The 55603-nt window shown below is 72.2% G+C and carries 53 protein-coding genes and 3 pseudogenes; 30 read left to right on the forward strand and 26 right to left on the reverse strand.

Going from position 1 to position 55603, the window contains the following annotated elements:
- A pseudogene (locus FVS66_RS10285) lies at positions 1–411 on the reverse strand (hypothetical protein); the annotation flags it as partial.
- A gap of 246 nt (positions 412–657) precedes the next feature.
- Here FVS66_RS10285 and FVS66_RS10290 point away from each other — a divergent pair.
- Positions 658–1704 (forward strand): helix-turn-helix domain-containing protein, encoded by a 1047-nt coding sequence (locus FVS66_RS10290; RefSeq protein ID WP_149180716.1) that lies wholly within the window; start codon positions 658–660, stop codon positions 1702–1704.
- A gap of 36 nt (positions 1705–1740) precedes the next feature.
- A complete protein-coding gene (locus FVS66_RS10295; RefSeq protein WP_149180717.1) occupies positions 1741–2226 on the forward strand; it encodes a DUF456 domain-containing protein in 486 nt (161 codons plus the stop codon).
- A gap of 191 nt (positions 2227–2417) precedes the next feature.
- Here FVS66_RS10295 and rsgA read toward each other — a convergent pair whose 3' ends face one another.
- The gene (gene rsgA, locus FVS66_RS10305) at positions 2418–3530 is read right to left on the reverse strand and encodes a ribosome small subunit-dependent GTPase A (protein WP_149180718.1); all 1113 of its coding nucleotides are present in this window, start codon (positions 3528–3530) and stop codon (positions 2418–2420) included.
- A 633-nt stretch (positions 3531–4163) separates the two neighbouring features.
- Here rsgA and FVS66_RS10310 point away from each other — a divergent pair.
- From FVS66_RS10310 to FVS66_RS10325, 4 genes are read left to right on the forward strand one after another with little or no spacing between them, the layout of a single operon-like run.
- Positions 4164–5648, forward strand: coding sequence for an alanine racemase (locus tag FVS66_RS10310; protein WP_149180719.1), 1485 nt, complete (start codon positions 4164–4166; stop codon positions 5646–5648).
- A complete protein-coding gene (locus FVS66_RS10315) occupies positions 5645–6979 on the forward strand; it encodes a pyridoxal-phosphate dependent enzyme (RefSeq protein WP_149180720.1) in 1335 nt (444 codons plus the stop codon). Before FVS66_RS10310 ends, FVS66_RS10315 begins: the two co-directional genes overlap by 4 nt.
- 13 nt (positions 6980–6992) lie before the next feature.
- On the forward strand, positions 6993–8249 hold the full coding sequence (locus tag FVS66_RS10320) for an aminotransferase class V-fold PLP-dependent enzyme (protein WP_149180721.1): 1257 nt from the start codon (positions 6993–6995) through the stop codon (positions 8247–8249).
- A gap of 33 nt (positions 8250–8282) precedes the next feature.
- Positions 8283–9065 (forward strand): class I SAM-dependent methyltransferase, encoded by a 783-nt coding sequence (locus FVS66_RS10325; protein ID WP_262386912.1) that lies wholly within the window; start codon positions 8283–8285, stop codon positions 9063–9065.
- A 37-nt stretch (positions 9066–9102) separates the two neighbouring features.
- Here FVS66_RS10325 and FVS66_RS10330 read toward each other — a convergent pair whose 3' ends face one another.
- The 3 genes from FVS66_RS10330 to FVS66_RS10340 all read right to left on the reverse strand — a co-directional run bounded on the left by FVS66_RS10330 (position 9103) and on the right by FVS66_RS10340 (position 11505).
- Positions 9103–10338 carry a cation:proton antiporter gene (locus FVS66_RS10330; protein WP_149180722.1) on the reverse strand — a complete coding sequence of 412 codons (1236 nt, stop codon included), beginning with the start codon at positions 10336–10338 and terminating at the stop codon, positions 9103–9105.
- A gap of 3 nt (positions 10339–10341) precedes the next feature.
- Positions 10342–10812 carry a TrkA C-terminal domain-containing protein gene (locus FVS66_RS10335; RefSeq protein WP_149180723.1) on the reverse strand — a complete coding sequence of 157 codons (471 nt, stop codon included), beginning with the start codon at positions 10810–10812 and terminating at the stop codon, positions 10342–10344.
- A 93-nt stretch (positions 10813–10905) separates the two neighbouring features.
- A complete protein-coding gene (locus FVS66_RS10340) occupies positions 10906–11505 on the reverse strand; it encodes a DM13 domain-containing protein (RefSeq protein ID WP_149180796.1) in 600 nt (199 codons plus the stop codon).
- 141 nt (positions 11506–11646) lie between these two features.
- Here FVS66_RS10340 and FVS66_RS10345 point away from each other — a divergent pair, with 141 nt between their 5' ends.
- On the forward strand, positions 11647–12117 hold the full coding sequence (locus FVS66_RS10345; protein WP_316248178.1) for a VOC family protein: 471 nt from the start codon (positions 11647–11649) through the stop codon (positions 12115–12117).
- A 56-nt stretch (positions 12118–12173) separates the two neighbouring features.
- Here FVS66_RS10345 and FVS66_RS10350 read toward each other — a convergent pair.
- Both FVS66_RS10350 and FVS66_RS10355 read right to left on the reverse strand, forming a co-directional pair.
- A pseudogene (locus tag FVS66_RS10350) lies at positions 12174–12758 on the reverse strand (DUF6597 domain-containing transcriptional factor); the annotation flags it as partial.
- Between the two features lie 44 nt (positions 12759–12802).
- Complete coding sequence (locus FVS66_RS10355) at positions 12803–14068, reverse strand: YihY/virulence factor BrkB family protein (protein ID WP_399225264.1); 1266 nt, start codon at positions 14066–14068, stop codon at positions 12803–12805.
- A 17-nt stretch (positions 14069–14085) separates the two neighbouring features.
- Between FVS66_RS10355 and FVS66_RS10360 the strand changes: the two genes are divergently transcribed.
- From FVS66_RS10360 to FVS66_RS10425, 14 genes are all read left to right on the forward strand, one after another.
- Positions 14086–15756, forward strand: coding sequence for an acyl-CoA dehydrogenase family protein (locus tag FVS66_RS10360; RefSeq protein WP_149180724.1), 1671 nt, complete (start codon positions 14086–14088; stop codon positions 15754–15756).
- A 220-nt stretch (positions 15757–15976) separates the two neighbouring features.
- Positions 15977–17290, forward strand: a complete 1314-nt coding sequence (locus tag FVS66_RS10365) for a helix-turn-helix domain-containing protein (protein ID WP_262386913.1) — start codon at positions 15977–15979, stop codon at positions 17288–17290.
- Between the two features lie 179 nt (positions 17291–17469).
- A complete protein-coding gene (locus FVS66_RS10370; RefSeq protein ID WP_149180725.1) occupies positions 17470–18039 on the forward strand; it encodes a GNAT family N-acetyltransferase in 570 nt (189 codons plus the stop codon).
- Between the two features lie 109 nt (positions 18040–18148).
- Complete coding sequence (locus tag FVS66_RS36540) at positions 18149–18232, forward strand: putative leader peptide (RefSeq protein WP_023590579.1); 84 nt, start codon at positions 18149–18151, stop codon at positions 18230–18232.
- Between the two features lie 138 nt (positions 18233–18370).
- The gene (locus tag FVS66_RS10380; RefSeq protein ID WP_149180727.1) at positions 18371–20068 is read left to right on the forward strand and encodes a nitrite/sulfite reductase; all 1698 of its coding nucleotides are present in this window, start codon (positions 18371–18373) and stop codon (positions 20066–20068) included.
- Positions 20065–20241, forward strand: coding sequence for a hypothetical protein (locus FVS66_RS10385; RefSeq protein WP_149180728.1), 177 nt, complete (start codon positions 20065–20067; stop codon positions 20239–20241). The genes FVS66_RS10380 and FVS66_RS10385 overlap by 4 nt, the downstream gene beginning before the upstream one ends.
- A complete protein-coding gene (locus tag FVS66_RS10390; protein WP_149180729.1) occupies positions 20238–20945 on the forward strand; it encodes a phosphoadenylyl-sulfate reductase in 708 nt (235 codons plus the stop codon). Before FVS66_RS10385 ends, FVS66_RS10390 begins: the two co-directional genes overlap by 4 nt.
- Entirely contained in the window at positions 20942–21523 is a 582-nt protein-coding gene (gene cysC, locus FVS66_RS10395; protein WP_149180730.1) for an adenylyl-sulfate kinase, read from the forward strand. Before FVS66_RS10390 ends, cysC begins: the two co-directional genes overlap by 4 nt.
- Complete coding sequence (cysD, locus tag FVS66_RS10400; RefSeq protein WP_149180731.1) at positions 21520–22458, forward strand: sulfate adenylyltransferase subunit CysD; 939 nt, start codon at positions 21520–21522, stop codon at positions 22456–22458. Before cysC ends, cysD begins: the two co-directional genes overlap by 4 nt.
- A gap of 2 nt (positions 22459–22460) precedes the next feature.
- A complete protein-coding gene (locus FVS66_RS10405) occupies positions 22461–23801 on the forward strand; it encodes a sulfate adenylyltransferase subunit 1 (RefSeq protein WP_149180732.1) in 1341 nt (446 codons plus the stop codon).
- A 219-nt stretch (positions 23802–24020) separates the two neighbouring features.
- The gene (locus FVS66_RS10410; protein WP_262386914.1) at positions 24021–25136 is read left to right on the forward strand and encodes an ABC transporter substrate-binding protein; all 1116 of its coding nucleotides are present in this window, start codon (positions 24021–24023) and stop codon (positions 25134–25136) included.
- 49 nt (positions 25137–25185) lie between these two features.
- Positions 25186–25980 carry an ABC transporter ATP-binding protein gene (locus FVS66_RS10415; RefSeq protein WP_149180733.1) on the forward strand — a complete coding sequence of 265 codons (795 nt, stop codon included), beginning with the start codon at positions 25186–25188 and terminating at the stop codon, positions 25978–25980.
- Positions 25967–26869 (forward strand): ABC transporter permease, encoded by a 903-nt coding sequence (locus FVS66_RS10420; protein ID WP_149180734.1) that lies wholly within the window; start codon positions 25967–25969, stop codon positions 26867–26869. Before FVS66_RS10415 ends, FVS66_RS10420 begins: the two co-directional genes overlap by 14 nt.
- Before the next feature lie 7 nt (positions 26870–26876).
- On the forward strand, positions 26877–27629 hold the full coding sequence (locus FVS66_RS10425) for a sirohydrochlorin chelatase (RefSeq protein WP_149180735.1): 753 nt from the start codon (positions 26877–26879) through the stop codon (positions 27627–27629).
- A gap of 116 nt (positions 27630–27745) precedes the next feature.
- Here the strand turns inward: FVS66_RS10425 and FVS66_RS10430 are convergent, their stop codons facing one another.
- Positions 27746–27976 (reverse strand): hypothetical protein, encoded by a 231-nt coding sequence (locus FVS66_RS10430; RefSeq protein WP_149180736.1) that lies wholly within the window; start codon positions 27974–27976, stop codon positions 27746–27748.
- Positions 27977–28258: 282 nt separating this feature from the next.
- Between FVS66_RS10430 and FVS66_RS10435 the strand changes: the two genes are divergently transcribed.
- The gene (locus tag FVS66_RS10435; RefSeq protein ID WP_149180737.1) at positions 28259–29302 is read left to right on the forward strand and encodes a helix-turn-helix transcriptional regulator; all 1044 of its coding nucleotides are present in this window, start codon (positions 28259–28261) and stop codon (positions 29300–29302) included.
- A gap of 12 nt (positions 29303–29314) precedes the next feature.
- On the opposite strand, the gene FVS66_RS10440 is transcribed toward FVS66_RS10435, so the two are convergent.
- From FVS66_RS10440 to FVS66_RS10450, 3 genes and pseudogenes are all read right to left on the reverse strand, one after another.
- Positions 29315–29935 (reverse strand): DsbA family protein, encoded by a 621-nt coding sequence (locus tag FVS66_RS10440; protein WP_149180738.1) that lies wholly within the window; start codon positions 29933–29935, stop codon positions 29315–29317.
- Between the two features lie 43 nt (positions 29936–29978).
- A complete protein-coding gene (locus tag FVS66_RS10445) occupies positions 29979–30539 on the reverse strand; it encodes a DUF1697 domain-containing protein (RefSeq protein WP_149180739.1) in 561 nt (186 codons plus the stop codon).
- Positions 30540–30571: 32 nt separating this feature from the next.
- Positions 30572–30983: pseudogene (locus tag FVS66_RS10450) on the reverse strand (rRNA adenine N(6)-methyltransferase family protein); the annotation flags it as partial.
- Positions 30984–31099: 116 nt separating this feature from the next.
- Between FVS66_RS10450 and FVS66_RS10455 the strand changes: the two are divergent.
- Positions 31100–31963: an aminoglycoside phosphotransferase family protein gene (locus tag FVS66_RS10455; RefSeq protein ID WP_149180740.1), complete on the forward strand. Its 864-nt coding sequence runs from the start codon at positions 31100–31102 to the stop codon at positions 31961–31963.
- A gap of 55 nt (positions 31964–32018) precedes the next feature.
- Here the strand turns inward: FVS66_RS10455 and FVS66_RS10460 are convergent, their stop codons facing one another.
- Positions 32019–32771: a 3'-5' exonuclease gene (locus FVS66_RS10460; protein WP_149180741.1), complete on the reverse strand. Its 753-nt coding sequence runs from the start codon at positions 32769–32771 to the stop codon at positions 32019–32021.
- Positions 32772–32870: 99 nt separating this feature from the next.
- Positions 32871–34115, reverse strand: a complete 1245-nt coding sequence (locus FVS66_RS10465; RefSeq protein WP_149180742.1) for an SAV2148 family HEPN domain-containing protein — start codon at positions 34113–34115, stop codon at positions 32871–32873.
- Positions 34116–34623: 508 nt separating this feature from the next.
- Here FVS66_RS10465 and glgX point away from each other — a divergent pair.
- The gene (glgX, locus tag FVS66_RS10470; RefSeq protein ID WP_149180743.1) at positions 34624–36786 is read left to right on the forward strand and encodes a glycogen debranching protein GlgX; all 2163 of its coding nucleotides are present in this window, start codon (positions 34624–34626) and stop codon (positions 36784–36786) included.
- A gap of 185 nt (positions 36787–36971) precedes the next feature.
- Positions 36972–39344, forward strand: coding sequence for a malto-oligosyltrehalose synthase (gene treY, locus FVS66_RS10475; RefSeq protein ID WP_149180744.1), 2373 nt, complete (start codon positions 36972–36974; stop codon positions 39342–39344).
- Between the two features lie 106 nt (positions 39345–39450).
- On the opposite strand, the gene FVS66_RS10480 is transcribed toward treY, so the two are convergent.
- The gene (locus FVS66_RS10480) at positions 39451–40011 is read right to left on the reverse strand and encodes a DUF1707 and FHA domain-containing protein (protein WP_149180745.1); all 561 of its coding nucleotides are present in this window, start codon (positions 40009–40011) and stop codon (positions 39451–39453) included.
- Positions 40012–40310: 299 nt separating this feature from the next.
- On the opposite strand from FVS66_RS10480, the gene treZ reads away from it, so the two are divergent.
- Positions 40311–42074: a malto-oligosyltrehalose trehalohydrolase gene (treZ, locus tag FVS66_RS10485; protein WP_149180746.1), complete on the forward strand. Its 1764-nt coding sequence runs from the start codon at positions 40311–40313 to the stop codon at positions 42072–42074.
- A 106-nt stretch (positions 42075–42180) separates the two neighbouring features.
- Here the strand turns inward: treZ and FVS66_RS10490 are convergent, their stop codons facing one another.
- Both FVS66_RS10490 and FVS66_RS10495 read right to left on the reverse strand, forming a co-directional pair.
- On the reverse strand, positions 42181–43032 hold the full coding sequence (locus FVS66_RS10490) for a LysR family transcriptional regulator (protein ID WP_149180747.1): 852 nt from the start codon (positions 43030–43032) through the stop codon (positions 42181–42183).
- A gap of 114 nt (positions 43033–43146) precedes the next feature.
- Positions 43147–43782, reverse strand: a complete 636-nt coding sequence (locus FVS66_RS10495) for a nucleoside/nucleotide kinase family protein (RefSeq protein WP_149180748.1) — start codon at positions 43780–43782, stop codon at positions 43147–43149.
- A 128-nt stretch (positions 43783–43910) separates the two neighbouring features.
- Between FVS66_RS10495 and FVS66_RS10500 the strand changes: the two genes are divergently transcribed.
- Complete coding sequence (locus FVS66_RS10500; protein WP_149180749.1) at positions 43911–44558, forward strand: HAD family acid phosphatase; 648 nt, start codon at positions 43911–43913, stop codon at positions 44556–44558.
- Positions 44559–45290: 732 nt separating this feature from the next.
- Here FVS66_RS10500 and FVS66_RS10510 read toward each other — a convergent pair.
- The 5 genes from FVS66_RS10510 to FVS66_RS10535 form a co-directional block, all read right to left on the reverse strand.
- Positions 45291–45836, reverse strand: a complete 546-nt coding sequence (locus tag FVS66_RS10510) for an aspartate carbamoyltransferase (protein WP_262386915.1) — start codon at positions 45834–45836, stop codon at positions 45291–45293.
- Positions 45808–46269, reverse strand: a complete 462-nt coding sequence (locus FVS66_RS10515) for a MarR family transcriptional regulator (RefSeq protein WP_149180750.1) — start codon at positions 46267–46269, stop codon at positions 45808–45810. The genes FVS66_RS10510 and FVS66_RS10515 overlap by 29 nt, the downstream gene beginning before the upstream one ends.
- A gap of 408 nt (positions 46270–46677) precedes the next feature.
- On the reverse strand, positions 46678–46968 hold the full coding sequence (locus tag FVS66_RS10525; protein ID WP_149180752.1) for a hypothetical protein: 291 nt from the start codon (positions 46966–46968) through the stop codon (positions 46678–46680).
- 27 nt (positions 46969–46995) lie between these two features.
- Positions 46996–47403 (reverse strand): TRADD-N-associated membrane domain-containing protein, encoded by a 408-nt coding sequence (locus FVS66_RS10530; RefSeq protein WP_149180753.1) that lies wholly within the window; start codon positions 47401–47403, stop codon positions 46996–46998.
- Positions 47404–47600: 197 nt separating this feature from the next.
- Complete coding sequence (locus FVS66_RS10535; RefSeq protein ID WP_399225293.1) at positions 47601–47855, reverse strand: peptide-methionine (R)-S-oxide reductase; 255 nt, start codon at positions 47853–47855, stop codon at positions 47601–47603.
- 123 nt (positions 47856–47978) lie between these two features.
- On the opposite strand from FVS66_RS10535, the gene FVS66_RS10540 reads away from it, so the two are divergent.
- Positions 47979–49370 (forward strand): SMI1/KNR4 family protein, encoded by a 1392-nt coding sequence (locus tag FVS66_RS10540; RefSeq protein ID WP_149180754.1) that lies wholly within the window; start codon positions 47979–47981, stop codon positions 49368–49370.
- 144 nt (positions 49371–49514) lie between these two features.
- On the opposite strand, the gene FVS66_RS10545 is transcribed toward FVS66_RS10540, so the two are convergent.
- From FVS66_RS10545 to FVS66_RS10565, 5 genes are all read right to left on the reverse strand, one after another.
- A complete protein-coding gene (locus tag FVS66_RS10545) occupies positions 49515–50435 on the reverse strand; it encodes a squalene/phytoene synthase family protein (RefSeq protein ID WP_149180755.1) in 921 nt (306 codons plus the stop codon).
- Positions 50436–50450: 15 nt separating this feature from the next.
- Positions 50451–50858, reverse strand: coding sequence for a peptide-methionine (R)-S-oxide reductase MsrB (msrB, locus tag FVS66_RS10550; protein WP_149180756.1), 408 nt, complete (start codon positions 50856–50858; stop codon positions 50451–50453).
- A 26-nt stretch (positions 50859–50884) separates the two neighbouring features.
- Positions 50885–52279 (reverse strand): UDP-N-acetylmuramate--L-alanine ligase, encoded by a 1395-nt coding sequence (gene murC, locus FVS66_RS10555; protein ID WP_149180757.1) that lies wholly within the window; start codon positions 52277–52279, stop codon positions 50885–50887.
- A 43-nt stretch (positions 52280–52322) separates the two neighbouring features.
- Positions 52323–52793 (reverse strand): indole-3-glycerol phosphate synthase, encoded by a 471-nt coding sequence (locus tag FVS66_RS10560; RefSeq protein ID WP_149180758.1) that lies wholly within the window; start codon positions 52791–52793, stop codon positions 52323–52325.
- Positions 52794–52911: 118 nt separating this feature from the next.
- A complete protein-coding gene (locus FVS66_RS10565; protein ID WP_149180759.1) occupies positions 52912–53694 on the reverse strand; it encodes a pyrimidine reductase family protein in 783 nt (260 codons plus the stop codon).
- Positions 53695–53730: 36 nt separating this feature from the next.
- Here FVS66_RS10565 and zapE point away from each other — a divergent pair, with 36 nt between their 5' ends.
- Together zapE and FVS66_RS10575 are read left to right on the forward strand one after the other, a co-directional pair.
- Positions 53731–54801: a cell division protein ZapE gene (gene zapE, locus FVS66_RS10570; protein WP_149180760.1), complete on the forward strand. Its 1071-nt coding sequence runs from the start codon at positions 53731–53733 to the stop codon at positions 54799–54801.
- A gap of 69 nt (positions 54802–54870) precedes the next feature.
- Positions 54871–55299, forward strand: coding sequence for an OsmC family protein (locus FVS66_RS10575; protein WP_149180761.1), 429 nt, complete (start codon positions 54871–54873; stop codon positions 55297–55299).
- Positions 55300–55603 lie beyond the last annotated feature (304 nt).

A 55603-nucleotide genomic window follows, 5' to 3' on the forward strand; every position in this document is an offset into this window, starting at 1 on the left:
CGGCTCGGCGCGGGCTCCGCCGCCACGGGGATCGGGCCGCCCTTCCGGCACGGCGTCCGCCGGGGCGTCGGGCTCCGCCCCGGCCCCGGGGCCGGGGCGGACGGCCGGGGGCTGTTCCACCGGCGGGGCCGTCGGAGGCGGGGGGCCGGGGAAGGTGCGCGGGCCCTCTCCGGGCCTGTGCTCCCAGGAGGCTCGGGGTGGTCTCGCGGGTGGTTGCGCGGGCGGGTGCGCGGGCGGGTGCGCGGGCGGTGGGTCCCCGGCCTCCGGGGTGAGCGTGTCGGAGGCGGAGTGGTAGCGGTCGTCGAGGGTGTCGCCCGTGGCGGTCGGGACCGTGTCCGAAGCCGTGTCGTCGTACAGCCTGTCCCACCAGTCGCCATCGCCGGTGGTGGGCCTGTCCCCCTGTGGGTTCATGCCCTTAATTGTCCACAGCGGGGGCCGCCCGAAAACGGGGCTTCGGGAAAAAGTGGTCATCATGAAAGGCCCGCTGGACACACCCTCCTCCTCCGGTAGGGGCGCTCAGAAGGCGTGTGTCCGGCGGGGGTTGGTGCTGCGGTGGCGTCACCTTGGCAGAGCGGCGGATGGTGTGGTGATGATGGGCGCGGCGGGTTCGCGCCGTGGCCGTTCTCCGCCACGGACGGAGCGGAGGGGTGGGTTGAGGTGCTGGGGGCGATAGGGCTCGACGAGCGTCAGGAGTGCGCGTACCGGGCGCTGGTCGTGCTCGGCGCGGCCGAGGTGACGGACCTCGCGCACCGGCTGGCGCTGCCGGAGCCGGAGACGGAGCGGACGCTCAAGCGGCTGGAGGCGCAGGGCCTGGCCGCGCAGTCCTCGTACCGGACGGGCCGGTGGGTGGCGGCGCCGCCCACGGTGGCGCTGGGTGCGCTGCTGACGCGGCAGCGGCACGAGCTGGAGCGGGCGGAGCTGGCGGCGGCGCTGCTCGCGGAGGAGTTCCGGGCCGAGGCGGCCGAGCCGGCGGTGCACGACCTGGTGGAGGTGGTGACCGGGGCGAGCGCGGTGGCGCACCGGTTCCGGCAGCTCCAGCTGGGCGCGGCGAAGGAGGTCTGCGCGCTGATGACGGGCCGTGCGGTGGTGCCGGCGCCGACGGGGGTGACCGGTGCGGAGAACGACGCCGGGGAGCGCGCGGAGGGCCGGGGGGTCACGTACCGGCTCGTGGTGGAGCGGGACGTTCTGGAGCTGCCGCACGGGATCAGGGAGCTGTCGTCCGCGCTGGGCCGGGACGAGCGGGTCCGGGTGGTGGACCGGGTGCCGACGAAGCTGGTCGTCGCGGACCGGTCGCTGGCGATGGTGCCGCTGACCGGCCGGGGCGCGGAGTCGGCCGCGCTGGTGGTGCACGCCAGCGGGCTGCTGGAGTGCCTGATGGGGCTCTTCGAGGCGGTGTGGCGGGGGGCCGTGCCGCTCCGGCTCGGGGCGGGCGGAGCCGGCGAGGCGGGCGCAGCCTGTGGAGCGGGAGCGGGAGCGAGCGGCTGCGGGCTCGGGGAGGCACCGGCACCGGGTCCGGACGCGACGGACCTGGAGATCCTCTCGCTGCTGCTGGCGGGCATGACCGACGCGAGCGTGGCGAAGCAGCTGGACCTGGGGCTGCGGACGGTGCAGCGGCGGGTGAAGGGCCTGATGGAGCTGGCGGGCGTGACGACCCGGCTCCAGCTGGGCTGGCACGCCTACGAGCGGGGCTGGGTCACCCGCTGACCTGCGTGTACAGCCCGTGTCCGGCACGCTGGACAGATGGGTGTATGGCAACAGCTCCTGGTCGCTCTGGTGCTGCTGCTCGGTCTGTTCGGGGTGCTGGTGCCGGGTGTTCCGGGGTCGTGGCTGGTGTGGGCCGGAGTGCTGTGGTGGTCCCTGCAGGACACGACGGCGCCCGCGTGGTGGCTGCTCGTCGGGGCGACGGTACTGCTCCTGATCACGCAGGTCGTGCTCTGGCAGCTCCCGGCCAGGCGGCTGCGCGGGGTGGCGGTGACCCGGCGGATGGTGGTGTACGCCGGGGTGGGGGCGCTGCTGGGGTTCGTGCTGATACCGGTGGTGGGCGGGGTGATCGGGTACGTGGGCGGGATCTACCTGTCGGAGCGGTTCCGGCTCGGCGGGCACGGCCAGGCGATGACGGCGACGCGCATGGTGATGCGGGCGGTCGGCACGAGCGTGCTGGTGGAGCTGTACGCGTGCCTGCTGATCGTGGCGGCGTGGCTGGGCGTGATGGTCGGCAGCACGTAGCCGGGCGGGCGGCAGCAGCGGGTCACGAGTGCCGTGGCTCCGGCGAACCGGCCGTCGGTGCTGCCCGCCGACGAGCCGGCGGGCGAGCTGGACTCCCGGAGTGCCGAGGACGTCTTCGCCGCGTTCCGCCGCCCCGAGCCCTGACGGGGCCGGCCCACGACGGGTGGACCGGCCCCACGGCGGGTGAGCCGTCAGTGCAGGGGCGCACCGCCCCGTTTGGCGTGGAGGGCGGCGCGGCCCTCCGCGTGCTTGCGCTTCCAGTCGCGGCGGAGCTCCGCCCGCAGCCGGGCGTCGGTCTTGGCGACGATGTACCGGTTCTCGCGGAGGAGCTTGCGGTAGCTGTCGAGGCGCCGCTCCGGCAGGGTGCCGTCCTCGACGGCGGCGAGTACGGCGCAGCCTGGTTCGGCGTGGTGGGCGCAGTCGTGGAAGCGGCAGGAGGCGGCCAGCTCCTCGATCTCGGCGAAGACCTGGCCGACGCCCGTCCCGGCGTCCCACAGCCCGACACCACGCAGCCCCGGCGTGTCGATGAGGACGCCGCCGCCGGGCAGCGCGAGCAGGTTGCGGGTCGTGGTGGTGTGGCGGCCCTTCCCGTCGACGTCCCGGATCGCCTGGACGGCCATGGCCTCCGCGCCGAGCAGGGTGTTGGCGAGGGTGGACTTGCCGGTGCCGGACACGCCGAGCAACACGCTGGTGCCGCCCGTGACGACCTCGCGGAGTGCGTCGATGCCCTCCCCGGTGGTGGAGCTGACGGGCAGCACCGGCGCACCGGGGGCGGTGGCCTCGACGTCCTGGACGAGGTAGGAGAGCCCGGCCGGGTCGGGCACGAGGTCGGCCTTGGTGAGCACGACAAGCGGCTGGGCGCCCGATTCCCAGGCGAGCGCCAGGAACCGTTCGACCCGGCCGAGGTCGAGCTCGGCGGCGAGGGAGACCGCGATGATCGCGTGGTCGACGTTGGCCGCGAGGATCTGCCCGTCGGACCGCTTGGACGAGGTGGACCGTACGAAGGCGGTGCGGCGCGGCAGATACGCGCGGACGTAGCGGGGGTTGCCGCCCGCCGGGTCGACGGCCGCCCAGTCGCCGGTGCAGATGACGCGGACGGGGTCGTGCGGCGTCACGAACGCGGTGTCGGCGCGGATGACGCCGTCCGCGGTGACGATGTCGCACTGGCCGCGGTCGACCCGTACGACCCGGCCGGGCAGCAGGCCCTGCGCGGCGTACGGCGTGAACTCCGCCTCCCAGTGGGTGTCCCAGCCGTAGGAGGCGAGCGGGGAGGCGGAGGGAGAGGTGGTGGACGAGGAAGACAAGGGGTGCCCTTCGCGAAGGCGGCCCCGGCGGCGCGCCGACCGCGCGCGGGAGAGTGAGAAGGTCAGCCGGAGACCACGGAAGCGGGAATGATGATCTTCTGAAGCCGGGCAGGGCCCGAAACAGGGACAGACACCATGTCCTCACCTCCCTCGCTCGTCGTCTCACGTCGCTCTTGTCGTCGTGTGCGCCCCACGCTAGCCCGGGCCTGTACGCCCGTGCCACCGGTTTTTCCGCAGCAACTCGCATACGGCATTCGGCGTATCCGCACACCCCCCATTTCGCCGTATTCAGGTGCAACACACGGCACCGCACCGTCCATCACTTCATACGTCCATCGCATGAGGTGGTCGTCCGCGGCAGGCCCATGAGCGGGGCGTCCACGCGGGGGCGCCTGAACGGCGCACCCCAGCCAGCCTGCGGAGTTACACATTCCACTTGCGTGGATCCCATGGCGAACCACCGGATCGCTTATGACAACCATTCTCATTTGATGGCATGCTCGTCCTCCGTCCGTCCCACGGCCACACTCGGCCCATCACGCAGGCACCAGCGCAGTCCCTTCGGACAGTCCACTCGAGCAGTCCCTCCGAGAAGACCTCCAGACCCTTCGAGAGGACCAGGAACTGACCCGCATGAGCGAACCGCTGTATCTCGCACCACGCCTGGAGTCCCGGCCGGCGGCGCTGCTGGACTCCCCCGCCTTCCTGCACCCCTTGATCACCGCCCTGGGCTCGCCCCTCAACGTGGTACTGCCGGACCAGCTCGCCGACAACGTCCGCCGCTTCCGCGACGTATACGCCCGGCACCGGCTCACGGGACGGATCTGCTTCGCACACAAGGCGAACCGTTCGAGCGCCCTCGTGCGCCGACTCGCCGCCACCGCCCCCGCCACCGCCACCGCCACCACCACCGGTATCGACGTGGCCTCGCTCGGCGAGCTCCAGCACGCGCTCGGCGGCGGCTTCACCCCCGACCGGATCGTCGCGACCGGCCCCAAGGACCCCGACTTCCTGTGGCTCGCCGCCCGCACGGGCGTCACCGTCGCCGTCGACTCGCCCGCCGAACTCGCCGCGCTCGCCGCGCTGGTCGAGCGGTTCGGGCTGCCGCGCGTGCCCGTCCTGCCGAGGCTCTCCGAGTTCACCGCTCCCGGTACGCGCATCCTCACCCGGCGCAGCCGCTTCGGCACCCCGGCGGCAGAGGCCGACACCCTGCTCGACCTCGTCGAGAAGCACCACGGCAGCGTCGAGTTCACCGGTGTCTCGTACCACCTCGACACCATGGCCCTGGCCGAGAAGGCCGTCGCTCTCGAAGCGTGCCTGAAGGTGCTGGACGAGAGCCGCCGCCGAGGGCTGCGGCCCCGGGCCGTCGACATCGGCGGCGGGTACGGCGCCGACTACCTGGCGGACGGCGACCAGTGGGAGCGGTACACCACCGAGCTGACCCGTGCCCTCCTCGGCAGGCGGGAGCCCATCACCTGGGAGGGCCACGGCTACGGGCTGCGCGGCGAGAACGGCACCCTGCGCGGCGCCCTCGGCGTCTACCCCGGCCACCGGCCCGTCGCCGGGCCCCGCTACCTGGACGAACTCCTGACCCAGACCGCCCCGTCGCTGGCCCGCCCGCTGGCGACCCTGCTCCTGGAGAACCTGTACGACCTGCACACCGAGCCCGGGCGCGCCCTCGTCGACCAGTGCGGCATCACCCTCGCCCGGGTCGTGGAGGTCCGGGAGACGGCGGCCGGCGAGCCGCTGGTGCGGCTCGCGGCGAACGCCCGGGACGTCGGCCTGGAGGACCACGGACTGCTGGTCGACCCCGTCCTGGTACCGCGTGAGCCGCGCGGCGAGGGTCCGCCCGTCGGCGTGTATCTGCTCGGCAACCTCTGTCTGGAGTCCGACCTGATCAGCCGCCGCACGGTGTTCCTGCCGAGCGCCCCGCGCCCCGGGGACCTGCTCGCCTTCGCCAACACCGCCGGCTACTTCATGGACTTCACCGCCGACCACGCTCTGCACCAGCCGATCGCCCGCAAGGTCGCCGTGTACCGGGACGGCGACGGCGGCCCGTGGGCATGGTGCCTCGACGAACAGTACTGGCCCCACCTCAACGCGGGGGACGACCAATGAGGTACGACCACATCACCGACGCCATCGGCGACACTCCCCTCGTCCGTATCGACCCCGAGGTCCACGGACTGCGCCATATCGACCTGTACGCCAAGCTGGAGATGCTCAACCCGTTCGGCTCGGTCAAGGACCGCGCCGCCTGGCACATGGCCCGCCCGCACCTGGAGGACGCCCGCCGGCAGGGCCGTACCGTCGTGGAGCTGTCCAGTGGCAACACCGCCAAGGCCCTCGCCGTGATCGCGGGCATGCACGGGCTGCCGTTCAAGAGCGTGACCAACCGGATGAAGGTCCCCGAGATCAAGGACCTGTTGCTGCTGCTCGGCGCCGAGATCGAGGAGCTGCCCGGCCAGGCCGAGTGCCTCGACCCGACCGCCACCGAGGACCCGCTCACCCGGATACACCGGATGCTCACCGAGGACGACGGCCAGTACCTCCACACCGACCAGTACTACAACCCGGCCAACGCCGAGGCGCACGCGTCGGGCACGGGGCCGGAGATCATCAAGGACCTCGGCGGGGCGGCCCCCGACTGGTTCGTCGCCTGCGTCGGCACCGCCGGGTCCTCCACCGGGGCCGCCCGCGCCCTGCGCGCCCACGACCCGGCCACCGGGATCATCGGGCTCGTCGCGCAGAAGGGCGACTTCGTCCCCGGTATCCGCAACATCGACGAGGTCCACGAGGTGGGCCTGTTCGACCCGGAGACGTACGACGCGCTGGAGGCGGTCAGCGCCGACGAGGCCATCGACGGCATGCTGACGCTGGTACGCCGCTGCGGCATCCTCGCCGGGCCGACCGGCGGCGCCGCCTACCTGGGAGCCGTACGCCATCTCAGGGCGGCCGACGCGGAGCTGGCGGCGAGCGGGGACGGCAGGCGCGGGACGGCCGTCTTCATCGTCTGCGACCGTGTCGAGAGCTATATGAGCTACGTACGGCAGCGCCGCCCCGAACTGCTGCGGCGCCCGCCCCGCCCCAACTCCCCCGCCACCCTCACCCCGGCGGAGCTGGAGGCGGTGCACAGCATCGGGGTCGAGGAGGCCCGGGCGTGGATCGCCACCGAGCGGCCCGTCGTGGTCGACCTGCGCGGGGCGTTCGCGTTCGCCGCCCTCCACATCGAGGGCTCGGTCAACATCGTCGACGAGCTGTTCGCCGAACTCCTCCACGGCGGCCTGCCGTTCGGGCGGTCGCAGCCGGTGCTGCTGGTCTGCCCGGTCGGCGAGCAGTCCGTGACGTACGCGGCGCTGCTCACCCGCTTGGGCCACCGGAACGTGCGCAGCCTGGCGGGCGGAGTCATCGCCTGGCGGGACGCCGACGCGCCGATGGTGCGGGACTGAGGGGGCTGCCGCGATGCGTGACACGATCTCTCCGCCGACGAAGAATCCGCCGCCGTCCGCGCCGCCGGCCGGGCTGCGCGAGTGGCAGCGCCCGCTGCGCGAACAGTTCCCCATCGTCACCGGGAACCCCGGGCTCGCCTATCTCGACAGCGCTGCCACGGCCCAGAAGCCGAAGGCGGTCCTCGACGCCGTGCAGACGTATCTGACGAGCTGCAACGCCAACGCCGGGCGCGGCACGTACACCTGGGCCAACCGCACCACGGCGCTCATCGAGGAGACCCGGGAGCGGGTCAAGGCGTTCCTCGGCGACCCGGACCCGGACCGGTCGACGGTCTGGTTCACCAGCGGGGCCACGGACGGGCTGCGGACGGTCGCCCGGGACTGGCTGGTACGGGAGCTGGCGGACGGCGACGAGATCGTCGTGCCGTTCGCCGACCACGAGGCCAACCACCTGCCGTGGCTGGAGGCGCGGGAACTGCTCGCCGAGCGCGGCGTCCGCATCACCGTCCACCCCATGCCGTACCAGCAGGACTCCCGCGACTACGACCTGGAAGCGCTGGCCGCGCTGGTCGGGGAGCGCACCCGGTTCGTGGCGGTCACGCACGTCCACCACGTGTACGGCGCCGACATGAACGTCCACCGGGTACGCGAGGTGGTCGGGCCCGAGGTGCCGATCTGCCTGGACGCGGCACAGAGCGTCGGCCATCTGCCCCTGGACCTGGGCGCCCTGGACGTGGACTTCCTGGTGTTCTCCGGGCACAAGGCGATGGCCTTGCCGGGCACCGGCGTGGTCTGGGCGCGCGGGCGGCGCGGCGGTGCCTTCCGGCCGGGCGGCTGGCAGGGCACACCCAACACGACCGGCATCCTCAGCCTGCGGGCCGCGCTGGACTGGCTGGACGCGGCCGGCGTGGCCCGGATCGAGGAGTGGACGGTCGGGCTCGGCATACGCCTCACGGACGGCCTGAGCGGGCTCGACGCTTACGAGGTGCTGGGCTGCCCGCTCAGTCTGACGGCGGCGTCGGAGGTGCAGCGGCGCCAGGGCCTGGTGACGTTCCGGCACCGCGCGATCGGCGCCAACGACCTGGGTTTCATCCTCGCCGCGCACGGGCTGCTGGTGCGGGCCGACGGGCTGTGCCAGGCCCGGGCCGGCGAGAGCGACAGCTCGGTGCGGGTGAGCCTGCACGTCCACAACACTCCCGAGGAGATCGACCGGCTCCTCGGGGTGCTGTCCGGCCTGGCCGACGACCGTCCGGGCGGCGGGCAGCGATAGGCACCGGAAGAGAACAAGGAGCACAAGGGGACGATGTCTCAGGGGTCGATGTCGCGACGGCTGACGGCCGAGCGGGCGGGCGAGTGGATCCGAAGGTGGGAGCTGCAGCAGCAGCGTTACGCATGTGACCGCGAGGCCCGCTTCACGGTGATCGCAGACGTCGTGGAGACAGCGACGGCGACGGTGGCGCGCCCGCTGATCGCCGACCTCGGCTGCGGCCCCGGCTCGCTGGCCGCGCGGCTGGCCGAGCGGCTCCCGAACGCCGAGGTCGTCGGCGTGGACACCGATCCGCTGCTCCTGGCGCTGGGCCGGGCACACCACGGCACGGCGGTGCGGTTCGCCGATGTGACGATCGGCGCCCCCGGGTGGCTGGCCGCGCTGGACCTGGGCCGGCCGCTGGACGCGGTGGTGTCGGCGACGGCACTGCACTATCTGCCGGAGCCGGCGCTGCTGGCGGTGTACGAGCAGGTACGGAAGTCCCTGCCGCCCCGCGGCGTCCTCGTCAACGGCGACCACCTTTTCCAGGAGGACCCGGCGGTCGCCACGCTCGCCGAGGTGGTCGCCCGCCGCCACGCGGAGCGGCACGGCGCGGACGCGCACGAGGACTGGAGCGGCTGGTGGGCGGCGGCGGCCTCCGCCCCGGAGCTGGCCGCGCCCCTGGCCGAGCGCGCCCGCCGCGGCCCGGGCGCGGGCGGCGACAACGGCCTGACCCTCCAACGGCACGTCGACCTCCTCCACAAGGCCGGCTTCGCCGCGGCGGGCCCGGTCTGGCAGTACGGCCCCAGCTGCGTCCTGGTCGCGGTACGTGGCACATAGCGGGGCGCGCTCGGACGGGGCACCGTCGGGCAGGGGGTCAACCGGACGCCGGCGCCTCGGTGGTCTCGGTGATCTCATCGTGGCCCGGCGGCGCCGCCTTCCGGCGGCGCCCGACACGGTTGACCAGGTCGCGCACCCCGTACAGCACCGGCTGCGTCCAACGCGCGGTGAACGGCCCCAGCATGACCAGGATCAGGACGTACGCCGTGGCGAACGGGCCGATCCTCGGCTCGGTTCCGACGGCCAGCCCCGCGATGACGATGGAGAACTCGCCCCGCGCCACCAGCGCCCCGCCCGCCCGGAACCGCCCGCGGCGGCCGACGAGGGCGCGCCCGGCCGCGTACCAGCCGGTGAAGATCTTGGTGAGGGCGGTGACAAAGGCCAGGAGCAGCGCGGGCAGCAGCACGGGTGGAATGTCGGCCGGGACGGTGGACAGGCCGAAGAAGAGGAAGAAGACCGCCGCGAACAGGTCCCGCAGCGGGGAGAGGATCCTGCGTGCGCCCTCCGCGACCTCGCCGGAGAGCGCGATGCCGACGAGGAACGCGCCGACGGCCGCCGACACCTGGAGTCGCTGGGCGATCCCCGCGACCAGCACGGTCAGGCCGAGCACGACGAGGAGCAGCATCTCGGGGTTCTCGGAGGAGACGGCGCGGCTGATGTGGCGGCCGTGGCGCAGGGCGACGTAGAGGACGACACCGACCGTGCCGAGGGAGATGAGCAGGGTGATACTGCCGCCCGCCAGGCCGACGCCGGCGAGTAGGACGGTGAGGATCGGCAGGTAGACGGCCATCGACAGGTCCTCGATGACGAGGATGCCGAGGACCACGGGGGTCTCACGGTTGCCGAGGCGGCCGAGGTCGGTGAGGACCTTGGCGATGACTCCGGAGGAGGAGATCCAGGTGATCCCGGCGAGGGCCACAGCGGCGACGGGCCCCCAGCCGAGGAGGAGCGCGGCGGCCGCGCCGGGCAGGGCGTTGAGGACGAAGTCGACGAGACCGGCGGGGTACTGGGTGCGGAGGCTGGCGACGAGTTCGCCGGCGCTGTACTCGAGGCCGAGGAGGAGCAGAAGGAGGATGACTCCGATCTCGGCGCCGACGGCGACGAAGTCCTCGCTGGCGTCGAGCGGGAGGACGCCGCCCTCGCCGAAGGCAAGCCCGGCGAGGAGGTAGAGGGGGATCGGGGAGAGCCCGATCCGTTCGGCGAACCGGCCGATCAGTCCGAGGGCGAGGATGACCGTCCCGAGTTCGATGAGCAGCGCGGTGGTGTCATGCATCGGTCACTCTCCGCCGATGATCGCGGCGAGTGCGTCGACGCCGTCGCGGGTGCCGACGACGACGAGGGTGTCCCCGATGGCGAGCCGGAAGTCGGGGCCGGGCGAGGGGTGGGCGCTGGTGCGCCGCAGTACGGCGACGATGGACGCGCCGGTGCGGGTGCGGGCCCTGGTGTCACCGAGCAGCCGCCCCCCGTACGGGGAGCGGCTGGTGAGGGGGATGTGCTCGGTGACCAGATCGAGGCCGTCGGTGCGGACGCCGTCGACGGGGACGGGGTCGATCAGCTGGGCGAGGGCGGTGGCGTCCTCCGGACTGAGCGGCACCGTGGCTTCGCAGGTGTCGGGGTCGTCCGCCCGGTAGAAGCCGAGGAAGCGGCGGCCGTTCTGGTGGACGACGACGGAGAGGTGCCGGCCTTCCTCGGTGGTGAAGTCGTACTGCGTGCCGACGCCGGGCAGCGGGGTGCGACGTGTACCCATGACCGCACCTCCGGGGATGGCGCATGACGGGTCGAAAGGGGAATTTTTACCTTACCAACACATGTCCCCTTTTACGCCCTTCATGTGCATCCGTCATGCCTGCTTGAGTTCGGCCGCGCCGAACGACACGTCGAAGCGGTCGCACCAGATGCTGACGCTGCCGTACTTGTTCAGGTCGAGACCGGCGGGCAGTGCGTAGTTCTGGTCGCCCTTGTTGCCCTTGAGCTTGCCGAGGCTGACGTAGGCGCCGTCGTCGAAGACGTGCCAGCCGGCCTTGCCCTCGATGACCGGGGCGTCCGTGATCCAGACGCGAAGGTCGGGGCCGTTGCTCGTGTCGAGGCCCTCGAAGCGGAGGACCTGCGAGCCGTCGGGCAGCCGGATGACACGTACGGAGCCGGTGGTCGTGTGCTCATGGCTGATGAGCGTGCCGGTGGCGACCGTCCGGGGCTCCGCGTCGGTGGGGGCGGAGGCCGACGGGACCGCGGGCTTCTCCGGGGCCGCCGGGGTCTCCGGGGCGGAGGGCGCGGACGGGTCCACGGGGGCGGCCGCCTCGGGGAGGGCCTCCTGGACGGTGTCGTCCGTCCACAGCTTCCACGGCTGGAACCAGTACAGCCCGAAGCCCAGCGCCGTCACCGCCAGTACCAGCACGCCGATCACCATGGGTCGGGTCACCAGCTGTCGTACGCCGGCCATCGCCACCGCCTCCTCGCATTCGTAGGTCTTGTCCCCCATTCAACCCGGGGAATCGACTGTTGAGGGCCGTGATCCGGTGACGAAATCCTTACGTCCGATTCGTACAAGACGCGTGCGGGCGCGGGCTCCTACGGTGCCGGTATGACTGTGACGCCACGACTCGACGCGATCGGCCTCGTCGTCTCCGACATGGCCGCCTCCCTCGCCTTCTACCGCCGCCTCGGCCTGGACGTCCCGGACGGCGCCGAATCCGCCCCGCACGTGGAGGCGGTGCTGCCCGGCGGGATGCGGCTCCTGTGGGACACCGAGGAGGTGGTCCGTACGTTCGACCCCGGCTGGACCCGCCCGAGCGGGGGTGGCCGGATCGGCCTCGCGTTCCGCTGCGCGAGCCCCGCGGAGGTGGACTCCGTGTACGGGGCGCTGGTCGCGGCCGGGTACCAGGGGCATCTGGAACCGTGGGACGCGGTGTGGGGGCAGCGTTACGCGGTGGTGCTCGACCCGGACGGCTCCGGTGTCGAGTTGTACGCCGACACGGAGGCCGATGCCGACGCGCGCACGGACGCCGGCGCCGGTGGCGGTGGCGGTGGCGGTGGCGGTGGCGATACGGCGTAGGCCGTCAGTGTCATCCCGGTCAGGGCGCGCATCTCGCGGGCCAGGTGCGCCTGGTCGGTGCAGCCCGCCGCCGGTGCCGCCGCCGCGTACGGCACTCCTCGGCGTACGAGGGCGAGCGCCCGCTGGAGGCGCAGGATCCGCGCGAGGGTCTTCGGGCCGTACCCGAACGCGTCCAGCGAGCGGCGGTGCAGCTGCCGGGCACCGAGCCCCGACGCTTCGGCGGTCGCGGCCACGGTCCAGCCGGCGTCCAGGCGGGTGACCACGGCACGGAGCAGCGGGTCCGGGCGGGGCGCGGCGGCGGCCAGGCGCAGGGCCAGCTCCTCCAGCGCGCTGCCCGGGGACGTGGTGGCGGCCCGGGCCACCCGCGCGGCCAGTGGCCGTACCCGGGTGGCGGGCCACAGGTCCGCGAGGGGGACGCGCCGGTCGCTGACCTCGTGGGCGGGTACCCCGAGGACGGCGGGGGCGTCGCCCGGCGCGAACCGCACCCCGGCCCAGCCGGCGTCCGCGCGCTCGGGGACGAACGCGTGGGTGTCCGGGCCGGCGACGAGGAGCCGTCCGTCGGTCCACAGCAGGTCGACGCACCCGTCGGGCAGCACGGGCCGGACGTCCCGGGCCGGCGCTCCGCCCGGCAGGGTCCACACGACGGCGCCGTCCAGCCTGGAGGCCCGCTCCCGGTAGCCGTGACTCAGCGCACTCCCCCGTCGTCGCCCCCGCCGTCGCCCTGATTCTCGCCCCGGTTCTTGCCCTGGTCCCCGTTCCTGCCCTTGGGCTGCCTGTCCTTGGAGGGCTTGTCCTTCTCCGGCTTCTCCCACTGGAGGCGGGCCTTCACGTCGTCCGGCGGCAGGAAGCGGGACCAGCGCTCGGGGAACTCCGACGGCATGTCCGGGTCGTCGGGGTCCCGGTTCTGCTCCTTCGACGACCGGGAGCGGGCCACCGGGGCGGCGGCCTCCGACGCCCGGACGCGCTCGCTCTCGGCGCGGGCGGCCGCGGTGGCGACGGAGGGCCAGACACGGTCGATCGCGGCGTTGACGGCGGCTCCGACGAGGACGGCGAAGGCGGAGATGCCGATCCACAGCAGCACGGCGATGGGCGCGGAGAGGGAGCCGTAGATGGTGGGACCCTCGACCGTGTTCGTCAGATAGAGACGGAGCAGGAAGCTGCCCAGCACCCACATGCCGAGCGCCACGAGAGCCCCGGGCACGTCCTCGATCCACGGCGACCTGACCGGTACGGACACGTGGTACAGGGTCGTGAGGAACGCGATGGACAGCAGGATGACCACCGGCCAGTACAGGACGGAGACCACCTCCGTGCCCCACGGGATCACTTCGACGACCCGGTCCGGGCCGACCACCGCGAGCGGCAGGACGACCGCGCCGATCAGCAGGGCGACGATGTAGAGGAGGAAGGCGAGCAGCCGTGTGGCGACGATGCCGCGGTGCCCGTCCAGCCCGTACATGACGGTGATGGTGTCGATGAAGACGTTCACCGCGCGGGAGCCCGACCAGAGCGCGATGGCGAAGCCGATCGAGATGACGTCGGGCCTGCCCCCCTGGGTCACGTCCTCGAGCAGCGGTCTGGCGATCTCGTTGACGCCCCGGTCCGACAGGACCGTGCCGACCGCCGCGAGGATGTTCTCCTCGATGGACGCGACGGTGGTCGTGTCGGTCCAGTCGTCGATGTAGCCGAGGAGACCGAGCAGACCGAGCATAAGCGGCGGCAGGGACAGCAGGGTGAAGAACGCGGCCTCGGCGGCGAGGCCGAGGATCCGGTACTCGATGCACGAGTTGACGGTGTCCTTCAGGAGGAGCCAGGCCATCTTCCGCTTCGACACATTGCGGTAGAGGACCCTGGCGCGGTGGAGCCGGCCCGTGGACGTCTCGGGTCCTGCGGGACCCGGGGACCCTACGGGACCCATGGCCGACTCGGGTGTTTCCTTTGCTGCCTGCACCTCTTTACCGTATCCGCATGGCAGCCACCACCCACACCGTGACCAACCAGCCTCCGCCCCTGGTGGGATACGACGTCTTCACCACCGACCGAGCCCTGACCGAAGCCGTGGAGCGTCACCTTCCGCCCGAGCTCCGCGAGGAGGCCCGGCAGGAACTCGCCACGCTGGGCACCACTGCCGGGTCGGCGCCCGCGCAGTCCTGGGGCACCCTCGCCAACGAGAACCCGCCGAAACTGCGCACCCACGACCGGTACGGCCACCGGATCGACGAGGTCGACTTCCACCCGGCGTGGCACCGGCTGCTGGGGCACGCCGTGACGTCCGGGCTGACCGCCGCCTGGGGCAGACCGGGCGGCCATGTGCGGCGCGCGGCCGGGTTCCTGGTGTGGACGCAGGTGGAGGCGGGGCACGGCTGCCCGCTGTCGATGACGCACGCCGCGGTCCCCGCGCTGCGCGTGGACCCGGAGCTGGCCGCCGAGTGGGAGCCGAAGCTGACCTCTCGGGTGTACGAGGGCGAGGAGCTGCGGCCGCCCGCCGAGAAGGCCGGGGTGCTCTTCGGGATGGGCATGACGGAGAAGCAGGGCGGCAGCGACGTACGGGCCAACACGACGAGGGCGACCCCGCTGGAGGCGTCCGGGGAGTACGTCCTGACGGGCCACAAGTGGTTCTGCTCGGCGCCGATGTCGGACGGCTTCCTGGTGCTGGCGCAGACGGCCGCCTCCGGGGGACGGGACAGCCTGACGTGCTTCCTGGTGCCACGGGTGCTGCCGGACGGCTCGCGCAACGTGTTCCGGATCCAGCGGCTGAAGGACAAGCTGGGCAACCGTTCGAACGCCTCGAGCGAGGTCGAGTTCGACGGGACGTGGGCGCGCCGGGTCGGCGAGGAGGGGCGCGGAGTGCGCACCATCATCGAGATGGTGGCGGCGACGCGCCTGGACTGTGTGGTCGGGTCGGCGGCGCAGATGCGGCAGGCGGTGGTCCAGGCGGTGCACCACGCCTCGTACCGCAGCGCGTTCGGCGGACCGCTGATCGACAAGCCGCTGATGCGCAACGTCCTGGCGGATCTGGCGCTGGAGTCGGAGGCGGCGACGGTCCTCGGGATGCGGCTCGCGGCGGCGTACGACGCGGTGGAGTCGGGCGCCGCGGGCGCGGAGACCGAGCGGGCACTGCTGCGTCTCGCGGTGCCGACGGCGAAGTACTGGGTGACGAAGCGGTGCACACCGACGGTGGCGGAGGCCCTGGAGTGCCTGGGCGGCAACGGGTACGTGGAGGAGTCCGGGATGCCGCGGCTGCTGCGTGAGGCGCCGCTCAACTCCATCTGGGAGGGCTCCGGCAACGTCCAGGCGCTGGATGTGCTGCGGGCGCTGCAGCGGGAGCCGGAGGCGCTGAACGCCTTCCTGCAGGAGGTCGGCGCGGCGCGCGGCGCGGACCACCGGCTGGACGGGGCCGTCAAGGGCCTGCTGACCGAGCTGTCCGACCTGGACGGTATCGAGGCGCGGGCGCGGCGGCTGGTGGAGCGGATGGCGCTGGTGCTGCAGGGTTCGCTGCTGGTGCGGTGGGCGCCGCCGGAGGTCGCGGACGCGTTCTGCGGGTCGCGGCTGGGCGGCGACTGGGGGACGGCGTTCGGGACGCTGCCGCACACGCTGGACCTGGAGGCGGTCGTGGAACGGGCGCGGGTGGCCGTGTAGGCCCCCGCGCCCGGAGCGCGGCTGGGATGGTGCTGCGCCGACACGGCACCATCCCGTCGCGTACCGGGAGACCGGTACGCGGCCCACTTTCGTACAGGCGCACGGCTCCGCGCGAGAGTTGCAGGGGGTTGCAGCAGGGTGGCGGGTTCTGTTCGGCGGCGGCCCGAGCCGGTGCGGGGGCGGGGGATGATGGGGGCTGAAACGGGGACGGGGAGGCCCGGTGCGGAACGCCACAGTCGAGATGACGCGGCTCGCTTCGATGGACTCGCGTGAGGCGGCGCTGCTGCTCAAGGGCATCAGGGACGCCGCCCTGCGCGGCGCGCGGGCCCCGCTGGCGCCGCGCGCCGACATCCAGGCGTCGTGGCAGCGGATGCTGCGCGAGGGGGTGGATCCGGACAGGGACCGCCGGTCGGGTCTGCTGTCCGCCGGTGAGCTGGAGGAGCGGAGGGGCGGCCCGCTGGGCGAGCTGCTGCCGGTGCTGCGCGAGGGGCTGATGTCGGTGCCGGGGTCGGTGGCCGATCCGGTGCGGCACATCATGGTCGTCGCGGACGCCGAGGGCCGGGTGCTGTGGCGCGAGGGCCACGCCTCGGTGCTGCGGATGGCCGACGGGCACGGTTTCGAGCCGGGTGCGGACTGGCGGGAGTCGACGGTCGGCACGAACGGCGTGGGTACGGCGCTGGTGATGCGGCGCCCGGTGCAGGTCCACTCGGCGGAGCACTTCGTGGCGACGCACCACGCGTGGACGTGCGCGGGCGCGCCCATCACGGACCCCCGGAACGGCCGGCTCATGGGTGTGGTCGATGTGAGCGGTCCGGTCACGACGATGCACCCGGCGACGCTGCTGCTGGTGGGCTCGGTGGCCCGGCTGGCGGAGGCCGAGCTGCGCAATCGGCACCTCTCGGAGCTGGCCCGGCTGCGGGCGGTCGCGGCGCCGCTGCTGCACCGGGTGGGCGGCCGCGCGGTGGCGGTGGACCGGCACGGGTGGACGGCGGCGGTGACGGGGATGGCTCCGGTGGACCGGCTGCCGCTGCCGAGGGCGTTCGGGCCGGGCCGGGTGTGGCTGCCGGCGCTGGGCGAGTGCGTGGTGGAGCCGCTGCCGGGCGGCTGGCTGCTGCGGCCGGCCGGCGACGAGGCGGGCGCGCGGGCGTCGGCGGGCGAGGTGACCCGGCTGGTGCTGGACGTGAGCCGGACGCGCGACTGGACGGTGCGGGTGTCGGGCGGGACGGGCGGCTGGACGCGCGAGCTGAGCCCGCGCCACGCGGAGCTGCTGTACGTCCTGGCGGTGCACCGGGAGGGACGTACGGCGGCGCAGCTGGCGGCGGACGTGTTCGGGGACCGTACGCGGACGGTGACGGTGCGGGCGGAGATGTCCCGGATCCGGCGCACTCTGGGCGGCGTGCTGGCGCATCGCCCGTACCGGTTCCGCGAGGAGGTGCGGGTCGAGGTGACCGGCCCGGCCGACCCGCGCGACCTGCTGCCGTACTCGACGGCCCCGGCGGTGGTGGCAGCCCGCGGGGCGGACGCCCCGGCCTGACTCCTGGGGACTCGGCGGACGTCCGGCGACCCGGCTGCCCGGCTGCCCGGCGGGGCGGTACGTCAGGGTGCCGGACGCCCGGGCGTGGTGCACGGCGGGCCCCTCTTGTACCCCGCCCCCGGCCGGCGGCGGCTGACGGCGCTGGCCAGAGCGCGACCCCCCGTGATTCCCTGGCTCCCATGAGCGTCACCGTCACCACCTGGTACCTGGAGCAGACCTCGCGGGACGACCTGCGGCCCGCCGCCGAGCCCGGCGGTGACGTCGAGGTGGTCCGCGCCGAGGTGCCCTCGCCCGAGTTCAGTCGGTTCCTCTACTGCTCGGTGGGCGGCGATCTGTGCTGGGTGGACCGGCTCGGGCTGACCTACGGCCAGTGGCGGGAGATCCTGGAGCGGCCGGGGGCCGAGACCTGGGTCGCGTACGAGAAGGGGACGCCCGCCGGGTACATCGAGCTGGACGCGCGGGACGAGGGCGTCGTCGAGATCATGTACTTCGGGCTCGTCCCGGCCTTCCGGGGCCGGCGCATCGGCGGACATCTGCTGTCCTACGGCACCGCCCGCGCCTGGGACCTGGCCGACCGCTGGCCCGGACGGGCGGCGACCGAGCGGGTGCTGCTGAACACCTGCTCCCTGGACGGCGAGCACGCGATGGCCAACTACCAGCGGCGCGGCTTCCGGCTCTACGACACCAAGGTCGCCCGGAAGGCCGAGGCGGCCGCCGCGCCGGGGCCGTGGCCGGGCGCCCACGAGTGAAGTGGGGCCCGGAGTGACCCGGGCCACACCCATCCACCATGCGGGACACCTTTGTCCACATCGCGGACAAAGGTGGACTGAGTCCAAACTCCCGTGCCACGCTTCCGTCATGTCTCGAGCTGGAATTGCCTTGGTGAGTCGGCGGCACGTCGACCTCGGCCGCATGTCCAGCGCCATGTGTCCGGCGAGCTGAGCGAACCCCAGCACACCAGCAACGCCGTGATCCCGATCTTCTGACACCCATCGCGCAATGTCGCGCAGGGACCCTAGCCCTGCGCGACATTGCGCAGGTCAGAGCCGCCCTCCTGCAGTCCCGAAGGACGTATTTGCCATGGCCGCCACCCCGGAAAAGCCCGCACCCGCCACGCCCCGCCGCAAGCCGGGGCGCCACCGTGGCGAGGGCCAGTGGGCCAGGGGCCACTTCACGCCCCTCAACGGCAATGAGCAGTTCAAGAAGGACGATGACGGTCTCAATGTGCGGACACGCATTGAGACGATCTACTCGAAGGCCGGTTTCGACTCCATCGACCCCAACGACCTGCGCGGCCGGATGCGCTGGTGGGGCCTCTACACCCAGCGCAAGCCCGGGATCGACGGCGGCAAGACCGCCGTCCTGGAGCCGGAGGAGCTGGACGACGAGTACTTCATGCTCCGCGTCCGGATCGACGGCGGCCGGCTGACCACCCGGCAGCTGCGGGTCATCGGTGAGATCTCCCAGGAGTTCGCCCGGGGCACCGCCGACATCACCGACCGGCAGAACGTCCAGTACCACTGGATCCGGATCGAGGACGTCCCCGAGATCTGGCGCCGCCTCGAAGAGGTCGGCCTGTCCACCACCGAGGCATGCGGTGACACGCCGCGTGTCATCATCGGCTCCCCCGTCGCCGGGATCGCCGAGGACGAGATCATCGACGGCACCCCCGCCATCGAGGAGATCCACCGCCGCATCATCGGCAACAAGGACTTCTCCAACCTGCCCCGCAAGTTCAAGTCCGCGGTCTCCGGCTCCCCGCTGCTCGACGTGGCGCACGAGATCAACGACATCGCCTTCGTCGGGGTCGAGCACCCCGAGCACGGACCCGGGTTCGATCTGTGGGTCGGGGGCGGGCTGTCCACCAACCCCAAGATCGGTGTCCGGCTCGGCGCGTGGGTCCCGCTCGACGAGGTCCCGGACGTCTACACCGGTGTGATCTCGATCTTCCGTGACTACGGGTACCGGCGGCTGCGCACCCGCGCCCGGCTGAAGTTCCTCGTCGCCGACTGGGGCGCCGAGAAGTTCCGCCAGGTCCTGGAGGACGAGTACCTGAAGCGCAAGCTGGTCGACGGCCCGGCGCCCGCACAGCCCGTCCAGCAGTGGCGCGACCACGTCGGTGTCCACCGGCAGCAGGACGGCCGCTACTACGTCGGCTTCGCCCCGCGCGTCGGCCGCGTGGACGGTGCGACCCTCACCAAGATCGCCGAGGTGGCGGAGGCACACGGCTCCGGCCGCGTCCGTACCACCGTCGAGCAGAAGATGATCATCCTCGATGTGGAGGAGAGCCAGGTCGAGCCGCTCAGCGCGGCACTGGAGGCGCTCGACCTGCGGGTCAGGCCGTCCACGTTCCGGCGCGGCACGATGGCCTGCACCGGCATCGAGTTCTGCAAGCTGGCCATCGTCGAGACGAAGGCCCGCGGCGCCTCGCTGATCGACGAGCTGGAGCGGCGCATGCCCGAGTTCGACCAGCCGATCACCATCAACATCAACGGCTGCCCCAACGCCTGCGCCCGTATCCAGGTGGCGGACATCGGTCTCAAGGGCCAGCTCGTGCTGAACGACGAGGGCGAGCAGGTCGAGGGCTACCAGGTCCACCTGGGCGGCGCCCTCGGCCTGGAGGCCGGCTTCGGCCGCAAGGTGCGCGGCCTGAAGGTCACCTCCGCCGAGCTGCCCGACTACATCGAGCGCGTCCTCACCCGCTACCAGACGGAGCGCGAGGACGGCGAGCGGTTCGCCACCTGGGCCGCCCGGGCGAGTGAGGAGGCGCTGTCATGAGCGAACGCGCGGCGCCCTTCTACTGCCCGTACTGCGGCGACGAGGATCTGCGCCCCGGGGAGCAGGGCGGGGCATGGGAGTGCGCGGCCTGCAACAGAGCCTTCCAGCTGAAGTTCCTGGGCCTGCTGGCCCGGGGCCTCCAGCGCCACGACAGCGGAGGGGAACAGACGTGACCGTGACGGAGACGACGACGGACGAGGATCTCAAGGCGCTCGCCGAGCGCGCCGGCCGCGAGCTCGAGGACGCCTCGGCGCTCGACATCCTGAAGTGGGCCGCCGACACCTTCGGCAAGCGCTTCTGCGTCACCTCCTCCATGGAGGACGCGGTGGTCGCCCACCTCGCCTCGCGCGCCTTCCCCGGCGTGGACGTGGTGTTCCTCGACACCGGCTACCACTTCCCCGAGACCATCGGGACCCGCGACGCGGTGGAGGCCGTGATGGACGTCAACGTCATCACGCTGACGCCGCGCCAGACCGTGGCCGAGCAGGACGCCCGGTACGGGCCCCGGCTGCACGACCGCGACCCGGACCTGTGCTGCGCGCTGCGCAAGGTCAAGCCGCTGGAAGAGGGCCTGACCGGGTACGACGCCTGGGCGACCGGGCTGCGCCGCGACGAGTCCGCGACCCGGGCGAACACCCCGGTCGTCGGCTGGGACGAGAAGCGCCGCAAGGTCAAGGTCTCGCCGATCGCCCGCTGGACGCAGGACGACGTCGACGCGTACGTCGCCGAGCACGGGGTCCTCACCAACCCGCTGCTGATGGACGGTTACGCCTCCGTCGGCTGCGCCCCCTGCACGCGCCGCGTGCAGGACGGCGAGGACGCGCGCGCCGGCCGCTGGGCGGGCCGCACCAAGACGGAGTGCGGGCTGCACGGATGACGAACCACCAGAACCTTCAGGAGAACCACGTGACTGCGGCTGCGGCCAGCGGGGCCACCATCTGGCTCACCGGTCTGCCGAGCGCCGGCAAGACCACCATCGCGTACGAGCTCGCGGGCCGGCTGCGTGACGAGGGCCACCGGGTGGAGGTGCTCGACGGTGACGAGATCCGCGAGTTCCTCTCGGCGGGCCTCGGCTTCAGCCGCGAGGACCGGCACACCAACGTGCAGCGCATCGGCTTCGTCGCCGAACTGCTCGCGTCGAACGGCGTGAAGGTCCTCGTCCCGGTCATCGCGCCGTACGCGGACAGCCGCGAGGCGGTCCGCAAGCGCCACCAGCAGGCAGGCACCGCGTATCTGGAGGTGCATGTCGCCACGCCGCTCGACGTGTGCTCCGTACGCGATGTGAAGGGGCTGTACGCCAGGCAGGCAGCCGGCGAGATCAGCGGGCTGACCGGCGTCGACGACCCGTACGAGGCCCCGGAGACGCCCGACCTGCGGATCGAGTCGCAGGACCAGACCGTGCAGGAGTCCGCGGCGGCGCTGAACGCGCTGCTCACCGAAAGGGGTCTGGCATGACGACCACCGTCAACACGGTCCAGGAAGACACCGACAGCCCGTTCGCGCTGTCGCACCTCGACGCGCTGGAGTCCGAGGCCGTCCACATCTTCCGCGAGGTGGCGGGTGAGTTCGAGCGGCCGGTGATCCTTTTCTCCGGCGGCAAGGACTCCATCGTCATGCTGCACCTGGCGCTGAAGGCGTTCGCGCCCGCGCCGGTCCCGTTCTCGCTGCTGCACGTGGACACCGGGCACAACTTCCCCGAGGTCATCGAGTACCGCGACCGGACCGTGGCCCGGCACGGCCTGCGGCTGCACGTCGCGTCGGTGCAGGAGTACATCGACGCCGGCAAGCTCCGTGAGCGCCCCGACGGCACCCGCAACCCGCTGCAGACCGTGCCGCTGACCGAGGCCATCCAGCAGCACCGCTTCGACGCGGTGTTCGGCGGCGGGCGGCGCGACGAGGAGAAGGCCCGTGCCAAGGAGCGGGTGTTCTCCCTGCGCGACGAGTTCTCGCAGTGGGACCCGCGCCGCCAGCGGCCCGAGCTGTGGCAGCTGTACAACGGCCGGCACGCCCCCGGTGAGCACGTCCGCGTGTTCCCGCTGTCCAACTGGACCGAGCTGGACGTGTGGCAGTACATCGCCCGCGAGGGCATCGAGCTGCCCCAGATCTACTTCGCGCACGAGCGGGACGTCTTCTCCCGCAACGGCATGTGGCTGACCGCCGGCGAGTGGGGCGGCCCGAAGGACGACGAGCCGGTGGAGAAGCGGCTGATCCGCTACCGCACGGTCGGTGACATGTCCTGCACGGGCGCCGTCGACTCCGACGCCACCACGCTCGACGCCGTGATCGCCGAGATCGCCGCGTCCCGGCTGACCGAGCGGGGAGCCACCCGCGCCGACGACAAGCTGTCCGAGGCCGCGATGGAAGACCGCAAGCGCGAAGGGTACTTCTAGAGATGTCCAGCACGTCCAGCACCACCGCCGCCGAGCAGCTCTCGGCCACCACCCTGCTGCGTTTCGCGACCGCCGGGTCCGTCGACGACGGCAAGTCCACCCTGGTCGGGCGGCTGCTGCACGACTCCAAGTCGGTCCTCACCGACCAGCTGGAGGCCGTCGAGCACGCCTCCCGCTCCCGTGGCCAGGAGGCCCCGGACCTGGCGCTGCTGACGGACGGTCTGCGGGCCGAGCGCGAGCAGGGCATCACGATCGACGTGGCGTACCGCTACTTCGCCACCGCCCGGCGCCGGTTCATCCTCGCCGACACACCCGGCCATGTGCAGTACACCCGGAACATGGTGACCGGCGCGTCGACCGCCGAGCTGACCGTGATCCTCGTCGACGCGCGCAACGGCGTGGTCGAGCAGACCCGTCGGCACGCCGCGATCGCCGCGCTGCTCCGCGTCCCCCATGTCGTCCTGGCCGTCAACAAGATGGACCTCGTCGGCTACGAGGAGACCGTCTTCGCGAAGATCGCCGAGGAGTTCACCGCGTACGCCTCCGAGCTGGGCGTCCCGGAGATCACCGCGATCCCGATCTCGGCGCTCGCCGGTGACAACGTCGTGGAGCCGTCCGCGAACATGGACTGGTACGGCGGCCCGACGGTGCTGGAGCACCTGGAGACCGTCCCGGTCAGCCACGACCTGACCGGCTGCCACGCCCGGCTGCCCGTCCAGTACGTGATCCGCCCGCAGACCGCCGAGCACCCGGACTACCGGGGCTACGCGGGGCAGATCGCCGCCGGTACGTTCCGGGTCGGCCAGGACGTGACCGTGCTGCCCTCGGGCCGTACGTCCAAGGTCGCCGGGATCGACCTGCTGGGCACGCCGGTGGACATCGCCTGGACCCCGCAGTCCGTCACCCTCCTGCTGGAGGACGACATCGACATCTCGCGCGGCGACCTGATCGTGCCTTCCGGCGACGCCCCGGCCACCAGCCAGGACGTCGAGGCGACCGTCTGCCATGTGGCCGACCAGCCGCTGACGGTGGGCCAGCGGGTGCTGCTGAAGCACACCACCCGCACGGTCAAGGCGATCGTCAAGGAGATCCCGTCGCGGCTCACGCTGGACGATCTGTCCCAGCATCCGGACCCAGGGCAGCTCGTCGCCAACGACATCGGCACTGTCAAGGTCCGCACGGCCGAGCCGCTCGCGCTCGACGCGTACGTGGACTCGCGCCGTACGGGCTCGTTCCTGCTGATCGACCCGGCGGACGGCACCACCCTGGCGGCCGGAATGGCGGGCGAGTCGTTCGCCACCGAGAAGGCCGCGGCCGCCGACGACGAGGGCTGGGACTTCTGATGGCCCTCGACGCCTTCGCGACCTTCGCGAAGGAGGGCGGCCGCGTAGGGAGCGGCTGCGTGGGCGCGGGATCGGGGGGCGTCGCGCGATGTGCCCGATGACCCCGCGCCGGCGGCTCACCCGCCGCAGCCGAAGACGACCAGCCACCGCCGACCGCCCGACCGCTCAGCCCCTCCCGCACGGGAGGTAGCGGCCGGGCCGACGAGAGGAACCCCTCCCGTGCCTGCCACCCCCCGTTCCCGGCCCGCGCCGCGCCGCGGCCTCGCCGTCGCCGCGGTTCTGCCGCTGCTGCTGATGGCGCTGGCGTCCTGCGGCTACGGCTCGCAGGCCGTCAAGGAGCAGGCGAAGGTGGTGGCCCAGGGCCCGAAGCTGTCGGCGGACACGGTCCGCGTCGGGTACTTCGCGAACCTGACGCACGGCACAGCCCTGGTGGGCGACCGGGAGGGCTTCTTCCAGAAGGAGCTGCGGGGCACCCGGCTGCGTACGGCGGTCTTCAACGCGGGACCGTCGGCCGTGGAGGCGCTGAACGCCGAGTCGGTCGACATCGCCTTCCTCGGCCCCTCCCCCGCGATCAACGGGTACGTCCGGTCGGGCGGGAGGAACCTGCGCGTCATCGGCGGCGCCGCGTCGGGCGGTGTCCGCCTGGTGGTGGACCCGGACAAGATCAAGAGCCTTGCCGACGTCAAGGGCAAGCGGATCGCCACGCCGCAGCTCGGCAACACCCAGGACGTGGCGTTCCTCAACTGGATCGCCGAGCAGGGCTGGAAGGCCGACCCGCAGAGCGGCAAGGGCGACGTCTCGGTCCTCCGGATCGACAACAAGATCGTCCCGGACGCCTACCGGTCCGGGTCGGTCGACGGCGCGTGGGTGCCCGAACCGACCGCTTCGAAGCTGATCGCCGAGGGCGCGAAGGTCCTCCTCGACGAGGCGTCGCTGTGGCCGGACGGGAAGTTCGTGATCACGAACATCGTCGTGTCGCAGAAGTTCCTCGACCGGCACCCGGACGTGGTGGAGGCCGTGCTGCGCGGCGCGCTCAAGTCGAACACGTGGATAAACGCCCATCCGGCGGAGGCGAAGGCCGCCGCCAACGCCCAGCTGCGGGTGCTCACCGGCAAGCCGCTGCCGGACGAGGTGGTCGACTCCGCCTGGCCGACGCTCCGGTTCCTCGACGACCCCCTGGCCGCCACCCTCCGGGAGCAGGCCGGGCACGCGGTCACGTCCGGGCTCCTCGAAGAGCCCGACCTGGCCGGGATCTACGACCTGAGACCCCTCAACAAGGTCCTCGCGGCCGCGGGCCGGCCGCGGGTCTCCGACGCGGGGCTGGGCGTCGAGTGAGCCCGCACCGGACGAGTTCCCGAGTTCCCCTTCCCAGGAGGTGACGACCATGGCCATCACGCTCAGCACCGCGACCCCGGCCGAGGACCGCACGGCGGTCGAGTACGCCGCGCGCATCGAGCATGTCTCGAAGTCCTTCGCCGGGCCCGCCGGGCAGCAGCTCGTCCTGGACGACATCAGCCTCGATGTCGCGCCGGGCGAGTTCGTCACCCTCCTCGGGGCCTCCGGCTGCGGCAAGTCGACGCTGCTCAACCTGGTCGCCGGCCTCGACCGGCCGTCCTCCGGGGCCATCTCCACGGACGGCCGCCCCGCCCTGATGTTCCAGGAGCACGCGCTCTTCCCGTGGCTGACGGCCGGCAAGAACATCGAACTGGCGCTGAAGCTGCGCGGCGTGCCGAAGAGCGAGCGGCGCGGTGAGGCGGAGCGGCTCCTGGAACTCGTACGGCTGGGCGGGGCGTACGGGAAGCGGGTGCACGAGCTTTCCGGCGGTATGCGGCAGCGCGTCGCGATGGCGCGGGCCCTGGCGCAGGACAGCCGGCTGCTGCTGATGGACGAGCCGTTCGCCGCGCTCGACGCGATCACCCGGGACGTGCTGCACGGCGAGCTGACCCGGATCTGGCGTGAGACGGGGCTGTCGGTGCTGTTCGTCACCCACAACGTACGGGAGGCCGTCCGGCTCGCGCAGCGCGTGGTGCTGCTGTCGTCCCGTCCGGGCCGGATCGCCCGGGAGTGGACGGTCGGCATCCCGCAGCCGCGCCGCATCGAGGACGCCGCGGTGGCGGAGCTGTCCCTGGAGATCACCGAACAACTGCGGGGGGAGATCCGCCGACATGGCCAGCACTGATACCGAGGCCGGCACCACCACTGCCGGCAAGACGGACGACCTCGAGGACCTGGAGGCCGGTCTGGACGCGCTCGACACGGTCGAGACGCGCCGGACTCCGCTGCGCGAGACGCTTGTGAAGAAGGTCCTGCCGCCGGTCGTGGCGGTGGCCCTCGTGCTGGTGGTCTGGCAGCTGCTGGTGTGGGCGGAGGTCACCGAGGCGTACAAGCTGCCCGCTCCGTCCGCGGTGTGGGACAGCCTGTCCGAGATGTGGCTGCAGGGCACGTTGTTCGACGTGATGTGGACGAGCGTGTCCCGGGCCCTGTTCGGCTTCCTGCTGGCGCTTGCGATCGGCACGCCGCTGGGGCTGCTGGTCGCCCGCGTGAAGTTCGTACGGGCGGCGATCGGCCCGATCCTGTCCGGCCTCCAGTCCCTGCCGTCGGTCGCCTGGGTGCCCCCGGCGGTGCTGTGGCTGGGCCTGAACGACCAGATGATGTTCGCGGTGATCCTGCTGGGCGCCGTGCCGTCCATCGCCAACGGTCTGGTCGCCGGGGTCGACCAGGTGCCGCCGCTGTTCCTGCGGGCGGGCCGTACGCTCGGCGCGACCGGGCTGCGGGGCGCCTTCCACATCGTGATGCCTGCCGCGCTGCCCGGCTATCTGGCGGGCCTGAAGCAGGGCTGGGCGTTCTCGTGGCGCTCCCTGATGGCCGCCGAGATCATCGCGTCGTCCCCGGACCTCGGCCTCGGGCTCGGCCAGCTCCTGGACAACGGCCGCAACAACTCCGACATGCCGGGCATCTTCCTGGCGATCTTCCTGATCCTCCTGGTGGGCATCGCGATCGACCTGCTGGTCTTCAGCCCGCTGGAGCGTCGGGTGCTGCGCCGCCGCGGCCTGCTGGGCAGGAGCTGAGCACGCCATGACCGCTCCGGTACTCCTCGTCGTCGCTCACGGCAGCCGCGATCCGCGGCACGCCGCGACGGTCCACGCGCTGGTACGCGAGTCGACGGCCCTCCGCCCCGGCCTGCGGGTGGAGGTGGCCTTCCTGGACTTCAACGTCCCGGCGGTCCCGGCGGTCCTGGAGTCCCTGGCGGCGGACGGCGTACGGGACGTGGTGGCCCTGCCCCTCCTCCTGACCCGCGCGTTCCATGCGAAGGCCGACATCCCGTCGGTCCTCCGCCAGGCCCCGCCGTCGCTGCGCATCCGCCAGGCGGAGGTCCTCGGCCCGTCGCCCCTGCTGGTGTCGGCGCTGGAGCGGCGCCTGTACGAGGCGGGGCTGACACCCGCCGACCGGCACTCGACCGGGGTCGTCCTGGCCTCGGCGGGCTCCACGGACCCGGAGGCGATCGCAGTGATCGCAGATATGGCGCGGGAGCTGCGGCGCACCGGTTGGTGCACCGTGCGGCCTGCGTTCGCCTCCGCATCTCTTCCCCGTACCGAGGACGCGGTACGGGCGCTGCGCGCCGACGGGGTACGGCGGGTGGCCGTCGCCCCGTATGTGATCGCCCCCGGCCGCCTCCCGGACCGCATCGCGGCGGGCGCGGCCGACGCGGACATCATGGCGGACGTCCTGGGCCCGGCCCCGGAACTGGCCCGGCTGCTGCTGCGACGGTACGACGAGGCGCGGGCGGCGGGGGCGTCTCGGACGGCGGTTCTGCCGACGGCGGTCTAGGCCGTACGGCCCGCGGGGATGCGTTCTGGTGTACGCCCGGCAGAGCTTGAGGCGCTGCCTGTCCCGATCATGATGACCACCCCTTTCGGGAGGGGTGGCCTTGCCGGGGCAGTGTCTCAGCCGAGGCTCTCGTACTCAGCGCGGCGAATCGCGCGAGTCTCCTGAGCCCACTTCAAGTAAGCCAGCTCGTCCTCGACGAAGACACCGCACTTCAGACAGCCGTACAGGTTGACACCAGCACCGGACGCTGCCGAGCGCGTGCCGACCAAGTGAACATCCTCCCCTGTACCGCAGCGCGAGCACATGCGGGCTTCGGCGGTCACCCGCTCCTCAGGGTCCTCGGCCATGGGCGCTGCCTCATCTCGTGAGCTCATCGCATCTGCTCCCCTGCGCGGCAGCGTGAACAGGAGCAGCGCGGGTAGGCCAAGGTAGCCGGGGCTTGATCGGCGGGCCGTACCTCGCGGGCGGGGCGAACAGTGCGGGTGCTGCCATCCGGGCGCACCTTGTACACCTTGATCCTCATGGTCATGTCTTCTCCGACGAAACTCGGTGTGGACGTCACCTCATCGTGAGTCCCATGCACCCTCGGTCTCATACGGGTTCGGCAGCAGCGGGCGTATATTTCGACCGTGGGCGGACAGGCACCGTGGAAAGACATCAGGCTTCGCGCCGCGTGGGCACGTGGTGACTGGGCTGCCATCCTCCGCGAATACCGGCGCGCCACAGGGCTCACCCAGCAGGCCCTCGAACCGCTCGTCGGCATGCCTCAGCCCCATATCTCCGCGATCGAATCAGGCCGACGGCGCGTAAAGACCGCCGAGGTACGGAACCGCATCAGCGAAGGCCTGCACGTGCCTCAGGAGTTGATCGAGGCGGGGCAAGGCGCTGTTCACGGGGAGTGGGAACCGAATCCCGAGCTGCGCGAGCGACTGGCTCACGGACACAGGACGGGCCGACCGGATCTGCGCACGGCCGAGTGGATCGGAGAGGTCCTGGCCACCCAGCGCCGCACCGAAGACCAGGTCGGCGGACTCGTCCTGTGGCCGGTCGTGCGATCCCAGCTCGACGCGATCACACGACTCATCCCCCAGACCTCAGGGACGACCGCAGACCGACTCCTGCTGCTCGCCGCCGGACACGCGCACTGGTTGTCCTGGGTGGCATGGCAAGAAGGCAGACGCGGAACGGCACTGGTGTGGATGGACCTGGCCCAGGGCTGGGCAGCCGACAGCGGTGCGGCGGACATGGTGTCGTGGACGAACCGAGTCCGCGCCTGGTACAGCCTGCGACACGGTGACCCCGTACGAGCTCTGCGTACGGCGGAGCTGGCGCGGCGGCAGTTCGGTCTCTCTCCAGCCGCAGCCGCCGCAGCTTCTCATACGGCTGCCCAGGCGGCGGCCGCGCTGGGTGAGCGAGACAGAGCACGGCGCCTGGCGGAGGAAGCGCTACGACGTGCGCTGTCAGCCCCGAACGAGGCGGACAGGCCTGCGTGGCTGTACTGGCTCACGCCGGCTCGTGCGCGACTCCAGGCAGCCGATACAGCCTACGCGTGCCGGGACTGGGCCACCGCGGCAGCGGCGTTCCGTGACGCGCTGCCTGCACTCGGAGAGGGGTATGGGCGGGACCGGGCGCACTACGAAGCCCGGTTGGAAGATGCAGCACGCCGCGCATAGAACTGTGCTCGCTCAGACGAAGCTGAGGCTGCCGGTGCGGGTGCGCTTCAGTTCGAAGAAGTCGCGGTGTCCGGCGAGGGTGCGGAAGGCGTCGAAGAGGCGGGCGGCCTCCTCGCCGCGCGGGATGGGGTTGAGGACGGGCCCGAACCAGACCGCGCCGTCGACGTGAAGGGTCGGCGTCCCCACGTAGGCCCCGGCGGCCGGGTCCCGGCCCGCGTCGTGGCTGCGGCGGACCGCGGCGTCGTACGCCGGGTTGTGCGCGGCTGCCGCCAGGTCGGCGGGCAGGTCGAGCGCGGCCAGGGCCTCGGTGACGACCTCGTCGAAGTCCTGGTTCTCGTCCTGGTGGATACGGCTGCCGACGGACGTGTAGAGGTCGCGCAGGACGCCCTCGCCGTGGCGTTCGGCGGCGGCCGCCGCGACTCGTACGGGGCCTGTCGACCGGTCGACCAGGTCCCGGTACCGGTCGGGCAGTTCGTTGCCGGTGTTGTGCAGGTACAGACTCATGATGTGGAAGCGGACGTCGAGGTCGCGGTGGCGTTCGACCTCCAGGAGCCGGCGGGAGGTGATCCAGGCGAAGGGGCAGGCGGGGTCGGCCCAGAGGTCGACGGTGGTTCTGTCGGGTCGGGTGGTCATGCCGTCGAGGCCAGTGAGGGGATGGCCGGGACGAGCGGGCCGTTCATGGAGCGTCGAGCTGGGCCATTTCCGCCAGCTTCAGCACGGTGTTCCAGTTGCGGGTGGTGGTGACGCCTTTGAAGAGGGCGGGGCGGGCGAGGGCCTCGGCGAGTTTGGAACGGCCGATGCCGTCGGGTAGGTAGAGGTACAGCACCCGGTCGCCCAGGCGGAACTCCTCCGGGAGGTAGGCCCCTTGGTCGACACCGGCGAACCGGTCGGCCGTGACGGGGGCGGAGAGGTAGGTGACGTGAAGCTGCTTGGGCTGCAGTTCCGCGGCGGGGTACGGGCAGGCTTCGACGACGGCACGCAGATACTGGCCGCTGCGGACGAGGCAGTCGACATGGAATCCGAAGTGCTGCTCCACGGCCTTTTCGAGCGCTGTGGCGAGGGCGCTCTCGTCGGCGCCGGACGCGGTGGTGAAGAAGGCGTTGCCGGACTGGAGGTAGGTCTGTACGTCGCGGTGTCCGAGTCCGGTCAGGACGGCGCGGAGTTCGGCCATGGGGACCTTCTTGGCCCCGCCCACGTTGATCCCGCGCATGAGGGCGGCGTATCGGGTCGTCGTCATGGTCACCAACCCTAGGCCGCCCTTCCCCGTGGGGTGGGGCTGCAGGCCATCCGGACGGTCCCGGCGTCGACGCGCGGCACCGGCCGGAACGCGCGGCGTCCGATCGTTCCGAGCAGCCGCCACTCGTACCGGTCGCCGGTGCGCTTGCGGGCGTACTCCGGCCGGGTGATCAGGATGGCGTCTTGAGCGCCGAGGCGCGCAGGCACCGGTCGACGATCGCGGCGGTGCGGGAGAAGGGCAGCTCCCCGACGACGGCGAACGGCTCGCGGGGCGGCCGTGCACCGAGGAAGTCGCGGCCTCGACACGGACGTGCGGCGCGTCGGCGAACCGGGCGCGCAGCCCCGGCAGCAGCCGGGCGTCGATCTCGTACGCGCGCAGGGCACGGACGCGCGGCGCGAGGGCCGCCGTCAGCGCACCCTCGCCGGGTCCCACTTCGAGGAGCAGCCGGCGGGCCTCTCGCCGGGCCGACCGGTTTTTGCCCGGTGGCACGGCGGCGCCGCGGGCCCGGGTGCGAGACTCCCTGATGGGAGCCGTACGGAGAGAGGGAGCGCGAGGCCGGTATGCATGAGGCGCGGGCGCGGGACATCCTGGACGCCGCCGGGTTCGCGGCGGACCGCGGGGACGCGACGCTGCTGGCGCTGGGCGAGAACGCGGTGTTCGCCGTCGGCGGCGGACGGGTGGTGAAGGTGGGCCGTGACGCCGCGTTGCTGGACCGCGCCCGGCGGGAGGTGGCCGTCGCGTCCTGGCTGGCGGAGGTGGGCGTTCCGGTGGTGCTGCCGGCGGAGCCCGGGGCCCGGCTGGTGGAGGAGCACCCGGTGACCGTGTGGCACCGGCTGCCCGAAGCGGTACGGCCGGCCGAGCCCCGCGATCTGGCCGCGCTGCTGCGGCGGGTGCACGAGCTGCCCGCGCCGCCGTTCCCCCTCCCCCACCGCGATCTGCTGGGTGGTGTGGAGCGGTGGCTGCGGCTCGCCGGTGACGCGATCGACCCTGCGGACGCGGCATATCTACGGGCGCGCCGGGACGGGTTCACCGAGGCGGCCGCCGCTCTCGCGCCGCGTCTGAAGCCGGGCCCGATCCACGGCGACGCACTGCCGCGGAACGTCCACGTCGGCCCGGACGGCCCGGTCCTCGTCGATCTGGAGACGTTCGCCGTGGACCTGCGCGAGCACGACCTGGTGGTACTGGCCCTGGCCCGTGACCGCTACGGCCTGGACCCGGCGGCCTACGACGCGTTCACCGGCGCGTACGGCTGGGACGTCCGGGAGTGGGAGGGGTGCGCCGTGCTGCGCGGGGCGCGGGAGACGGCGAGCTGCGCCTGGGTCGCCCAGCACGCTCCGGCCGACCCGAAGGCGCTGGCCGAGTTCCGCCGCCGGGTGGCCTCGCTGCGGGACGGCGACCCGGAGGTCCGCTGGTACCCGTTCTGACGGGCCGGCATCAGGGTGGGCCGCCTCGCCCGGGCACCTGTGACGGAGCGGCCGCTCAGCCGGCCACCGGCGCCGACTCCGCCACCGGTCCGCGCTCGGGCTCCGGCGCGCGCACCGGCCAGACCGGGTCGACCACGGCGTCCGGCGTGCCCTTGCGGCGCAGGAAGCTCTGGAAGTCCGCGGCCCACGCGGCGTACCACTCCACCTGGCGTGCGTGCAGCTCCCCCGGCGTCAGCGCGGCCACCACGGCGTGCCGCTCGGCTATCGCGCAGGCCACCAGCACGGCGGCCAGCGCGTCGGCTGCCGCCTCGTGGGCGCCGTCGAGCACCACGCCGTACTCGGCGCAGACCGCTTCCAGGTTGCGCTTTCCGCGCCGGTAGCGGTCGACGGCCCGGTCGATGGTGTACGGGTCGACGACCGGGCCTATGGGCGCGCCGCCCAGCCGCTCGCTCAGCGACGGCAGCCCGTGCCGCCGCAATTCGGCGGTGAGCAGGGTCAGGTCGAACGCGGCGTTGTACGCGACGACCGGGACACCGCGTGTCCAGTACCCGGCGAGGGTGTCCGCGATCTCGTCGGCGACCTCGTGGGCCGGGCGGCCCTCGGCGGTGGCGCGTTCGCTGCTGATGCCGTGGATCGCGGACGCCTGGGCGGGGATACGGACGCCGGGGTCGGCGAGCCACTCGCGGCGCGCCAGCGTGCGCCCGTCCCGTACCTCCACGACCGCGGCCGTCACGATCCTCGCTTCGAGCGGCTCCGTGCCCGTCGTCTCCAGGTCGAAACCGACGAGCGTCTCCCCGTGCCAGCGCATGCCGAACCTCCTTCGCGGCGCCGCATTCCGCGCGGCGCCCTCCCCCAGTGGGTCTTCACCCTCGCACGGGGCACTGACAACGCGACGTCCGGCCCCACATCAGGACACTGGCCGTGAATCCACCCAGAACGACTCGAATTCCTCGCGGTATGTCTCGAACAGCCCGTGGTCGTTCTCCCGGCCGGAGGTGACGACCGGCCGCCGCGCGCCGCCGCGCAGCACGAGCACGGGCGCCTCCATGCCGCGGGCACGGCGCAGATACGACTGGACGATGCCGACGCCGTCCGGGCCGTCCCCGTCGACCAGGTACGCGGTGAAGCGCGGCGTCTCGTCGAACACCTGGATCTCGAAGGCGCCCGGGTCGCGCAGCTTGGAGCGGACACGCCGCATGTGCAGGATGTTCATCTCCACGGACCGGCTGAGCTCGCCCTTCTTGATGCCGAGCTCCCGCTCGCGCCGTTTGACGGCGCTGCTGGCGGGGTTGAGGAACAGCAGCCGGATCCGGCAGCCGGACTCGGCGAGCCGCACCAGCCGCCGACCGGAGAAGTTCTGCACCAGCAGGTTGAGCCCTATGCCGATGGCGTCGACGCGCCGGGCCCCGCCGAAGAGGTCCTCGGCGGGCAGCTGCCGCTGCAGCCGCACCCGGTCGGGGTGGACGGAGACGACGTCGGCGTACCGGTCGCCCACCAGGTCCTCGACCGCGTCGACGGGCAGTCGGTGCGTGGAGGGCACGCCCGCGCCGCTTCCGAGGATCTCCAGGAGCCGGGCCGAGGCGCGCTCGGACTGGTCGAGGACGGTCCGGGACAGGGCGCGGTTGCGGGAGACGACGTTGCGGGTGACCTCCAGCTCGTCGAGGACCAGCTCGAGCTCACGGCGGTCGTCGAAGTAGGGTTCGAAGCAGGGCCAGTGCTGCACCATCAGCTCCCGCAGCTGCGGCAGTGTGAGGAAGCTGAGGACGTTGTCGTCGGCGGGGTCCAGGAGGTATCCCTTGCGGCGGGAGACCTCGCGGACGGCGACGGCCCGCTGCACCCACTCCTGCCCGGCGGGGCCGGCGGCGGACACGACCCACTCGTCGCCGTGCATGGGTTCGTAGATGGGCCGCAGGACGGCGGCGACCACGGCCCGCAGCCGCTGTTCGACCAGATTCAGCCAGATATAGGCGCGTCCGGCCCGCTGGGCGCGGGTACGTACCTCGCTCCAGTCCTCGGCGTCCCAGTCCAGTTCCGCACCGATCTCCATGGGCCGGGCGAGTGAGACCGCGCCGGGCGGGACATCAGCGGAGTCAGTGGAGTCCCCCTCATGACCTGAGTCACCTGGGGGCAGCTCCAGCCCTCCCGAGCTCACCCGCGCACCGCCTTCTGCTCCTGAACGCCCATCTCCAACGATCAAGGAAGGGTACTCCGGGAGGGGGAGACAGTGCAGCCGGATGCACAGGCTCCTTTCCCAACCTCCCTGACTCCGGCGGCGGTTCCCGATCACCGGGGCGGGCCCAGTGAGCTGATTCATAGTGGTGAGCCGCACGCATTGAGCCCCGGCGCGAGACCGGCGGACACGGCGGGCGCGCGCGGCGCCCGTTCCGCGCTCGGGGGGACACCGCGGAACGCGAGGTTGACCCGGGCAACCGGACACCCTTCCGGCGTAGTCGTCCTATGAATTCGGGACAGCGGCGGACGGCACGTCACCAGCGGGCCATGAGCCGCCAAGAGGTGGATTTCCGGCCATCCCCTCGCGACCGCGGCGGATTCCCGGTCACCCGGTAGGACCGTCCGGCGTGCTAGGCGGTCGCGCGAGTTTCGTGGAGGATCGGGCGAAGTGACCCCAGCAGCCGGATCAGAATGGAAGAGTCTTATCTATGCAGGTCTGGCCGGGACAGGCGTATCCCCTCGGCGCCACCTACGACGGCGCCGGCACGAACTTCGCGGTCTTCTCCGAGGCCGCCGACCGTATCGAGCTGTGTCTGCTGCACGAGGACGGCTCGGAGACCGCGGTGGAGCTCCGCGAGACCGACGCGTTCGTACGGCACGCGTACCTGCCCGGTGTGATGCCGGGACAGCGGTACGGATTCCGGGTGCACGGGCCGTACGCGCCGGAGCGCGGGCTGCGCTGCAACTCCGCGAAGCTGCTCCTCGACCCGTACGCGCGGGCGGTCGCCGGGAGGATCGACTGGGGCGAGGCGGTGTACGGCTACCACTTCGGCAGACCGGACTCCCGCAACGACCTGGACTCCGCCCCGCACACCATGTCGTCGGTGGTCGTCAACCCGTACTTCGACTGGGGCGACGACCGGCCGCCGCGCACCGACTACCACCGGACGGTCATCTACGAGGCCCATGTGAAAGGCCTGACGATGCTGCATCCGGCGCTGCCGAAGGAGCTGCGCGGCACCTACGCGGGGCTGGCCCACCCGGCGATCGTCGAGCACCTCACCGAGCTGGGCGTGACGGCCATCGAGCTGATGCCGGTCCACCAGTTCGTCAACGACCACCGGCTGGTGGACGCCGGGATGGCCAACTACTGGGGCTACAACACCATCGGCTACTTCGCCCCGCACAACTCCTACGCCTCCTGGGGCGACCGGGGCCAGCAGGTGCTGGAGTTCAAGTCGGCGGTCCGGGCCCTGCACAAGGCGGGCATCGAGATCATCCTGGATGTGGTGTACAACCACACTGCTGAGGGCAACCACCTGGGGCCGACGCTCTCCTTCCGGGGCCTGGACAACCACTCGTACTACCGGCTGGCCGACAACCCCCGGTACTACATGGACACCACCGGCACCGGGAACTCGCTGCTCATGCGGTCCCCGCACGTCCTCCAGCTGATCATGGACTCGCTGCGGTACTGGGTGACCGAGATGCACGTCGACGGCTTCCGCTTCGACCTGGCGGCGACGCTGGCCCGCCAGTTCCACGAGGTGGACCGGCTGTCGTCGTTCTTCGACCTGGTGCAGCAGGACCCCGTGGTCAGCCAGGTGAAGCTGATCGCCGAACCGTGGGACGTGGGCGAGGGCGGCTACCAGGTGGGCAACTTCCCGCCGCTCTGGACCGAGTGGAACGGCATGTACCGGGACACCGTCCGCGACCTGTGGCGGGGCGAGCCGAGGACGCTCGCCGAGTTCGCGTCCCGGCTGACCGGCTCGTCCGACCTGTACCAGGACGACGGGCGGCGCCCGCTGGCCTCGGTGAACTTCGTGACCTGCCACGACGGGTTCACCCTGCGGGACCTCGTCTCGTACAACGACAAGCACAACGACGCCAACGGCGAGAACAACCGGGACGGCGAGAACCACAACCGCTCCTGGAACTGCGGCGCGGAGGGCGAGACGGACGACCCGGGCGTCCGCGCGCTGCGGCTGCGCCAGATGCGCAACTTCATCGCCACGCTCATGCTGTCCCAGGGCGTGCCGATGCTCAGCCACGGCGACGAGTTCGGCCGCACCCAGCACGGCAACAACAACGCGTACTGCCAGGACGGCGAACTGGCCTGGGTGCACTGGCCGGAGCCCGAGCAGGACGGCCGGGACGACGACGGCAAGGACCGGGACGACAAGGACGACGAGGCGCGGTCGCTGCTGGAGTTCACCCGGTCGATGGTGTGGCTCCGCCGCGACCACCCGGTCTTCCGGCGACGCCGCTTCTTCCACGGACGGCCGGTGGAGGGCACGCACGACGACCTGTCGGACATCGCCTGGTTCACCCCGGAGGGCGAGGAGATGAAGGCACGGGACTGGCAGGCCGCCCACGCCAGGGCACTGTCGGTGTTCCTGAACGGCCGCGCAATCTCGGAGCCGGGGCCGCGCGGCGAGCGGATCTCCGACGACTCGTTCCTGCTGATGTTCAACGCCAGCGCGGACGATCTGGACTTCGTGGTGCCGGTCAACCACGGCCGCCAGTGGCAGGTGGTCGTGGACACCGGCCGTCCGGAGGGCGTCCCGCCCGGCCAGGGCGACAAGGTGGCGGCCGGCGACCGGCTCACCCTCCTGGGCCGGAGCCTGACGGTACTGCGCCGCCCGGCGTAGGCATGTCCGGCGGATCACGCCTGGGCCACGCTGTCGCCGTGACCCGCCGGACACTCCCCGGCGGCGGACGCGGCGGTCGGGTGGCGGGTGGCGGGCCGACGCGCCGCCGACGCGGGCGTCCACCGATCGAGGTGATCCGATGAGGTGATGAGAGACGCGCCGCCCGGGCGGGTACGTACGTTCGCATGACGCCCCTCTCCACGTACCGGCTCCAGATCCAGCCGGACTACCCGTTCTCGGCCGCCGCCGAGGCGGTGCCGTACCTCGCCTCGCTCGGGGTCACGCATCTGCATCTGTCGCCGGTCCTGGAGGCCGTCCCCGGCTCGGCGCACGGCTACGACGTCACCGACCACGGCCGGGTGCGGGAGGAGCTGGGCGGCGAGGCCGGGCTGCGCGCCCTCGCCCGCACCGCCCGGGAGCACGGCCTGGGCCTGGTCGTGGACCTGGTGCCCAACCACATGGCCGCCGCGCTGCCCCACAACCGCCCGCTGTGGGAGGTTCTGCGGGACGGGCCGGCGTCGCCGTACGCGCGCTGGTTCGACATCGACTGGGAGGCGGGTGGCGGCAGGGTGCTGCTGCCGGTGCTCCCGGCCCGGATCGGGGAGGTGCTCGGTGACCTCCGCGTGGACGCGGACGCGGGCGTGCTGCGGTACGGCGCTCAGGTCTTCCCGCTCCGCGACGGCACGGCCGCGCTGCCGCTGCCCGAGCTGCTGGACGCCCAGTGGTACCGGCCGACGTGGTGGCGGCTGGCCCGCACCGAGCTGAACTACCGCCGCTTCTTCACCATCTCCGACCTCATCGGGGTGCGGGTCGAGGACCCGGAGGTGTTCGAGGCCACGCACGCCAAGATCGTGGAGCTGGTCGGGGACGGCGTGATCGAGGGCCTGCGGATCGACCACCCCGACGGACTCGCCGACCCCCAGGGGTATCTGCACGCGCTCGACCGGGCGACGGGCGGGGCCTGCTGGACGGTCGTGGAGAAGATCCTCACCGGCGACGAGTGGCTCCCGGCCGGCTGGCCGGTGGCCGGCACCACCGGCTACGACGCGCTGCGCCGGGTCGACGGGCTGTTCGTGGACGAGGGGGGCGCGGCGGAACTCGCCGAGCTGTACCGGACGTTCGCCGCCCCGCCCGGCGACCGGGGCGGCCACTGGGAGGCGACGGCGCGCCGGGCCGCCTACAAGGTGGTGACGCACGAGCTGGCGGCGGAGGTGGCGTTCCTGACCCGGACGGCCGTGCGGATCTGCGCCGCCGTGCCCGGCCTGCGCGACCACGCCCCGTGGGCGCTGCGGGCCGCCCTGCGGGAGCTTCTCATCCGGGTGCCGGTCTACCGACCGTACGGCTCCGGCGCGGAGGACGTCCTGACGGCGGAGGCGGCGCTGAGCGCGAAGGGGACGTTCGCGGTGCCGGAGGAGGCGACCGCCGTCGACGTCGTACGGGATCTGGCGCTCGGGCGGCTCGGGGACGGGCCCGACCACACGGCGTTCCGGGTGCGGTTCGCCCAGACGGCCTCGGCGCTGCGGGCGAAGTCGGTGGAGGACACGGCGTTCTACCGGTACGTGCCGCTGCTGTCGGCGAACGAGGTGGGCGGCGACCCGGGCAGGCCGGCCGTGGCTCCGGAGGAGTTCCACGCGTACTGCGCCCGGATCGCCCGGGACTGGCCGGCTACGGGGACGGTGCTGTCGACGCACGACACCAAGCGGAGCGCGGACGTACGGGCCCGGATCGCGGTCCTCTCGGAGTGCCCTGGCCGGTGGGCGAAGCTGCTGGGTGACGTGGCGCGGGTACCGGCCCCGGACGGGCAGCTGGCGTGGGCGGCGTGGCAGACGGCGCTGGGGCTGGCCCCTGGGGTCCGGGGGACGGCGTCCCCCGGGGAACACGGCCCGTCGGAGGAGCGGCTGGGCGGGGCGCTGCTGAAGGCGGTCCGAGAGGCCGGGCTGCACACCGGCTGGACGGAGCAGGACGCGGCGTACGAGCGGGCGGTGACGGACTTCGTGGCCGCCGGGCCCGCGGGGCCGCCGCTGTACACGGTGGCTGAGCTGGCGCGCGAGCTGGCGCCGCACGTACGGGCCAATGTGCTGGGCGCGGCACTGCTGCACCTCACCATGCCGGGCGTACCGGACCTCTACCAGGGCACGGAGGCGGTGTACGAGGCGCTGGTGGACCCGGACAACCGGGCGCCGTTCCGGGAGGCGCCGCCGGACGAGAAGACGGCCGTGACGCGGGCGGCGCTGGGGCTGCGGCGGCGGCACCCCGACGTCTTCGGCGAGCCCGGCACGTACGAGCCGCTGTCGGCGGACGGCCCGGCGGCCGCGCACTGTGTGGCGTTCCACCGCTCGGGGCCGTCGGGGCGGGTGCTCATGGCGGTGACCCGGCTGTCGCTGCGGCTGGCGGAGGCGGGCGGCTGGAACGGCACGTCGCTGACGCTGCCGGAGGGCCGGTGGCGGGACGCCCTGGCCGAGGAGGGCGGGTATGTCGAGGGCGGGCGTCGGCCGGTTCCGCTGGCGGAGCTGTTCGCGCGGCGCCCCGTGGCGCTGCTGGCCTGTGCGGCGGGGTGAGGGCGGCCGAGCTGTTCTTCCCCTGCCCCGCCCCTTACCGAACCGGGGCTGGATTTCGGCCCGTCCGGCGCTTGAGGACGAGCGCCGCCCGGCGCGGAAGCGGGGGTCAGGCCGGCGCGCGCCGGTCGTCGAGGAGGAAGGCCATCCGGCCGAAGGAGACCATGTCGCCGGGCTGGACGACGACCGTGCCGGTCACGCGGCGCCCGTTGACAGTGGTGCCGTTGGTGGAGTTGAGGTCACGGAGCATCCACAGCCCGCCCTGCAGGCTGAGTTCGGCGTGCAGCCGGGACACCGTCTCGTGGCTGAGCCGCAGCCCGTTCACCGGGTCGCGGCCGATGCGCAGCGGGTACGGGCCCGGCTGGGGCAGGAGCAGCTTCGGCAGCCGCTCGGCCTGCCAGGCGCGGCCGAGCCGTGCGGTGAACGAGGACATCCGTCCGACCGCGCCGAACAGCCGCTTCGACCAGCCGCCGTGCTCGCGCAGATCGTCGGTGAGCGCCGCCAGCTCGTCGGAGCGGCGGGCGACCAGTGCGAGTTCCATGCGGCGCAGGAACGTGTCATGGGACAGCTTTCCCTGCACCGCGCCCTCGCGGAGTATCTCCAGCGCGCGGTCCCGCTCGGCGTCCGACAGCCGGGCGGGATGCGTCTGGGACTCAAAAGGCGACGTCACAGACGTGATTGTCGGTCGCCGGGACCCGAAGTGTCCAGACGGGAGCCCTCCCCGGCCGTCTCCCCCACCCTCTCCCCCGCCCTCTCCCCCGCCCTCTCACCTGCCATCTCACCTGCCATCTCTCCGGCCGGATATCCGTCCGTCCCGCCCGCCGGCCTCCCCCGGCCTCCCCCGGCCTCCCGCCGACTCTCCCTCCTTCGCCGGCCGTCCGATCGGCGAAGTGCCGTGCTTCCCGATCTCGATCTTGCCAGGATGAGTGCGCGGTACCGAGGACCTGGCCGACGACGAGGGGATCGCCAGTGTTGTTCGAGGTGTGGGCGCCGAACGCGCGCGAGCGGGTGGAACTGGAACTGGAGGGTGCCCGGCACCCCTTGGAGCCCGATCCGCTGCGCGAGGGCTGGTGGATGGCGGCGGTCGGCGGCGAGAACGGCGTCCCGGACGGGGCGCGGTACGGATTCGCCCTCGACGGCGGGCCGGTGCTGCCCGACCCCCGGTCGCGCCGCCAGCCCGACGGGCCCGACGGGCCGAGCGCGGTCGTCGACCACACCGCGTACACCTGGCGCCACGAGCCGCCGGGGCGTGGGCTGCGCGGCGCCGTCCTGTACGAGCTGCACATCGGCACGTACACGCCGGAGGGCACGCTCGACGCGGCGGCCGGGCGGCTGGACCATCTCGTCCGGCTGGGCGTGACGCATGTGGAGCTGATGCCGCTGTGCCCGTTCCCCGGGCGGCACGGGTGGGGGTACGAGGGGGTGTCGCTGTGGGCGGTGCACGAGCCGTACGGCGGGCCGGAGGCGCTGAAGCGCTTCGTCGACACCGCGCACGGGCTCGGCCTGGGCGTGGTCCTGGACGTGGTCCACAACCACCTGGGGCCGTCCGGCAACTACCTGCCGGCGTTCGGCCCGTACTTCACGGACACGCACCACACCCCGTGGGGCGCCGCCGTGAACCTGGACGCGCCGGACTCGGACGAGGTGCGGGCGTTCCTGCTCGGCAGCGCGCTGGCCTGGCTGCAGGACTACCGGATCGACGGACTGCGCCTCGACGCGGTGCACGCGCTGGCGGACACGCGGGCGCTGACGTTCCTCGAGGAGCTGTCGGCGGCGGTCGACGAGCTGGCCGCCGAGCAGGGCCGTGAGCACTTCCTGATCGCCGAGTCGGACCGGTGCGACCCGCGTACCACGACACCGCGCGAGACGGGCGGCATCGGGCTGCACGCGCAGTGGAACGACGACTTCCACCATGCGCTGCACACCGCGCTGACCGGGGAGGCGCAGGGGTACTACGCGGACTTCGCGCGGGAGCCGCTGGGCGCGCTGGCGAAGACCCTGGGGCAGGTCTTCTTCCACAACGGCACGTACTCGACGTTCCGGCGCCGTACGCACGGCCGTCCGGTGGACCTGGAGACCACGCCCGCGCACCGGTTCCTGGCGTATGCGCAGACCCACGACCAGATCGGCAACCGGGCGCAGGGCGACCGCCTTTCGGCGTCCCTGTCCCCCGGCCTGCTGGCGTGCGCGGCGACGCTGGTGCTGACGGGGCCCTTCACCCCGATGCTCTTCATGGGTGAGGAGTGGGGTGCGGGGACGCCGTGGCAGTTCTTCACTGACCACACGGACCCGGAGCTGGCGGACGCGGTACGGCGAGGGCGGCGGCGGGAGTTCGCGGCGCACGGCTGGAAGGAGGAGGAGGTCCCGGACCCGCAGGACCCGGTGACGCGGGACCGCTCGTGCCTGGACTGGTCGGAGCCGGAGCGTGAGCCGCACGCCCGGCTGCTGGCCTGGCACCAGCGCCTGATCGCTCTGCGGGCCGGCCTCCCGGACCTGACCGACCCGGACCTGGCGGCGATCCGGGTCGCGTACGACGAGGAGGCCCGCTGGCTCGCGTACCGGCGCGGGGACGTGCGGATCGCGGTGAACCTGGCGGACCGGCCGGCGCGGATCCCGCTGGGCCGGGACGGGGTGCGGGTACTGGCGGCGTGGGAGCCGGTGCGGGTGCCGGAGGGGACCGGCGGGGAGCTGGTGGTGCCGGCGGAGTCGTGCGTGCTGCTGCTGGACGAGTGACCGCGCGTGACCGACTGACCGACTGACCGGCTGACCGGCTGACGGCTGACGGCTGACGGCTGACGGCTGACCGGCTGACGGCTGACGGCTGACGGCTGACCGCCGGTCACGTGACCGGCCGGTCGCCGAGGCGGGCGGCCAGCTCCGCCGCAGGGCCGGTCGGTTCGCCGCCGTGGAGGAGTTCGACGTGGTGGACGAGTCGGGGTTCCACGAGAGGGACGGCGGTGGCGCCGGGGGCGGCGGGGACGGTGACCGGAAGGAGAAGCAGGCCGTGTCCCGCGGCGGCGAGGGCGCTCAAGGTCCGGACGTCGGTGCCGTCGTAGCGGAGGGCGGCGGGGCGGAAGCCGTACGTGCCGTGGGCGGCGCGCAACTGGTCGAGCGGCAGCCCGGCGGCCGGGGCGTCCAGCCAGCGAGCGCCGGTCAGGTCGCCGAGACGCAGCCCGGGGCGGTCGGTGAGGGCGTGCCCGGCGGGGAGGTGCACGGCGAGCGGTTCCTCGGCGACCCGGATGCCGCCCGGCGGGCCGCCCGGCGCGGCCACGCGGTCCACGAGGCCGAGGTCGGCGGCGCCGTCGGCGAGGGCGGCGGGCACCGCGTCGCGGGGCTCGACGCGCAGGGTGACGCGGGCGGTGCCGGGCAGCGCGGCGAGCAGCCGGGGTAGGGCGGCGAGCGGGGCGGTGACGACGGTGAGGTGCGCGGCGGGAGATCCGGCCATCCGGGCGAGTTCCGCGCGCGCCGCGTCGAGGCGCAGTAACAGGGGACCGGCGTACTCGAGCAGCCGCGCCCCGGCCCGGGTCGGAACGACGGGGCGCCGCGTCACCAACGGCAGGCCGAGGTCGCGCTCCAGGGCGGCGATGTCCTGGGCCACGGCGGCCTGGCCGCGGCCCAGTTCACGCGCGGCCGCCGAGAACGACCCGAGCCGGGTCACCGTCACGAACGTACGCAGGAGGTGGGGGTCCATACCCACAGTCTGAACGGCGACCGCGGCACACCGACGCGGGGAGCCGGTCGCGAGGCCGGGGACTTGGCCGAGGGCCGTGCGGCAGCCCATCGCCGGTGCCGGGCCGACCGGGCGTCAGTCGAGTGGTACGACGAGGTCGGCACGGGCGCGGCCGGGGGCGATGAGGCGGGCGTTGGGCTCGTCGGAGTCGTGGACCCAGCGCTCGGCTCGGGCCCGGGTCCTGCCGTGGCGGACGTGGCGTTCGACGAGTCGGCGGACACGGCAGCGGTCGTCCAGGTCCAGGAACCACACCTCGTCGAGGAGGGCGCGGACCGGCGCCCAGGCGGGGTCGTCGTACAGGAGGTAGTTGCCCTCGGTGACCACGAGGGGTACGTCGGGCGGGACCGGGACGCTGCCCGCGACGGGTTCCTCCAACGCCCGGTCGAAGGCGGGCGCGTAGACCGTGACGCCCGGTTCCGCGGCGCGCAGCCGGGCGAGCAGCGCGGCGTACCCGGCGGCGTCGAACGTGTCGGGGGCGCCCTTGCGTCCGGCGCGGCCGAGGCGGTCCAGCTCGGCCTGCGCGAGGTGGAAGCCGTCCATGGGGACGAGGGCGGCGAGCCCGTCGAGCCGTTCGACCAGGCGGGCGGCGAGCGTGGACTTGCCCGCGCCGGGCGGCCCGGCCAGGCCCAGGATGCGCCGGGTGCCGGGTACGGCGAGGCGACGGGCGCGGTCGGTGAGTCCGGCGAGCTGCTGCGCGTCCATGCGGCACATTGTGCCGCCTCTCAACTAGTGGCTACCAGGCGGTAGCTGGAGCGCCGCATTCCGTCCACCATGTGACGTGAGCATGTCGAGGCGTACGTACCTCTCCCCCCACTGGACACGACCGAGGAGCGAACCTCATGCATCGACGAAGCGGCACACGGCGCTGGAGCCTCACCCTGGCCGCCACGGCGACCCTGGCCCTCGCCTGGCCGGCCCAGGTGACCGCCGCGGCCCCCGCACAGCCGCCCGCCCTCACCGCGACGCACGGCGGCCTGGCCCAGCTCAAGGGCGTCGACTACGCGACCTGGCAGCGCGACGTGGCGGCGGTCGTCGACACCGCCCGCCCCTACCTGGAGCAGCGCATCGCGAACGGGTCCGGCGAGAAGCTGGCGCTCGTCCTGGACATCGACAACACATCCCTGGAGACGGACTTCCACTACTTCTGGGAGTACCCCACCCCCGCCGTCCGCCCGGTCCTCGACCTGGCACGCTACGCCCACGCACACGGCGTGGCCGTCTTCTTCGTCACCGCCCGTCCCGGCATCATCCACGACCTCACCGCCCACAACCTGAAGGCCGTGGGCTACCCGGTGGCCGGCCTGTACGTCCGCGACCTGCCCGATCTGTTCGAGGAGGTGGCCGCGTACAAGACCGGAAAGCGCGCCGAGATCGAGGCGAAGGGCTACACCGTCATCGCGAACATCGGCAACCGCCCCAGCGATCTGACGGGGGGCCACGCCGAGCGCACCTTCAAGCTCCCGGACTACGACGGCAAGCTGTCCTGACCGCCCGGCCCGGCCCGGCCGCGCTCCGGCCCGGTGCCCGTCCGCGCGGGCCGGGCTGCCCGGACTCAGTCCTCGTCGGCGACGAGCCGCAGCGAGACGGGGGTGTGAGATGGGCAAGCGTCGATGATCCTGAGTGCTGTATTGGGTAGTTCGACGCGACCGCTCTTCACGCTCCGTGACCATGAAATATGGTGGGGCGTACACGGACTGTGCTCATAGGATGCGCAGGAACTGCATCGACTACCTGCGGGGGACATGTCGAGAGAGCGGTGGCGGAGGCACCTCGCGGGTGTTCCGCTGCTTGCGGCGTGACTCTGGTGCCCCGGTGTGGCTGAAGCTCACGCCGGAGCCAGTGATTGCCCGCGAGGAGGCCGAAGCCCTGCGAGCCTGGGCAGATATGCCGTTGGTCGTCACTCTGCTGGCAGCGGACCGCGCCGCTGGGGCCCTGCTGCTGGCGAATGTGGAACCGAGTGCCGGTGCGGCAGCTCGCTTGGAATCTGCCCGAGGTCGCGGCCCTGCTTCGAGCACTGCACTCGGTACTGCGGCCGCTCTCACACCGGATCGACTTCCTGTTCGACTTGACTGAACGCAGGATGACGGCCGGCCCGCGCGAACGGCGTGGTTGCCCCGACGGCGCCGGGACTGCGGCGTGTCTGTCGTCGACAGCAAAGGCGTGAACGGTCCTGTCTCGCAGCCGGGTTGCAGCCATGGCCCGGCGTGGGGGCCCTGTTGTCAGTGTTCTGCGTGATCGCCATGGTCGGAGGTCTGGGCCGCGCCCCACTGGTGGAGGGCGTCCACGAGCGTCGGGTCCGCGGTGCGGAACTGGAGGGCTGCGCCGTCGGATCGTTCGGTGTAGGTGATATCAATGCGCCTGGCCCCGGTGGCGAGTTGCTGAAGGCCGGGCATCGCGGTTCCGTGGATCGCCGCGGGATCGGCGTAGTCCCCTGTGCGGAAGCGTTCGGCTTCGTGCGTGAGGTGTTCACGGATGAGGCGCACCTGTTCCGCGTCCACGGGGGCGTCGCTGACGACTTCCTCCCGCAGGCCGTCGGCCGTCGGGATGAACCGGTGTGTCGTCCGGTCGAGGTCGAACGGCATCACTGAGGCGCCGTTCCGGGCGACTTGTTCTTGACGGGACTCACCGTTCGATGACCCGCATCCGGCAAGCAGCGCGGCGCCAAGGGAACCGGCGGCGAACGCGGCAGCGCAGCGCCGTCGCCACGAGGCGCGAGTCTGCCGTCGGGACGGGGCCTTAGGTGCCGGTCGGGTGGTCGAGGTCATGGCTTGCTTCCTCCAGCAGGTGCAGGGTGCGTATGACTGTGCGGCGTTGCGCCTTGGGGACGCGGTCCAGCAACTCGGTGAGCCGCTCGGCGCGCCGTCGGGAGACGTCGGCGGCCACTCGTTCGCCCTGGTCGGTGAGCCCCACGAGCTGCACGCGGCCGTCCCCGGGATCCGCGACCCGGTCGACCCACCCGCGTGCCCTCAACTGGTCCACGAGTCGGCTCGTCGTGGACTTGGTCAGGTGCAGCCGTTCACCCAACACCCGTTGGGGCATGCGCCCGGCGCGCAGGGTGGTGACTGCGTGCGCTTCGGCCGTGGACATCGCCGCGCCGCATGGCGTGCGGTCGGCGTCCAGCAGGCCGAACGCGCGGACGAAGTGAACGAAGGCATCGGCGAAATCCTCCGCCGAGTCGCCGCTACCGAGATCAGACATGGTTGCAATCTAGAACTATCTAGTCCCGACTTGCAACTATCCCTAGCTATCTCCGGTTGTCTGCACAGTCCCTTGTCGTGCCGCCTGACGAAGGCCTCCTGCGGTCAGCTGCGGCCGTAGGCTCGTGCTCACCGTGAGTGGTTGCCAGCGGCATAGTGGTGCCAGGTTTCCTCCGGCTTCGGCTGCGAGTTGGGCGGTGGTGTCGTCGTGGTAGCCGAGCATTCGGGCGACCACCGGTGCGGGGGCCTGGAGCACGAGGTGGCGGATCGCCGCCGTGAGTCCCCGCTGGGTGGGGAAGCCCAGGTGAAGGAGCCGGAGTTCCAGAGTGTCCGGGGTCATGGGTTGTCCGGCCCGGCGGCCGGGGAAGAGCCATCGGGCGTCGGGGTTAGCTGCGGTCCTGGTGTTCGGTCACTGGCCCAGGTAGTCCAGCAGCATCCCGGCGAAGGGGACGGGGACGGGCGACGGCGGGCCCCCGAGCCGGACGAGGATCTCGCTGTCCTTGTACTGGACGTCGTCGGTGCCGAGCCGGGCGATCCGGGTGATCGGCTGCGCGTAGAGAAGGACGAGTACTGCGGCGACGCGGTCCTGGAGCGGCACGTCGTCGCGGGTCACGAGCTGTCGCAGCAGCGCGAGCCACTGGTGCTGGGCGAGCGGGGCGGGGTTGCTCGTGGAGCGGTGCCCCCGGGCCCGGGCCCTCATTGCGTTCGGCAGCGGAACTCGCGACGCTCAAGCAGAACCGAGCTGAGTGCATTCGCCGTTGGTCTCGAAGAGCTTCAGCGAGGCGTGAATGCTCTTCAGGTCAGCTGCGGCACCGCTGAGTTCCAGAGCAACGGCTGCCGTGAGGTTGTCCCTGAGCAGTGGCTGCTGAATCTGTTCTATGAGGTCTAGAGCCCGCACTGCCCGAGCATTCTGCTCTGCGTCCTCACGAAGGTCAGCCAGTACCTGAATCATCATCCTCCGCTCTTCGGCACGGTTACGGAAGAAGAAGAACGACAAGACCTGGGAAAAGGCTCCAGCAGCGGTCACGACCACGGCCAGCACCAGGTCATCCGCACGATAGATTCCGACCAGAATCCCTGCCGCGATGATCACATATCCCAGGACCGCAGCTGCGATCGCGGCGAAGAAGCTCACGTCGGCTCGTCGGCCGACCTTGGTGTAGTAGGCCTTGAGAAGCTGAGAGAGGGCCACCTGCGCCGGGGCCTGTGTCCCCTCGGGGGGGGGGAGCCTCAACTGCTCTTGCGGCAGGCTGCTGTGGCCGGACAAGGCAGAGCTTGACGCAACCGGACGCCGATGCTCTGCCTGCGACTAGTACGCACACAGAGTAACGGTCAGCGCGATTCGGCCGGAGAACACGCGACACCTGAACATGCGGTCCTACCAGTCTCAACCCCCGAGACGGAGTTGATGCAGTAGCGCTGGTCCGTCGGGGTCGAGTAACCCTCGCCCTCGAAGACGTGACCCAGGTGGGAGCCGCAGAGGGCGCAGCGGACCTCCGTACGGACCGTACGAGCGGTCCTCGATGAATTCGACAGCGTCGGAGTCCTTCGGGTCGTAGAAGGACAGCCAGCCGTCATGGTTCGCATATTCACACAACTCACGGTCGGGGCCCTGTCCCTCGGTTCGGCGTGGGTCCTCGGCTGTGCAAGGGCCCGGAGTCACGCGGACCCGACAGAGTCGGTGTCAGTGGCACCGCATACGGTCTGCGCATGGTTGGCCAGACCCCTTCGACACACGACTTCGCGACCTGGGAGCCTCTGATGCGGCTCGTGCGAGCCGCCCATGGGGAGCGCCTTGCTGTCCCCGGCGGTCGCGTCGCGGGAGACATCGGCCAGGGCGGTTGGAGTGTGCCCCTCCCACGACGGATGCCGCCGCTGGGCCGAGCAGCCCAGGTTGAGGACATGCAGGACGAGTACGACGCGGTGGAGCGGGTGCGCAACGCGCTCTTCAAGGACGGCATCGATGCCGTCTCGTTCACTGTGGAGATCTCACGCACCGGGAAGACCGTGCTTCGTCTACTCAAGCCCAGCCCTGCTGTGGAGCCTGGCATCGGCCCGCACCCGGGGGCGCTCATCCTGGTCGAGGGCTCCCTTCCCGAGCCCTGGCACCGTCTCCCCGATCCGGTGCCTTCGGCGGTGCCGGCGCCGTCGGCGGACCCGGCGCTGCTGGAGCAGACGCTGCGAGAACGTCTACCCGACGCCGTCGGTGCCACCAAGGCCGAGATCGCTGCCGCGGAGGCACGCCTCGGCATCGTGCTGCCCGACGAGCTCAAGGCGCTCTACCAAGTGACACAGGCCGACTGGGAGGATTGGGGTGACGACTACGAGGCGGCGCAGCACCACTCCAAAGAGGTCCGCTGCGAGCTCTCCGGGCTGGAGGACCTGTACGTCGCCGAGGCAGCGACTCGCTACTGCCCCTGGCAGTTCGCGGCGATGGAAGCGGTCGACACCCGGCCCGACGCCGTCGTGCAGCAGGTGGTCGGCTCACCTGGCTGGATCGTCTTCGGCGACAACGGCGGCGGCGACCGGCTGGCCGTCGATCTGACGCCCGGCCCGCGCGGACACACGGGGCAGGTCATCATGCTCTCCCACGAGGAGAGCGTCGGCGCCGCGCTGGTCGCCGACTCCCTCACCGACCTGATCCTGGACCGGCCCAGCGCGGAACCCGCCCGCCGGGAAGAACGGCAGCCGCCGACCGTGGCCTGGGTCAACACATCGAGCCTGGGCAGCATTGAGGCGGCCGTCCATCCGGGCTTGGAAGTCCTGTCCATCGGCGTGTGGGACGGTGCGCCGCTCAGCCTCGCTCCCCTGGCCGGCCTGCCGCGACTGCGAACCCTCACCGCATACGTCGGCACACTCGCCGACCCCCTGGAAATCGCCGAACTCACCGGGCTGGAGTTCCTGGAGCTCGGGCCCAAGGAGTGGCGCGTCCTCATCGACGCCGGAGCCGTTCCGCGCAGCCTGTCGGCAGCCGCCATCGAGGTGCGTCACGGCGAGGATCCCCTGGCCGTCGCGGACCTCGCCAACGAGCTCCTCGCCCTCTGGGACCGGCCCCCGATCATCCAGACCGTCATCGAAGGCGACCTCGGTCCAGTGGCGTAGGCGGTGGTTATCCGGCGTCCCACTCGCCGGAGCGCCGTGGTTGGCCTCACAGCACCCGCGCCTCACAGGGCACTCGGCCACGCCACGGTTACGAAACCCGTCCGCAGCCGCCTGCGCGGAGGGGTCACTCCACAGACGTGGGCGTCATCCTCGGCTGCGGTGCCGCCGCCGTGCAGCAGTCTCCCGTGCCAGCAAGCAGAGGCTGCCTATCGCCGAAGGCCCTGACGATCGTTCGATGAGCCCGGCGCCGACCGCGCGTACGGCCTCAAGACGGAACTGCTGCACGCCGATCAGCGCGCGAATGAAGGGCTTGTTCGCGGGGCTCACCGTATGCTCCAGCGGCCTCGCTGACTCCAGTGCGGTCGCGGCGGCGTCGGCCTGGGTCTGGATCAGACGGTTGACTGCCGGGCTCTGCGGTCTGCCCGGCAGCAGGTCGTCCGGGCTGATGCCGCAGTCTTCGAGGGCCTCCACAGGGATGCCAAGTCGCCCTGTGCGGAGATCCGCCGCGAGGTCTTCCAGGAAGTCGAGACGCTGCATCGCCGAGATCAGCCTCTCGCAGCAGCTGATGAACTCGTCCAGGCCGGGAGACCCGGCAGGAGCCAGAAGGCCCGCCGTGAGCATGAGGGCGGGCAGTGAGTAGCCGGTGACGTACCGGTCGAACTCCGCCTCGGTGGCGAACTCCTCCCAAGCGACTTCCAGCGCGGCCCCGTCGAGAAAGTCCCCGACACGGGCCCGCATGTCCGGGTGCCGCTCTGCGGTGTGAGCGAGCACACGCAGCACCGGAAGATCGGCGACTCCGGTGGTACAGGCCTTCTCTACCAGCCCGGTCCACTCGGCCAGGGCCGCCTTCCGCTCGGCTGCCCCGCCCTGGTCGACACGGTTGTCGGTCTCGTGCATGAAGGCGACGGCCGCGACGACGTCGGGTTGGAGAGCCGACGGCAGCAGAAGCCGTACGGCCAGGTACTCGGCTCGCGCGAAGCGGGCAACCACACGCCGCTGAAGCGCGTAGTCGCGCCGCAGCGACGGGTCCGCTATGCCCGCCTGCCGCAGGACGCGCCCCCACATGCGTTCCCCCTGTGCTCAGTCCTCGTCGGCGACGAGCCGCAGGGAGACCGAGTTGATGCAGTAGCGCTGGTCCGTCGGGGTCGGGTAACCCTCGCCCTCGAAGACATGGCCCAGGTGGGAGCCGCAGCGGGCGCAGCGGACCTCCGTACGGACCATCCCGTGTGATGTGTCGACCAGAAGTTCGACCGCATCCGAGTCGTGTGCATCGTAGAAGGACGGCCAGCCGCAGTGGGAGGCGAACTTCGTGCCCGAGGTGAAGAGTTCGGCGCCGCAGGCGCGGCAGGAGTAGACGCCCTTGGTCTTCGTGTCGGTGTACTCGCCGGTGAAGGCGGGCTCCGTGCCGGCCTCGCGCAGGACGTGGTACTCCTGCGGGGACAGCTCGGCGCGCCACTGCTCGTCCGGCTTCTCGACGTCGTACGGCATGGTCTGCTCAGCTCCCTCGGCTCGGGTCAGTCCGCCAGGCGGTCCAGGATCCTCGGGCCGAGGTCCGTGACATCGCCGGCGCCCATGGTCAGAACGAGGTCACCGGGCCGTGTCATTCCCGCGATCACGTCCGGGACCGTGTCCTTGGCGGGGACCGGCGTCACGTCGGCGCCCGCCGCGGCGGCCGCGTCGGTGATCAGGGTGCTGGTGACACCCGGGATCGGGTCCTCGCGGGCCGGGTAGATGTCGAGGACCAGCGACCGGTCGGCGAGGGCCAGGGCCTGGCCCATCTCGGTGCCCAGCTCCTGGGTGCGGGAGAACAGGTGCGGCTGGAAGACCACCAGGAGGCGGCGGTCGGCGCCGGCCGCGGCGCGCATCGCCTCGAGGTCGGCGGTCATCTCGGTGGGGTGGTGCGCGTACGAGTCGATGACCTGGACGCCCGCGGCCTCGCCCTTGAGCTGGAGGCGGCGGCCGACGCCGGTGTACGCGGTGAGGGCCTGGGCCAGGGCGGCCGGGTCGATGCCCGTGCGGACGCCGGCGGCGAGGGCGGCGGCGGCGTTGTGGGCGTAGTGGCGCCCGGGCACGGAGACCGTGAAGGTGTGCTCGGTGCCGTCCAGGGCGACCGTGACCTCGCTGGTCATGCCCTTGGGGGTGATCTTCAGGATGCGGGCGTCGGAGTCTGCCGACTCGCCCACCGTCAGGATGTTCAGGCCCTCGCGGCCGCGGACGCGGGCCGCCAGCTCCCGCGCGCCCGCGTGCTCGCCGACGATCAGCGTGCCACCCGGGCGGATCTTGGCGACGAACGCCTCGAAGGACTCGTAGATCTCGTCCATGGAGGCGTAGTTGGCGTGATGGTCCAGCTCGACGTTGAGGACGAGGGCGACCTCGGGGTCGTACTTCTGGAAGCTGCGGTCGCTCTCGTCCGCCTCGGCGACGAAGAGCTCCCCCTCGCCGTGGCGGGCGTTGGTGCCGGGGCCCGCGAGGTCGCCGCCGATGGCGTACGACGGGTCCAGGCCCAGCTCGGTGAGGGCGACGGCCAGCATCGACGTGGTCGTGGTCTTGCCGTGGGTGCCCGCGACGGCGATGGCGCGCAGGTCGTTCATGCAGGCGGCCAGCGCGTCGGAGCGGTGCACGACCGGGATGCCGAGCTCGCGCGCGCGGGTCAGCTCGGGATTGTCGGCACGGATGGCGCTGGAGACGACGACACAGCTGGCGTCGTCGGCCAGGTGGTGCGCGGCGTGGCCGATGTGGACGGTCGCGCCGAGCGCGCGCAGCGACGCGGCGGTCTCGGACTCGCGCGCATCGCTGCCGGCGACCTTGGCCCCGCGCTGGGCGAGGATCTTCGCGATGCCCGACATACCGGCGCCGCCGATGCCGATGAAGTGCGGCCGTTCCATGGCGGCAGGGATGGCGGGTGCCATGCGTGATCTCCCCGGGGGTGTGTCGTACGTGCGGGGGCCCAGCCTATTCCTTGTGCGCGAACAGCTTGAGCACCGGTACGCCGACCTTGTGCCGGGCGCGGGAGGCCCAGTCGCGGTGGAAGAACTCCTCCACGTAGTGGGGGGCGGTCAGCACGATCACCTCGTCGGCCTCGGCCTCCTCCACGACGGCCTTCATCTTGTCCAGCGGGTGGTCCTCGACGACCTGGCCGACGGCCTGGCAGCCGGCCTCGCGCAGGGCCAGCACCGATCGCTCCAGGGCGATCTCGACGGGGCGCTGCCCGTCCTTGGCGGACAGCTCGTCGCCTTCCTTGGTGACGTCCTTGAGCCTGCCGATGGCGACGTCGTCGATGGCGCGCAGCAGGGCGTCGGCCTGGTCACCGCGGGGCTGCATGAGCACGATGAAGGAGACACTCTCGTCTCCGTGCAGAGTCGTGACGAATTCCACGTCAACGGACGACAGCGGTTTCTCGATCATCAGAACGCTTGTGAACACCTTCGGAGCCCTTCTGCGGAAACCATCCTTCCCCGTGCCCGCACGGGGTCTGCGAAGTTAAGTGTGCCCACCGCGAGGTAACCGGAACGGTAAATTCCGCTCGATTGTCGGATCGGTGTCAGATCCGCCGGTACCGGGTGAAGAGAAAACCGTCCTCCTCCAGCACGGACGCCAGTGCGAACCGCGCCGGTACGGCGACGGACGGCCCGCCCGCGATCCGCTGAGCGCCCCCCGCCGTGAGCAGGGGAGCGACGGTCAGGCACAGCTCGTCCAGCACCCCGGCCGCCACGAACTGGCCCAGCAGTCGCGGTCCGCCCTCGGTGAGCTGCCGGTTCAGCCCGCGCCCGGCCAGTGCCCGCACGGCCTGCTCCGGTTCCACCCCGGGCCCGTCGCCCGCGACGATCACCTCGGCGCCCGCCTTCTCCGCCGCGCGCACCCGGTCGGGTGGCGCCGCCGCACCCGTCAGGACCAGCGTCGGGACGAGCGGCGCGGTGAACAGCGGCAGCGAGAAGTCCAGGTTCAGCGAGGCGCTCACCACCGCGATGGCGGGCGCGGGCCCCTGTCCGGCCTTCCTGCGCCGCGCGGCGAACGCCTCACGCGCGCGTGCCGGGCGGTATCCCTCCTGCCGTACGGTCTCGGCGCCCACCACGATCACATCGGCCAGGGCCCTGAGCGTGCCGAAGATCCGCATGTCGGCGGCGGACGAGATGGGCTCCGAGCGGCCTTCGTGCTGGGCGGCGCCGTCCAGGGACGACACCATGTTCGCGCGCAGCCAGGGGCGGTCGTGCGGGTGCGCGTAGGCATCCGCGAGCTCGTCGAGGGACCATTCGTGATCTCCCGGCACGGGAGCCCCGGCGGAAACGGGCGGTGTCTGGTCGGTCACAGGGAACAGGCGTCGCATGTCGAGCAGTCTGGCACGGCGCTTACAGTGGGGAGCGTGTCGACGAGTGCCCTGACCGAAGCGGTCCCGCTGTCCCTGTGCGCCCGTGAGCCGCACGTCCCCGCCGACCGTCTGGTCGCCGAGATGGTGCCTCCGCCGCGCTTCGACGCGGTGCGCTTCGACACGTACATCCCGGACCCGAACCAGCCCAGCCAGTCCGAGGCCGTCAAGGTGCTCGGCTCCTTCGCCGACGGGCTCGGCGGCGCGCACGCGACGGGGGCCGGGAAGCGCCGCTGGTTCGCCCGGAAGCCCGCCGCACCGACGGGGCCGCGCGGGGTGTACCTGGACGGCGGGTACGGCGTCGGCAAGACGCACCTGCTGGCGTCACTGTGGCACGCCACTCCGGCGGAGCCCGCGCTCAAGGCGTTCGGGACGTTCGTGGAGCTGACCAACCTGGTCGGCGCGCTCGGCTTCCAGCAGACCGTGCGGACGCTCAGCGGGCACCGGCTGCTCTGCATCGACGAGTTCGAGCTGGACGACCCGGGCGACACGGTGCTGGTCTCCACGCTGCTCGGCAAGCTCGTCGACGCGGGCGTGGCCCTGGCCGCCACCTCCAACACACTGCCGGGCAAGCTCGGTGAGGGCCGGTTCGCCGCCGCCGACTTCCTGCGCGAGATCCAGGGCCTGTCCGCGCACTTCCGGCCACTGCGGATCGACGGTGAGGACTACCGCCACCGCGGGCTGCCCGAGGCACCGGCGCCGTACTCCGACGAGCAGGTGACGAAGGCGGCGTACGCGACATCCGGCGCCTCCCTCGACGACTTCCCGCACCTGCTGGAGCACCTGGCCCGGGTGCACCCGAGCCGGTACGGGGCGCTGACCGACGACCTGACGGCGGTCTGCCTCACCGATGTGACGGCCGTGCCCGACCAGTCGACCGCGCTGCGGCTCGTGGTCCTCGCGGACCGGCTGTACGACCGGGAGATACCCGTGCTCGCCTCCGGGCTCGCCTTCGACCGGCTGTTCAGCGACGAGATGCTGAACGGCGGGTACCGGAAGAAGTACTTCCGGGCGATCTCCCGGCTCACCGCCCTGGCGCGGGACGCGAAGGGGCTGGTCACGCAGTAAGTTGGGGGGCCGTAAGCCTCAACCGTCCGTCCACGTCCTGGCGTCGTACGGCGTCCGAAGGGATCCGGCATGGCCACCACGCGTCACGCGCACACCGTCTGGGAGGGCAACCTCACCGAGGGCACGGGCACCGTGACCCTCGACTCCTCCGGCATCGGCTCCTACCCGGTCTCCTGGCCGGCGCGCGCCGAGGAGCCGAACGGCATGACGAGCCCGGAGGAGCTCATCGGGGCCGCCCACTCCAGCTGCTTCTCGATGGCGTTCTCCGGCGCCCTCGCCCGGAACGGCACCCCGCCGACCCGGCTCACCACGAAGGCCGACGTCACCTTCCAGCCCGGCACCGGCATCACGGGCGTGCACCTCACCGTGGAGGGCGAGGTCCCGGGCATCGACGAGGCCACCTTCGCCAAGGTCGCGGAGGATGCCAAGGTGAACTGCCCGGTGAGCCAGGCGCTCACGGGTACGAAGATCACGCTCACCGCGTCGCTCGCGGGCTGAGCGAGGGGCGTTCTCCGACGGTCCGGCCGCCGCCCCCGGGGAGGGGCGGCGGCCGGTTCCGTGTGTACGGGCAGGTGGCCACGGGCCGGACGCAGCCCGGCGTGTACGGGCACGTCAGGGCCGTCGGGGACATCAGGGCACGTCGGGGCACGTCGGGGCACGCACGGGTGTGCATGGGTGCGTGCGGCCGAGTACGGGCCTGTACGGATGCGCGTGACTGCGTACGACTGCGTACCGGTGCGCACCCGTGCGTGCAGGCATGTACCGGCGGCCTCGGAAGCAACTCCGTTCGTATGGTTCACCT

It is taken from the genome of Streptomyces sp. TRM49041, from assembly GCF_008271805.1.
In the GTDB taxonomy this organism is placed as follows: Bacteria; Actinomycetota; Actinomycetes; order Streptomycetales; family Streptomycetaceae; genus Streptomyces.

Excerpts from the sequence above, each read along its gene's own strand:
- FVS66_RS10295 (WP_149180717.1), top strand. The coding sequence starts at position 1,741 with ATGGGTGTATGGCAACAGCTCCTGGTCGCTCTGGTGCTGCTGCTCGGT.
- FVS66_RS10310 (WP_149180719.1), top strand. The coding sequence starts at position 4,164 with ATGAGCGAACCGCTGTATCTCGCACCACGCCTGGAGTCCCGGCCGGCG.
- FVS66_RS10315 (WP_149180720.1), top strand. The coding sequence starts at position 5,645 with ATGAGGTACGACCACATCACCGACGCCATCGGCGACACTCCCCTCGTC.
- FVS66_RS10320 (WP_149180721.1), top strand. The coding sequence starts at position 6,993 with ATGCGTGACACGATCTCTCCGCCGACGAAGAATCCGCCGCCGTCCGCG.
- FVS66_RS10325 (WP_262386912.1), top strand. The coding sequence starts at position 8,283 with ATGTCTCAGGGGTCGATGTCGCGACGGCTGACGGCCGAGCGGGCGGGC.
- FVS66_RS10330 (WP_149180722.1), bottom strand. The coding sequence starts at position 10,338 with ATGCATGACACCACCGCGCTGCTCATCGAACTCGGGACGGTCATCCTC.
- FVS66_RS10335 (WP_149180723.1), bottom strand. The coding sequence starts at position 10,812 with ATGGGTACACGTCGCACCCCGCTGCCCGGCGTCGGCACGCAGTACGAC.
- FVS66_RS10340 (WP_149180796.1), bottom strand. The coding sequence starts at position 11,505 with ATGGCCGGCGTACGACAGCTGGTGACCCGACCCATGGTGATCGGCGTG.
- FVS66_RS10345 (WP_316248178.1), top strand. The coding sequence starts at position 11,647 with ATGACTGTGACGCCACGACTCGACGCGATCGGCCTCGTCGTCTCCGAC.
- FVS66_RS10360 (WP_149180724.1), top strand. The coding sequence starts at position 14,086 with ATGGCAGCCACCACCCACACCGTGACCAACCAGCCTCCGCCCCTGGTG.
- FVS66_RS10370 (WP_149180725.1), top strand. The coding sequence starts at position 17,470 with ATGAGCGTCACCGTCACCACCTGGTACCTGGAGCAGACCTCGCGGGAC.
- FVS66_RS36540 (WP_023590579.1), top strand. The coding sequence starts at position 18,149 with ATGTCTCGAGCTGGAATTGCCTTGGTGAGTCGGCGGCACGTCGACCTC.
- FVS66_RS10380 (WP_149180727.1), top strand. The coding sequence starts at position 18,371 with ATGGCCGCCACCCCGGAAAAGCCCGCACCCGCCACGCCCCGCCGCAAG.
- FVS66_RS10385 (WP_149180728.1), top strand. The coding sequence starts at position 20,065 with ATGAGCGAACGCGCGGCGCCCTTCTACTGCCCGTACTGCGGCGACGAG.
- cysC (WP_149180730.1), top strand. The coding sequence starts at position 20,942 with ATGACGAACCACCAGAACCTTCAGGAGAACCACGTGACTGCGGCTGCG.
- cysD (WP_149180731.1), top strand. The coding sequence starts at position 21,520 with ATGACGACCACCGTCAACACGGTCCAGGAAGACACCGACAGCCCGTTC.
- FVS66_RS10405 (WP_149180732.1), top strand. The coding sequence starts at position 22,461 with ATGTCCAGCACGTCCAGCACCACCGCCGCCGAGCAGCTCTCGGCCACC.
- FVS66_RS10415 (WP_149180733.1), top strand. The coding sequence starts at position 25,186 with ATGGCCATCACGCTCAGCACCGCGACCCCGGCCGAGGACCGCACGGCG.
- FVS66_RS10420 (WP_149180734.1), top strand. The coding sequence starts at position 25,967 with ATGGCCAGCACTGATACCGAGGCCGGCACCACCACTGCCGGCAAGACG.
- FVS66_RS10425 (WP_149180735.1), top strand. The coding sequence starts at position 26,877 with ATGACCGCTCCGGTACTCCTCGTCGTCGCTCACGGCAGCCGCGATCCG.
- FVS66_RS10430 (WP_149180736.1), bottom strand. The coding sequence starts at position 27,976 with ATGGCCGAGGACCCTGAGGAGCGGGTGACCGCCGAAGCCCGCATGTGC.
- FVS66_RS10440 (WP_149180738.1), bottom strand. The coding sequence starts at position 29,935 with ATGACCACCCGACCCGACAGAACCACCGTCGACCTCTGGGCCGACCCC.
- FVS66_RS10445 (WP_149180739.1), bottom strand. The coding sequence starts at position 30,539 with ATGACGACGACCCGATACGCCGCCCTCATGCGCGGGATCAACGTGGGC.
- FVS66_RS10455 (WP_149180740.1), top strand. The coding sequence starts at position 31,100 with ATGCATGAGGCGCGGGCGCGGGACATCCTGGACGCCGCCGGGTTCGCG.
- FVS66_RS10460 (WP_149180741.1), bottom strand. The coding sequence starts at position 32,771 with ATGCGCTGGCACGGGGAGACGCTCGTCGGTTTCGACCTGGAGACGACG.
- glgX (WP_149180743.1), top strand. The coding sequence starts at position 34,624 with ATGCAGGTCTGGCCGGGACAGGCGTATCCCCTCGGCGCCACCTACGAC.
- treY (WP_149180744.1), top strand. The coding sequence starts at position 36,972 with ATGACGCCCCTCTCCACGTACCGGCTCCAGATCCAGCCGGACTACCCG.
- FVS66_RS10490 (WP_149180747.1), bottom strand. The coding sequence starts at position 43,032 with ATGGACCCCCACCTCCTGCGTACGTTCGTGACGGTGACCCGGCTCGGG.
- FVS66_RS10495 (WP_149180748.1), bottom strand. The coding sequence starts at position 43,782 with ATGTGCCGCATGGACGCGCAGCAGCTCGCCGGACTCACCGACCGCGCC.
- FVS66_RS10500 (WP_149180749.1), top strand. The coding sequence starts at position 43,911 with ATGCATCGACGAAGCGGCACACGGCGCTGGAGCCTCACCCTGGCCGCC.
- FVS66_RS10510 (WP_262386915.1), bottom strand. The coding sequence starts at position 45,836 with ATGACCTCGACCACCCGACCGGCACCTAAGGCCCCGTCCCGACGGCAG.
- FVS66_RS10515 (WP_149180750.1), bottom strand. The coding sequence starts at position 46,269 with ATGTCTGATCTCGGTAGCGGCGACTCGGCGGAGGATTTCGCCGATGCC.
- FVS66_RS10525 (WP_149180752.1), bottom strand. The coding sequence starts at position 46,968 with ATGAGGGCCCGGGCCCGGGGGCACCGCTCCACGAGCAACCCCGCCCCG.
- FVS66_RS10535 (WP_399225293.1), bottom strand. The coding sequence starts at position 47,855 with ATGCGAACCATGACGGCTGGCTGTCCTTCTACGACCCGAAGGACTCCG.
- FVS66_RS10540 (WP_149180754.1), top strand. The coding sequence starts at position 47,979 with ATGGTTGGCCAGACCCCTTCGACACACGACTTCGCGACCTGGGAGCCT.
- FVS66_RS10545 (WP_149180755.1), bottom strand. The coding sequence starts at position 50,435 with ATGTGGGGGCGCGTCCTGCGGCAGGCGGGCATAGCGGACCCGTCGCTG.
- msrB (WP_149180756.1), bottom strand. The coding sequence starts at position 50,858 with ATGCCGTACGACGTCGAGAAGCCGGACGAGCAGTGGCGCGCCGAGCTG.
- murC (WP_149180757.1), bottom strand. The coding sequence starts at position 52,279 with ATGGCACCCGCCATCCCTGCCGCCATGGAACGGCCGCACTTCATCGGC.
- FVS66_RS10565 (WP_149180759.1), bottom strand. The coding sequence starts at position 53,694 with ATGCGACGCCTGTTCCCTGTGACCGACCAGACACCGCCCGTTTCCGCC.
- FVS66_RS10575 (WP_149180761.1), top strand. The coding sequence starts at position 54,871 with ATGGCCACCACGCGTCACGCGCACACCGTCTGGGAGGGCAACCTCACC.